Origin of the sequence: Cupriavidus sp. UBA2010 (assembly GCF_002335265.1) — a bacterium.
Classification (GTDB): domain Bacteria; phylum Pseudomonadota; class Gammaproteobacteria; order Burkholderiales; family Burkholderiaceae; genus Cupriavidus; species Cupriavidus metallidurans.
The window spans coordinates 284,033-340,644 of record NZ_DDCI01000023.1 but is presented as its reverse complement, the minus strand read 5'-3'; the positions used below and the strand labels follow the sequence as shown (position 1 = coordinate 340,644).

At 63.5% G+C, this 56,612-nt stretch carries 46 protein-coding genes (1 of these 46 cut by a window edge); 27 read left to right on the top strand and 19 right to left on the bottom strand.

Going from position 1 to position 56,612, the window contains the following annotated elements:
* The first annotated feature begins 850 nt into the window (after window positions 1-850).
* The 3 genes from B2246_RS19190 to B2246_RS19180 are packed head-to-tail and all read left to right on the top strand — an operon-like array spanning window position 851 to window position 6,683.
* Window positions 851-2,014: an efflux RND transporter periplasmic adaptor subunit gene (locus B2246_RS19190; RefSeq protein ID WP_008644670.1), complete on the top strand. Its 1,164-nt coding sequence runs from the start codon at window positions 851-853 to the stop codon at window positions 2,012-2,014.
* Window positions 2,015-2,040: 26 nt separating this feature from the next.
* Window positions 2,041-5,187, top strand: coding sequence for an efflux RND transporter permease subunit (locus B2246_RS19185; RefSeq protein ID WP_186425726.1), 3,147 nt, complete (start codon window positions 2,041-2,043; stop codon window positions 5,185-5,187).
* Window positions 5,184-6,683 carry an AdeC/AdeK/OprM family multidrug efflux complex outer membrane factor gene (locus B2246_RS19180; RefSeq protein ID WP_008644666.1) on the top strand — a complete coding sequence of 500 codons (1,500 nt, stop codon included), beginning with the start codon at window positions 5,184-5,186 and terminating at the stop codon, window positions 6,681-6,683. The genes B2246_RS19185 and B2246_RS19180 overlap by 4 nt, the downstream gene beginning before the upstream one ends.
* A gap of 93 nt (window positions 6,684-6,776) precedes the next feature.
* Here the strand turns inward: B2246_RS19180 and rocF are convergent, their stop codons facing one another.
* The 3 genes from rocF to B2246_RS19165 form a co-directional block, all read right to left on the bottom strand.
* Window positions 6,777-7,685 carry an arginase gene (gene rocF / locus B2246_RS19175; protein WP_008644663.1) on the bottom strand — a complete coding sequence of 303 codons (909 nt, stop codon included), beginning with the start codon at window positions 7,683-7,685 and terminating at the stop codon, window positions 6,777-6,779.
* Between the two features lie 97 nt (window positions 7,686-7,782).
* Window positions 7,783-8,772, bottom strand: a complete 990-nt coding sequence (locus B2246_RS19170; protein ID WP_035883102.1) for a Bug family tripartite tricarboxylate transporter substrate binding protein — start codon at window positions 8,770-8,772, stop codon at window positions 7,783-7,785.
* An 81-nt stretch (window positions 8,773-8,853) separates the two neighbouring features.
* Window positions 8,854-9,843 (bottom strand): tripartite tricarboxylate transporter substrate binding protein, encoded by a 990-nt coding sequence (locus tag B2246_RS19165; protein ID WP_040010978.1) that lies wholly within the window; start codon window positions 9,841-9,843, stop codon window positions 8,854-8,856.
* Window positions 9,844-9,970: 127 nt separating this feature from the next.
* Here B2246_RS19165 and B2246_RS19160 point away from each other — a divergent pair, with 127 nt between their 5' ends.
* The 4 genes from B2246_RS19160 (at window position 9,971) to B2246_RS19145 (ending at window position 14,331) form a co-directional block, all read left to right on the top strand.
* The gene (locus B2246_RS19160; protein ID WP_011518445.1) at window positions 9,971-10,642 is read left to right on the top strand and encodes a response regulator; all 672 of its coding nucleotides are present in this window, start codon (window positions 9,971-9,973) and stop codon (window positions 10,640-10,642) included.
* Window positions 10,635-12,062 (top strand): sensor histidine kinase, encoded by a 1,428-nt coding sequence (locus tag B2246_RS19155; RefSeq protein WP_008644659.1) that lies wholly within the window; start codon window positions 10,635-10,637, stop codon window positions 12,060-12,062. Before B2246_RS19160 ends, B2246_RS19155 begins: the two co-directional genes overlap by 8 nt.
* A gap of 233 nt (window positions 12,063-12,295) precedes the next feature.
* On the top strand, window positions 12,296-13,822 hold the full coding sequence (locus B2246_RS19150; RefSeq protein ID WP_008644658.1) for an MFS transporter: 1,527 nt from the start codon (window positions 12,296-12,298) through the stop codon (window positions 13,820-13,822).
* A 47-nt stretch (window positions 13,823-13,869) separates the two neighbouring features.
* Window positions 13,870-14,331 (top strand): MarR family winged helix-turn-helix transcriptional regulator, encoded by a 462-nt coding sequence (locus tag B2246_RS19145; RefSeq protein ID WP_008644657.1) that lies wholly within the window; start codon window positions 13,870-13,872, stop codon window positions 14,329-14,331.
* A gap of 25 nt (window positions 14,332-14,356) precedes the next feature.
* Here B2246_RS19145 and B2246_RS19140 read toward each other — a convergent pair whose 3' ends face one another.
* The 3 genes from B2246_RS19140 to B2246_RS19130 all read right to left on the bottom strand — a co-directional run bounded on the left by B2246_RS19140 (window position 14,357) and on the right by B2246_RS19130 (window position 17,708).
* Complete coding sequence (locus B2246_RS19140; protein ID WP_035883109.1) at window positions 14,357-15,643, bottom strand: cobyrinate a,c-diamide synthase; 1,287 nt, start codon at window positions 15,641-15,643, stop codon at window positions 14,357-14,359.
* Between the two features lie 143 nt (window positions 15,644-15,786).
* Window positions 15,787-16,452, bottom strand: coding sequence for a response regulator (locus B2246_RS19135; protein ID WP_008644653.1), 666 nt, complete (start codon window positions 16,450-16,452; stop codon window positions 15,787-15,789).
* Window positions 16,453-16,754: 302 nt separating this feature from the next.
* Window positions 16,755-17,708 (bottom strand): LysR family transcriptional regulator, encoded by a 954-nt coding sequence (locus tag B2246_RS19130; RefSeq protein ID WP_008644649.1) that lies wholly within the window; start codon window positions 17,706-17,708, stop codon window positions 16,755-16,757.
* A gap of 865 nt (window positions 17,709-18,573) precedes the next feature.
* Between B2246_RS19130 and B2246_RS19125 the strand changes: the two genes are divergently transcribed.
* The 4 genes from B2246_RS19125 to B2246_RS19110 all read left to right on the top strand — a co-directional run bounded on the left by B2246_RS19125 (window position 18,574) and on the right by B2246_RS19110 (window position 21,632).
* On the top strand, window positions 18,574-18,867 hold the full coding sequence (locus B2246_RS19125; RefSeq protein ID WP_008644647.1) for an IS3 family transposase: 294 nt from the start codon (window positions 18,574-18,576) through the stop codon (window positions 18,865-18,867).
* A gap of 119 nt (window positions 18,868-18,986) precedes the next feature.
* A complete protein-coding gene (locus B2246_RS19120) occupies window positions 18,987-19,304 on the top strand; it encodes a hypothetical protein (RefSeq protein WP_051705408.1) in 318 nt (105 codons plus the stop codon).
* A gap of 91 nt (window positions 19,305-19,395) precedes the next feature.
* Window positions 19,396-20,784: a DUF3300 domain-containing protein gene (locus tag B2246_RS19115; RefSeq protein ID WP_008644642.1), complete on the top strand. Its 1,389-nt coding sequence runs from the start codon at window positions 19,396-19,398 to the stop codon at window positions 20,782-20,784.
* Window positions 20,785-20,786: 2 nt separating this feature from the next.
* On the top strand, window positions 20,787-21,632 hold the full coding sequence (locus tag B2246_RS19110) for a DUF2950 family protein (RefSeq protein WP_008644641.1): 846 nt from the start codon (window positions 20,787-20,789) through the stop codon (window positions 21,630-21,632).
* Between the two features lie 30 nt (window positions 21,633-21,662).
* On the opposite strand, the gene B2246_RS19105 is transcribed toward B2246_RS19110, so the two are convergent.
* Window positions 21,663-22,319: a Crp/Fnr family transcriptional regulator gene (locus B2246_RS19105; RefSeq protein ID WP_152414958.1), complete on the bottom strand. Its 657-nt coding sequence runs from the start codon at window positions 22,317-22,319 to the stop codon at window positions 21,663-21,665.
* A gap of 370 nt (window positions 22,320-22,689) precedes the next feature.
* On the opposite strand from B2246_RS19105, the gene B2246_RS19100 reads away from it, so the two are divergent.
* On the top strand, window positions 22,690-23,763 hold the full coding sequence (locus B2246_RS19100; protein ID WP_035883119.1) for an alpha/beta hydrolase family esterase: 1,074 nt from the start codon (window positions 22,690-22,692) through the stop codon (window positions 23,761-23,763).
* Window positions 23,764-23,878: 115 nt separating this feature from the next.
* On the opposite strand, the gene B2246_RS19095 is transcribed toward B2246_RS19100, so the two are convergent.
* Window positions 23,879-25,189 carry an MFS transporter gene (locus B2246_RS19095; protein WP_286882600.1) on the bottom strand — a complete coding sequence of 437 codons (1,311 nt, stop codon included), beginning with the start codon at window positions 25,187-25,189 and terminating at the stop codon, window positions 23,879-23,881.
* 281 nt (window positions 25,190-25,470) lie between these two features.
* Between B2246_RS19095 and B2246_RS19090 the strand changes: the two genes are divergently transcribed.
* Window positions 25,471-29,496 carry a DUF748 domain-containing protein gene (locus B2246_RS19090; protein WP_286962648.1) on the top strand — a complete coding sequence of 1,342 codons (4,026 nt, stop codon included), beginning with the start codon at window positions 25,471-25,473 and terminating at the stop codon, window positions 29,494-29,496.
* Window positions 29,497-29,606: 110 nt separating this feature from the next.
* Window positions 29,607-29,792 carry a rubredoxin gene (locus B2246_RS19085; RefSeq protein WP_008644636.1) on the top strand — a complete coding sequence of 62 codons (186 nt, stop codon included), beginning with the start codon at window positions 29,607-29,609 and terminating at the stop codon, window positions 29,790-29,792.
* 7 nt (window positions 29,793-29,799) lie between these two features.
* On the opposite strand, the gene B2246_RS19080 is transcribed toward B2246_RS19085, so the two are convergent.
* Both B2246_RS19080 and B2246_RS19075 read right to left on the bottom strand, forming a co-directional pair.
* Window positions 29,800-29,967: a hypothetical protein gene (locus tag B2246_RS19080; protein ID WP_155714372.1), complete on the bottom strand. Its 168-nt coding sequence runs from the start codon at window positions 29,965-29,967 to the stop codon at window positions 29,800-29,802.
* A gap of 85 nt (window positions 29,968-30,052) precedes the next feature.
* Window positions 30,053-30,241, bottom strand: a complete 189-nt coding sequence (locus B2246_RS19075) for a hypothetical protein (protein WP_008644630.1) — start codon at window positions 30,239-30,241, stop codon at window positions 30,053-30,055.
* 276 nt (window positions 30,242-30,517) lie between these two features.
* On the opposite strand from B2246_RS19075, the gene B2246_RS19070 reads away from it, so the two are divergent.
* The 7 genes from B2246_RS19070 (at window position 30,518) to B2246_RS19040 (ending at window position 37,278) form a co-directional block, all read left to right on the top strand.
* Window positions 30,518-31,021 (top strand): membrane protein, encoded by a 504-nt coding sequence (locus B2246_RS19070; RefSeq protein ID WP_035883124.1) that lies wholly within the window; start codon window positions 30,518-30,520, stop codon window positions 31,019-31,021.
* Window positions 31,022-31,296: 275 nt separating this feature from the next.
* On the top strand, window positions 31,297-32,472 hold the full coding sequence (locus B2246_RS19065) for a cytochrome c oxidase subunit II (protein ID WP_008644626.1): 1,176 nt from the start codon (window positions 31,297-31,299) through the stop codon (window positions 32,470-32,472).
* A gap of 36 nt (window positions 32,473-32,508) precedes the next feature.
* On the top strand, window positions 32,509-34,266 hold the full coding sequence (gene ctaD, locus B2246_RS19060; RefSeq protein WP_008644623.1) for a cytochrome c oxidase subunit I: 1,758 nt from the start codon (window positions 32,509-32,511) through the stop codon (window positions 34,264-34,266).
* On the top strand, window positions 34,263-34,931 hold the full coding sequence (locus tag B2246_RS19055; RefSeq protein WP_035883129.1) for a cytochrome c oxidase subunit 3: 669 nt from the start codon (window positions 34,263-34,265) through the stop codon (window positions 34,929-34,931). The genes ctaD and B2246_RS19055 overlap by 4 nt, the downstream gene beginning before the upstream one ends.
* Window positions 34,932-34,943: 12 nt before the next feature.
* A complete protein-coding gene (locus tag B2246_RS19050; protein ID WP_008644619.1) occupies window positions 34,944-35,648 on the top strand; it encodes a heme-copper oxidase subunit III family protein in 705 nt (234 codons plus the stop codon).
* 8 nt (window positions 35,649-35,656) lie between these two features.
* Window positions 35,657-36,019 (top strand): cytochrome C oxidase subunit IV family protein, encoded by a 363-nt coding sequence (locus B2246_RS19045; RefSeq protein ID WP_008644617.1) that lies wholly within the window; start codon window positions 35,657-35,659, stop codon window positions 36,017-36,019.
* Window positions 36,020-36,078: 59 nt separating this feature from the next.
* Window positions 36,079-37,278, top strand: coding sequence for a DUF2252 domain-containing protein (locus tag B2246_RS19040; RefSeq protein ID WP_286882598.1), 1,200 nt, complete (start codon window positions 36,079-36,081; stop codon window positions 37,276-37,278).
* Between the two features lie 81 nt (window positions 37,279-37,359).
* Here the strand turns inward: B2246_RS19040 and B2246_RS19035 are convergent, their stop codons facing one another.
* Window positions 37,360-38,787 (bottom strand): NAD-dependent succinate-semialdehyde dehydrogenase, encoded by a 1,428-nt coding sequence (locus B2246_RS19035; protein ID WP_008644613.1) that lies wholly within the window; start codon window positions 38,785-38,787, stop codon window positions 37,360-37,362.
* 233 nt (window positions 38,788-39,020) lie between these two features.
* Here B2246_RS19035 and B2246_RS19030 point away from each other — a divergent pair, with 233 nt between their 5' ends.
* The 4 genes from B2246_RS19030 to B2246_RS19015 all read left to right on the top strand — a co-directional run bounded on the left by B2246_RS19030 (window position 39,021) and on the right by B2246_RS19015 (window position 43,373).
* The gene (locus tag B2246_RS19030; RefSeq protein WP_286882597.1) at window positions 39,021-40,511 is read left to right on the top strand and encodes an MATE family efflux transporter; all 1,491 of its coding nucleotides are present in this window, start codon (window positions 39,021-39,023) and stop codon (window positions 40,509-40,511) included.
* Between the two features lie 413 nt (window positions 40,512-40,924).
* Window positions 40,925-41,386 (top strand): tripartite tricarboxylate transporter TctB family protein, encoded by a 462-nt coding sequence (locus B2246_RS19025; RefSeq protein WP_008644611.1) that lies wholly within the window; start codon window positions 40,925-40,927, stop codon window positions 41,384-41,386.
* Window positions 41,387-41,399: 13 nt separating this feature from the next.
* Window positions 41,400-42,902: a tripartite tricarboxylate transporter permease gene (locus tag B2246_RS19020; protein WP_011518471.1), complete on the top strand. Its 1,503-nt coding sequence runs from the start codon at window positions 41,400-41,402 to the stop codon at window positions 42,900-42,902.
* A gap of 171 nt (window positions 42,903-43,073) precedes the next feature.
* A complete protein-coding gene (locus B2246_RS19015) occupies window positions 43,074-43,373 on the top strand; it encodes a PadR family transcriptional regulator (RefSeq protein ID WP_008651813.1) in 300 nt (99 codons plus the stop codon).
* Between the two features lie 222 nt (window positions 43,374-43,595).
* Here the strand turns inward: B2246_RS19015 and B2246_RS19010 are convergent, their stop codons facing one another.
* On the bottom strand, window positions 43,596-45,821 hold the full coding sequence (locus tag B2246_RS19010) for a TagA domain-containing protein (RefSeq protein WP_286882596.1): 2,226 nt from the start codon (window positions 45,819-45,821) through the stop codon (window positions 43,596-43,598).
* A 14-nt stretch (window positions 45,822-45,835) separates the two neighbouring features.
* Here B2246_RS19010 and B2246_RS19005 point away from each other — a divergent pair, with 14 nt between their 5' ends.
* Window positions 45,836-46,243: a hypothetical protein gene (locus B2246_RS19005; protein ID WP_286882595.1), complete on the top strand. Its 408-nt coding sequence runs from the start codon at window positions 45,836-45,838 to the stop codon at window positions 46,241-46,243.
* A gap of 329 nt (window positions 46,244-46,572) precedes the next feature.
* Here the strand turns inward: B2246_RS19005 and B2246_RS19000 are convergent, their stop codons facing one another.
* The 7 genes from B2246_RS19000 to B2246_RS18970 are packed head-to-tail and all read right to left on the bottom strand — an operon-like array spanning window position 46,573 to window position 55,113.
* Entirely contained in the window at window positions 46,573-47,580 is a 1,008-nt protein-coding gene (locus B2246_RS19000) for a response regulator (RefSeq protein ID WP_008651811.1), read from the bottom strand.
* 23 nt (window positions 47,581-47,603) lie between these two features.
* The gene (locus B2246_RS18995; protein ID WP_186425720.1) at window positions 47,604-48,620 is read right to left on the bottom strand and encodes a chemotaxis response regulator protein-glutamate methylesterase; all 1,017 of its coding nucleotides are present in this window, start codon (window positions 48,618-48,620) and stop codon (window positions 47,604-47,606) included.
* Window positions 48,617-50,920, bottom strand: coding sequence for a hybrid sensor histidine kinase/response regulator (locus B2246_RS18990; RefSeq protein WP_035883136.1), 2,304 nt, complete (start codon window positions 50,918-50,920; stop codon window positions 48,617-48,619). The genes B2246_RS18995 and B2246_RS18990 overlap by 4 nt, the downstream gene beginning before the upstream one ends.
* Window positions 50,917-51,660 (bottom strand): chemotaxis protein CheW, encoded by a 744-nt coding sequence (locus tag B2246_RS18985; protein ID WP_286882594.1) that lies wholly within the window; start codon window positions 51,658-51,660, stop codon window positions 50,917-50,919. Before B2246_RS18985 ends, B2246_RS18990 begins: the two co-directional genes overlap by 4 nt.
* Window positions 51,653-52,945, bottom strand: a complete 1,293-nt coding sequence (locus tag B2246_RS18980; RefSeq protein ID WP_186425718.1) for a CheR family methyltransferase — start codon at window positions 52,943-52,945, stop codon at window positions 51,653-51,655. Before B2246_RS18980 ends, B2246_RS18985 begins: the two co-directional genes overlap by 8 nt.
* The gene (locus B2246_RS18975) at window positions 52,942-53,415 is read right to left on the bottom strand and encodes a chemotaxis protein CheW (protein ID WP_008648633.1); all 474 of its coding nucleotides are present in this window, start codon (window positions 53,413-53,415) and stop codon (window positions 52,942-52,944) included. Before B2246_RS18975 ends, B2246_RS18980 begins: the two co-directional genes overlap by 4 nt.
* A gap of 27 nt (window positions 53,416-53,442) precedes the next feature.
* On the bottom strand, window positions 53,443-55,113 hold the full coding sequence (locus B2246_RS18970) for a methyl-accepting chemotaxis protein (RefSeq protein ID WP_008648635.1): 1,671 nt from the start codon (window positions 55,111-55,113) through the stop codon (window positions 53,443-53,445).
* Window positions 55,114-55,334: 221 nt separating this feature from the next.
* Here B2246_RS18970 and B2246_RS18965 point away from each other — a divergent pair, with 221 nt between their 5' ends.
* A protein-coding gene (locus tag B2246_RS18965) for a putative bifunctional diguanylate cyclase/phosphodiesterase (protein ID WP_186425745.1) crosses the window boundary here: on the top strand, window positions 55,335-56,612 show its 5' portion. The gene runs 48 nt beyond the window's last position; only the first 1,278 of its 1,326 coding nucleotides appear in the window; the start codon lies at window positions 55,335-55,337; its stop codon lies beyond the right edge, outside the window.

The following is a 56,612-nucleotide window of genomic DNA, read 5'->3' as shown; positions in this document are numbered from 1 at the left end:
TTTTGCTTTTATGCCGCGCGGTTTAACTGCGCGGCGTCGTTGGCGGAAACGTCTGCCAATACAACTCGAAATTCAGCAAAAAGGCCCACGCCATATCGGCGTGGGCCTTTTTATTGCGTATTTCGCAAGAGCCCGTCTCACTGTCCCGCTCGCGCAAAACACCGTCCCGCGAGCGTGTATCTCGGCGGCTGAAAACCCGCGCAAGCCCGCGAAATATCGTCGGAACGCTCCTATTGCGAGTATTTCACCGCATTACAGGTCGATTTCCAGTGACCCTAACCGATCTACAAACTGGTAGGATGACGCGCTATTGGCAGCATGCTTATTGAACTGATTCAAAAGTATGCTGCTCAAATGCTGCATTGCCGCAGCGGTGTGACAAAGGGTTCGGAGGAGGACCTTGTCAGCGCGCAGAGCGTTCTGGGCGACACCCGGCCGGCAAACGTTACTGTCGAAGTCATCGCCAGCAAGCTTTGGTATCCGATATCGGGGCTTGGTCTATTGTTGCGATCGGCGAGACGATGCTCACTCAGATTCGGGCACGAACTCGCGCGAATGACGGTAACACCGATAACAGAAGATTGTGCAAGACAGTCAGAATACGGGGAGCGGGGCGGGCATCTAAGTCACCCTGCCAGCCGGACGCGTGCGCCGCGTCCGGCGTTGTGTATTTCGAGGCCAGCTAACTGGCGAAAGCAGGGGCGAATGGCGATGACGATCCGCTGAACCCGATCACCGACAAGTGCCGATGGCAGGCACGCCAATTGCGTCCGCGCGTAACGCGGTCGCGCCGGTCTGGCCAACCAGGCCCAAAGAAGAACTCATCCGTTTCATCCTCGAGGATATCGCTATGCAAGCAATGCGCGCCCGGCGTGCTTTGATTCCAGGCATTCTGGCTGTTGCCGTAACAGTACTGTCTGCGTGCGGCAAGGACAACAAGCCGCCTGCGGCCCAGACGCCTGAAGTGAAAGTTGTCACGCTGAAGGACGAGAACGTTACGCTCGACAGTTCCTTGCCTGGGCGCACCATGCCCTACCGGATCGCCGAGGTTCGCCCTCAGGTCAATGGCATCCTGCAGAAGCGTCTGTTTGTCGAAGGCAGCGATGTGAAGCAGGGCCAGCAGTTGTACCAGATCGATCCGTCGACCTATGAAGCTACTGCGAAGAGCGCCGAGGCAAATCTCGAATCGGCGCGCCTGCTTGCCGAACGCTACGGCAGGCTGGTCGGAGAGGAAGCCGTCAGCAAGCAGCAATACGCCGAGGCGCAGGCTTCCTACCTGCAAGCCAAAGCCGCTGTGGACCAGGCCCATATCAACCTGCGCTACACCAAGGTCCTTTCGCCGATTTCCGGCCGTATCAGCCGATCGCTTGTCACTGAAGGCGCGCTGGTAACGAACGGCCAGGCTAACGCGCTGGCAACGATTCAGCAGCTCGATCCGATCTATGTGGATGTGACGCAGCCGTCGTCGGCAATCCTCCGCCTGCGTCGCGAACTGGCCAACGGCCAGTTGCAGGGTGCCGGCGCGAACGCGGCCAAGGTTACGCTGCAGCTCGAAGATGGCAGTATCTATTCGGAGCCCGGTCGTCTTGAGTTCTCGGAAGTGGCCGTCGACCAGGGCACGGGTTCCGTGACGCTGCGCGCCGTCTTCCCGAACCCGCGCAATGAACTGCTGCCGGGCATGTTCGTTCATGCGCGTCTGGCGGAAGGCGTCAAGACTGCCGCTATCCTGGCACCGCAGCGCGGCGTCACGCGTGACCTGAAGGGGCAAGCGACTTCGCTGGTGGTGAATGCGAGCAACGAAGTGGAGCAGCGCATTCTCTCGACCGACCGCACGGTTGGCGACAAGTGGCTCGTTACAGCAGGCCTGAAGGCTGGTGATCGCGTGATCGTCGAGGGTCTGCAGTTTGTGCGCCCGGGTGCGAAGGTCAAGGCCACCGAAGCCGATGCGGCCACAGCCGGTGCCGTGGAGGCTTCGGCCGCGAGCGCGGCGTCGGCCCCCGCGGCAAAGTCCTGAACGGGACGGACGCATGAGGATTTGCCATGTCTAATTTCTTTATCGAGCGGCCGATCTTTGCCTGGGTGATTGCGCTGGTCATCATGTTGGCCGGCGTGCTCTCCATCAGGTCGCTGCCGATCAACCAATACCCGGCGATCGCGCCGCCGACCATCGCCATCTCCGTAACCTACCCGGGCGCTTCGGCGCAGACGGTGCAGGATACGGTGGTGCAGGTGATCGAGCAGCAGCTGAATGGCCTGGACCGCCTCCGCTACATCTCGTCGGAATCGAACTCCGACGGCAGCATGACCATCACGGTCACGTTTGAGCAAGGCACCAACCCGGATATCGCGCAGGTGCAGGTGCAGAACAAGCTTGCCCTGGCCACGCCACTGTTGCCGCAGGAAGTGCAGCAGCAGGGGATTCGCGTGACCAAGTCGGTGCGTAACTTCCTGCTGATCGTGGGTCTGATTTCGACCGACCCCAACATGACGCGGGAGGATCTGTCGAACTACATCGTTTCGAACATCCAGGATCCGCTGTCGCGTACCGCAGGGGTGGGCGACTTCCAGGTGTTCGGTTCGCAGTATGCGATGCGGATCTGGCTGGACCCGGCCAGGCTCAACAGCTACCAACTCGCGCCGCTGGATGTGAGCAACGCGATCAAGGCGCAGAACGTCCAGGTGGCCTCGGGTCAGCTTGGTGGCCTGCCGGCGGTTCGCGGGCAGCAGCTCAACGCGACGGTGATCGGCAAGACGCGTCTCCAGACCGCCGAGCAGTTCGGCGACATCCTGCTCAAGGTTAATCCCGACGGCTCGCAGGTGCGTCTGAAGGACGTGGCCGATGTTGCTCTGGGCGGCCAGGACTACACGATCAACGCGCAGTACAACGGCCGCCCGGCATCGGGTATCGCCATTCGTCTGGCATCCGGCGCCAACGCGCTGGAGACGGTCAAGAACATCCACAACACGCTGGCTCAGCTGGAACCGACGTTCCCGCCGGGCATCAAGGTGGTGTTCCCGTACGACACGACGCCGGTGATCTCCGACTCGATCCACGAGGTGATCAAGACGCTGCTCGAGGCAATCGTGCTCGTCTTCCTGGTGATGTATCTGTTCTTGCAGAACTTCCGCGCCACGCTGATCCCGACGATCGCGGTGCCGGTGGTGCTGCTCGGTACGTTCGGCGTGCTGGCCGCGTTTGGCTACTCGATCAACACACTGACGATGTTCGGCATGGTGCTGGCCATCGGTCTGCTGGTGGACGATGCCATCGTGGTGGTCGAGAACGTCGAGCGGGTGATGGCCGAAGAAGGGCTGGGTCCGAAGGAGGCCGCACGAAAATCGATGGGGCAGATCCAGGGCGCACTGGTTGGTATCGCGCTGGTGCTGTCCGCGGTGTTCCTGCCGATGGCGTTCTTCGGCGGCTCGACCGGTGTGATCTATCGCCAGTTCTCGATCACGATCGTTTCCGCGATGGTGTTGTCTGTGCTCGTGGCGCTTATTCTCACGCCGGCGCTGTGCGCGACGATGCTCCAGCCGATCGAGAAGGGCGACCACGGCGAGCACAAGCAGGGCTTCTTCGGCTGGTTCAACCGCAGTTTCATCCGGTCGACGCAAAGCTATGAGCGTGGGGTCTCCGGCATTCTGAAGCGCCGGGCTCCGTTCCTGCTCATCTATCTGGCAATCGTGGTGGTGATGGGTTTCCTGTTCACGCGCATCCCGACCTCGTTCCTGCCGGAAGAAGATCAGGGCGTGCTGTACGCGCAGGTGCAGACGCCGGCCGGCTCGTCGGCCGAGCGCACGCAGGCCGTGCTTGACCAGATGCGCAACTACCTGCTGAATGACGAAGGCAAGATCGTGGAGTCGCTCTTCACCGTGAACGGCTTCAACTTTGCCGGCCGTGGCCAGAGTTCGGGTCTCGCGTTTATTCTGCTGAGGCCGTTCAAGGATCGCGAAGGCGATGCCACGAGCGTGTTCGACCTGACCAAGCGGGCACAGGCCAAGTTCAGCACGTTCCGCGACTCGCTGGCATTTGCCTTCGCGCCGCCGGCGGTGCAGGAACTCGGTAACGCCACGGGCTTCGACTTCTATATGCAGGATCAGGCCGGCTTGGGGCACGAGGCGCTGATGAACGCGCGCAACAAGTTCCTGGCGCTTGCAGCCAAGAGCCCCGCGTTGCAGCGAGTACGTCCGAACGGCCTCAACGACGAGCCGCAGTACGTCCTCGAAATCGACGATGAACGCGCGCGCGCGTTGGGGCTGTCTTTGGCGGACATCAACAGCACGGTGTCGATTGCCTGGGGTTCCAGCTACGTGAACGACTTCATTGACCGGGGCCGCGTCAAGCGCGTGTACCTGCAGGGTCGGCCGAACTCGCGAATGTCGCCAGAGGACCTCAACAAGTGGTTCGTGCGCAACGACAAGGGTGACATGGTGCCGTTCTCGTCGTTTGCCACGGGCAAATGGGGCTTTGGATCGCCGAAGCTGCAGCGCTACAACGGTGTGCCGGCGGTGGAAATCCTCGGTGAGCCGGCAGCAGGCAAGAGCTCGGGTGAAGCCATGGCGGCGGTAGAGGAAATCATGAAGCAAATGCCAGCCGGCATTTCCTATTCATGGACGGGCCTGTCGTACGAGGAACGGTTGTCGGGCTCACAGGCGCCGGCGCTGTACGCGTTGTCGTTGCTGGTGGTGTTCCTCTGTCTGGCGGCGCTGTATGAAAGCTGGTCGATTCCGTTCTCGGTGATGCTGGTGGTACCGCTCGGGGTGATCGGCGCGCTGCTGGCCACACTCGCGCGAGGGCTGTCGAACGACGTGTTCTTCCAGGTGGGGCTGTTGACCACGGTGGGCCTTTCAGCGAAGAACGCGATTCTGATCGTGGAATTCGCCAAGGAACTGCACGATCACGGCAAGGGCCTCGTGGAGGCGGCGGTGGAGGCGTGCCGAATGCGTTTGCGCCCCATCATCATGACCTCGATGGCGTTCATGCTGGGCGTGTTCCCGCTGGCGGTGTCGCAAGGCGCCGGCGCGGGTAGCCAGCACGCCATCGGTACCGGCGTGATTGGCGGCATGATCACCGCCACGGTGCTTGCCATCTTCTGGGTGCCGCTGTTCTTTGTCGTGGTCAGCGCGATCAAGGAGCGGCGCCGCAAGTCCGATTCGTCCTCCCTCGAGAAGGGAGCCCAAGCATGAGAAAGACGCTACTTTGCCTGGCCGCCGTGGCGGCGCTGAGCGGCTGCAGCCTGATTCCCAACTACGAGCGGCCCGCCGCCCCGGTGGATGCGACGTTCCCGCAGGGTGAGGCTTATCCGAAGACGGCTGCGGTCGATGCGTCGGTGACGGCCGTCGATCTTGGCTGGCGGGACTACTTCACCGATCCGCGCTTGCGCGAGCTGATCCAGGTCTCGCTCGACAACAACCGCGATCTGCGTGTGGCCGTGTTGAACGTGGAAGCCTATCGCGCGCAGTACCGTATCCAGCGTGCCGACCTGTTTCCGCAGGTCGACGCCGCGGCGCAGGGCACGCGGCAGCGCGTGCCGGCGGATCTGTCGACCACCGGTCAACGTGTGATCAGCAGCCAGTACGGCGTGTCTCTTGGAACCACGGCTTGGGAACTCGACCTGTTTGGCCGGTTGCGCAGCCTTAGCGAAGCCGCGTTCGAGCAGTATCTCGCGGGTGATGAGGCGCGCCGAAGCACGCAGATCGCACTGGTGGCCAGCGTTGCCAATGCCTACCTGACGCTGCGCGCGGACGAGGAGCAACTCAAGGTCACGCGGGACACGCTGACTACGTACGAACGAACGTACAACCTTACGCGCCGCCGCTTCGAGGAAGGCATCGCTTCGCGGCTGGAGCTGCGCCAGTCGGAAACGCAGGTTGAAACCGCGCGGGCTTCGCTGGCGGCATACACGCGTGCGCTGGCGCAGGACACCAATGCGCTGACGCTGTTGCTGGGTTCGGGCATGCCGGCGGATCTGCCGCAAGGGTTGGGGCTGGAAGAGAAGCTCGTGGCCGAGGTGCCGGTGGGACTGCCGTCCGATCTGTTGCAGAATCGTCCGGACATCCTTTCGGCCGAGCATCGGCTCAAGGCGGCCAACGCGGACATCGGCGCGGCGCGTGCGGCGTTTTTCCCGCGCATCACGCTGACGGCGTCGACCGGCACGGCCAGCAGGCAGTTGTCGGACCTGTTCGCGGCCGGTCAGGGCACGTGGCTGTTCTCGCCGCAGATCGTGCTGCCGATCTTTACGGCAGGCAGCCTGAAGGCAAGCCTCGACTACGCAAAGATCCAGAAGGACATCAACGTCGCGACATACGAGCGGACGATCCAGGGCGCCTTCCGCGAGGTGGCCGATGGACTGGCCGCACGCGGCACGTTCTCGGATCAGGTTCAGGCGCAGGTGCGGCTCGTCCGGGCAAGCCAGGACTACTTCACGCTGGCTGAACATCGGTACAGTACTGGCGTGGATAGCTACCTGACATTACTCGATGCGCAGCGTCAGCTTTATAACGCGCAACAGACGCTGATCACCGATCGTCTCAACCAGCTCACCAGCGAGGTGAACCTGTACAAGGCACTTGGCGGTGGCTGGACCGATGTCACGCACAAGCCGGAGAATGGCGCGCCTGCTGATGGGGCCGGAAGTTCGACGACCGGCAGCACGGGCGGCGGCGCACGGTCGGCTTCGTAGGCCGTAGTCGACCGGTGCACCGGCATCGAAAGGAGGCAGTCTCTGACTGCCTCCTTTTTTATTGCCTGCCGCGAGCCAGCGGGGCTCGCGCCATCAACGCAGCAGCGTCGATTTCCCGAACAGGCTCTCCAGCAATTCGACGACCAGCTCGGCGGTCTGGTTGTGGACGTCGCGCGCGGGGTTCAGTTCGACCACATCGATGGAGCCCAGGGCGCCGGTGTCCTCGATCATTTCCAGTGCGAGATGCGCTTCGCGATAGGTAGGGCCGCCGCGAACCGCCGTGCCAACGCCCGGCGCAATCTGGCTGTCGAGGAAATCCACGTCGAAGCTGACATGCAGATGGGTATCGGCATCGATGCCCGCCAACGCCTGCTCCATCGTGGCCCTCATGCCGTTCTCGTCGATGTAACGCATGTCGTAGACGGTCAGGCCCAGCTCACGCAGCCGCTTCTTTTCCTCGGCATCGACACTGCGGATGCCGATCTGTCGAATGTTCTGGGGTGAGGTGGCGGGCGTCACGCCGCCTAGCGACACAAGCGGGGCGGGACCATCCCCGCACAGGCACGCCACCGGCATGCCATGGGTGTTCCCGGTCGGGCTGGTGATGCCGGTGTTGGCATCGGCGTGCGCGTCGAGCCAGAGCACCAGGAGCTTCTTTCCCTGCTCGCGGCAATAGCGAGCCGCGGCATTGACCGAGCCAATCGCCAGGCAGTGGTCGCCACCCATCAGCAGCGGCAACTGGCCCGCGGCCAAGGCCTGGTAGGTGGCGTCCATGACCAGACGGTTCCAGGCGACAACCTCCGGCAGGTGCCGAACGCCGTCCGTGGGTGGCAGGTTCGGGTTGCCGGGGCCCACAAGGTTGCCCAGATCGGTGACATCGAGGCCGTTGCGCACCAGGGCGCCCGCGATGTCCGCCACGCGCAAGGCTTCGGGGCCCATCGAGGCGCCACGGATGCTGGCGCCCACGTCGGTCGGCGCGCCAATCAGGGTGACAGGCTTCATGGGGTCTCCAGGTTCAGTGGGGACGATAGATGCCTGCCATCATGGCACGAACGGGTGTCGAACGTGAGCGGGATGTTGGCGAGATGTTGGCGAGGTTTCAGTCCGGCTTGATCGACGCCCGGGCGATGATCGGTTTCCAGCGCTTCTGCTCCTGGGCGATGAAGCCGGCGAACTCGGCGGGCGTATCGCCGACGAGGATTGCCGCATCGGCGGCCATGCGGCTTGACGCCGCCGGGCTGCGCACGCTCTTCGCGCTGGCCGCGGCGAGCTTGTCGACGGCGGCCTTCGACATCGACGACGGCGCGAGGATGCCATACCACTGGGTCATCTCGAATCCCGGGTAGCCCTGCTCGGCGACGGTCGGCACATCCGGCAATTGCGGAATGCGCTGCGCGGAGCCTGTGGCGATGCAACGCAGCTTGCCGGACTTGATGAAGGGCAGGATCGCCGGCGCGCCGACGGCCGCCGCCTCCAGCCGGCCGGACAGCAGGTCCGTGATCTGCGGGCCGCTGCCACGGTACGGCACGTGCAGCACGAAGATGCCGGCCGCTTCCTTCAGGTACTCGAATGCGAGGTGGCCGGCACTGCCGTTGCCGGCAGAGCCGTAGTTGAGCTTGCCGGGCTTGCTCTTTGCCAGCGCCACGAACTCCTTGAGGTTCTTCGCGGGCACATCCGGATGTACTACGTACAGGCTCGGCACCTTGGCCAGCAGCGACACTGGCGTGAAGTCCTTGTTCACGTCGTACGGCAGCTTCGGAAAGATGAAGGGGTTCACCGCCAGCGTACCGATATGACCGAGGATGATGGTGTGCTGATCGTCCGCACGGGCCACTTCGCCCATCGCCACGTTGCCCGCGCCACCCGGTTTGTTTTCGACGAAGACCGACACGCCCAGTTGCGAGGTCAGTTCGGCGGCTACGGAGCGCGCGATGATCTCGGAACTGCCGCCGGGCGCGAACGGCACGACGAAGCGGATCGTTTTTGACGGCCACGTCTGCGCGCGCGACAGGCTCGGGAGCATTGCGGCGGCAGCCAGCGCACCCGTGGCGCCAAGGGCCCGTCGACGCGAGGAATCAAACTGGGACATATCGTTTCTCTCGGGGTTTTATCGTTCTATGGAAGGCCAGGACGGCCAGGGACAGTCCGCCGGAGGCTCCGGCAGGCCTGCTTACTTGATGAGGTCGAACTCGCGCGCGAGCCGCCTGTATTCGCGAACCTTGTTCTGGACGTAGGTGTCCAGCTCCGGCCCGGCCATCGGGGTGGGCACGATGCCGTGCGTTTCCAGTGCCTGCACGTATGCACGGGTGCCGGCCGCCCGCTGCAGCGCGTTGCCCCAGCGGCGCCGGTCCTGCTCGGCGACCTTCGGTCCCATGTAGAAGCCGCGCACGATGGGCCATTGCACGTCGAGTCCCTGTTCCTTCGCGGTGGGAATCGACGCGAAGCGGCCGGGCAGGCGTTGATCGGCCAGCACGGCCAGCACGCGAATCTTGTGCGCCTCGATCAGGTCGACGGCCTCGCCGATATCGCCGGGAACGGCCTGCACATGTCCCGTCATCAGCGCGGTCATCGCCTCGCCGCCGCCTTCGAACGCCACATAGCGCATGGCGTTACGGTCCAGCCCTGCTTGCCGGGCAAGCAGGGTTGCCTTCATCCAGTCCTGGCTGCCCGCGGAGCCGCCGATGCCGAACAGCACTTTGCGCGGGTCGGCCTTCATTGCGGTCACAAGGTCCTTCAGGGTCAGGTACGGCGAACGGGCGTCGACGGCGATCATGCCGTGGTCGACGCCAATCGCGACCAGCCACTTGACGTTGTCGGGCCCATACTTGCTGAACCTGCCGCTGGCCAGGTTCAGCAACGCGCCGCTCGAGAATGCCACGATAGTGTTGGCATCATCGGGAGTCTGCTCCACCACGGCGTCGAACATGACCGCGCCGATCCCGCCGGGCCGATAGTCGATCTGCAAGCGTGCGGGTAGTGCCCTGGCCTCGTCCAGCCCAAGCTTCGCGATCCTGCACGTCAGGTCGTAGCCGCCGCCTGGCCTGGCCGGCGCGATGCACCGCGGTTGCGGCGTTTCCGCCTGCGCTGCGTGGGCGGTCTGCACGCCGCCTATCAGCAACAGGGCGAACAGGCATAGCGTTCGCACTGGACTGTCTCCCATTTTTTGAATTAGCCATCCCCGCAGTCCGCGCGGATGGCTATCATTTCTGTCTTGCCATGCTAAGTCGGTCGGCTGTCGCCAAGCTGTCGAACGCCTGCCAGATTGCTTAACGTAAACCCTGCCAAAAGTGCGCCTGCTACTCGTTGAAGATCACCCGGATCTGGCTGCGCTGGTCATCAAGTCCCTCGGGGACAGCGGCTTCGTCATTGACCACGCCGTGGACGGCGAGGCCGCGCTGCTGATGATCGCCACCGCTTCGTACGATCTGATCCTTCTGGACCTCTCGCTCGGGAAGGTCGACGGGCTGGACGTTCTGCGCTCGATCCGGACCCAGGGTGTCACGACGCCCGTGCTGATCCTGACGGCTCGCAGCGAGATCGCCGATCGCATCCTGGGCCTCGACCTCGGGGCCGACGACTATATCGCCAAGCCCTTCGACCTGGGTGAACTCGAAGCACGCATCAAGGCGCAGCTTCGCCGCCGCCAGGGTGGCCAGCCGGTGACTACCTACGGCGGCCTGTCTTTCGATTCGGTGGAGAGATCGTTCTACTGCGAGGGCACGGCGTTGACGCTGAGCCGGCGCGAACTGGCGGTGCTGGAAGCGCTGTTCCTGAGGGCCGGCCGCGTCGCCACGCGGGACGTGTTGTTCCAGTGCGTGTTCTCGATCGACGACGAGGTCAATCCCGAAACCATCGAACTGTATGTGTCGCGGGTCAGGAAGAAGCTGAAGCCGAGCGGTCTGGTCATCACCGCCGTGCGAGGCGTCGGCTATCTGCTGGAACAGCGTCAGGATGGCTAGGCAGCTCTCGGCGACGAGCTTGCGCCGGACCCTGCTCTGGCGCCTGGCGCTGGCGTTGCTGACCGTCGGCATCGTCTCGGCTTTTGCCTCGTATCGCACCGCGCTGAAGGAAGCCAATCAGGCGCACGACCGAACGCTGCTGGCCTCCACGCGCTCGATTGCCGAGCGTATCCACGTAACTAACGGCCGGGTGACCGTCAACGTCCCCTATGGCGCGCTCGATACGTTCCAGATCGATGCGCGCGGGCGGATTTTCTATCGCGTGCTGGATCCGGCGGGCCATTTCGTCTCCGGCGAGAAGGACTTCCCGGCAATGCCAGCCAATGTGCCGCGCAGCGAGGACTATCCGGCGCTGGTCCATTTCTATGACGATGCCTATGGCGGGACGCCCTTGCGCGTGGCGGCGCTGTGGCAGCCGGTGACCGAAGGCGGGCAGCGGGGCGTTGCGCTGGTGCAGGTGGGGGAAACGCTGGAGATGCGGGATGACATGGCCAGACGGTTGCTGTTCACCATGCTCTGGCAACAGGCGGCGATGATCGGTGTCTCGATGACGTTGCTGGCATTGACGGTGGCGGCCACGCTGCGGCCGCTGAAGCGTTTGCAGGATCGCATTCAGGCCCGCCGGGCATCGGACCTCGCGCCGGTCGAGGGCGATGACCTGCCCAGGGAAATTCAGCCGCTGCTGCAAACGCTGAATCAGTACCTCGAACGTCTGCGGGTCATCGTCGAAAACCAGAAGCGCTTTCTCGACGATGCCGCGCATCAGCTTCGGACATCGCTGACGCTGGTCAGGGGCCATGTGGACCAGCGCATACGCGCTTCGGATCACGGCGGCGATCTCGCCGAGGTCAAGGCCGCCATCGACCGGACAGTGCGGTTGACCAACCAGTTGCTGACGTTGGCGCGTACCGGGGATGGCGATGTCCTTGCGCCGGACGGTGACGCGATGCAGCGCATCGAACTGGGCAACCTCTGCCGTGACATCTGCGCGGAGTGGTATCTCCATGCGCGGGAGCGGAGGCAGGATCTCAGTCTGGGCGAATGTCCGGCTGCTGCATGGGTCGTTGGCAACGAGGCCATGCTGCGTGAAATGCTGGCCAACCTCCTGCACAATGCCGTGAGCTACACGCCGGCTGGCGGGAGCATCTCCGTGACGGTGGAACGGTCCGACAGCACGCTCTGCATCCTGGTGGACGATAGCGGGCCCGGCATCCCTTCGGCGGAGCGCGAACGCGTGTTCGAACGCTTCGTTCGCATCGCCGGCACGCCCGGGGCCGGGAGCGGACTTGGTCTGTCGATCGTTCGGCAAATCTGCGAAGCGCATCAGGGCAGCGTGCGACTGGAGTCCGGCGAGAAGGGCGGGCTACGCGTCAGGGTGACGTTGCCGACTGCCCCCGCCGCACCGCCCGCTGTGGTCTGACAGGCGCTGCAATCCAATCCGATTGGCCATTTGTAACTCCCCCCTGCAAGTCATCAGACGACGGCCTATAATCCCTGATTCATTGATGCAACAACGATTGATCGGGCAACAGAATGACTTCGGAATTTCGCCCTGAGCAGGATGTATCACCTGGCAGGGCAGTAGCAGGATCACCGGCCAACCAGCCGGTGAGGAAAGGGCAGGTCCTGCCCTTTCGCGAGTCTTTGCTTGCGATGACCGGCATCGCATTTGTCGTAATGCTGGTTGCACTTGACCAGACCGTGGTCAGTACCGCGCTACCAACCGTGGTGGCGGAGTTGCAGGGCTTCGAGTATTACGCATGGGTGGCTACGGCCTACCTGCTGACGTCGGTCATTACCGTGCCCATTTTCGGGCGACTTGGCGACTATTACGGGCGCAAGCCGTTCGTGCTGGCCTCGATCGTCGTGTTTGTGGCGGCATCGGCGCTTTGCGGCATGGCCACGAACATGCCGTTCCTGGTAGCGGCCCGCGCATTGCAGGGGATCGGTGGCGGCATGTTGGTCGGCACGGCGTTCGCCTGCGTTCCCGATCTGTTCCCTGACCCGCATGTGCGCCTGCGTTGGCAGGTCATGATGAGCACGGCGTTCGGTCTGGCCAATGCGATCGGCCCGTCGTTGGGCGGTGTGCTGACCGAGTGGTTCGGATGGCGAGCGGTGTTCTACATCAACCTGCCGGTTGGCCTGCTGGGTTTGCTGATTGCCTGGCGATTCCTGCCGCATCTGCGTCATCAGTCGCATACCGAGCCGATCCGTATCGACTGGGCTGGCGCCGCACTGATCGCGGCAGGACTGGGTAGTTTGCAACTATCGGTGGAGTGGTTGCCTGAGCGGGGGCTTGGCGTTGTGACGATCGGCCTGATGGTCCTCTCCATCGCCGCGTTCGTCTCGCTGTGGCATTGGTCGCGTAAATCAGCGAATCCGATTCTGCCGTTCGACATGTTCCGCAATCCGAGCCTTGCGTCGCTGTTCGTGCTTTCCGTGCTGGCGGGCTTCACGATGTTCGGCTTGCTGCTGTACGCACCGCTGCTGTTCCAGGGTGGGTTTGGCTATTCGCCGAAGGAGGCCGGGCTGTTGGTGACGCCGCTAGTCGTATGCATCACGATCGGATCTATTGTGAACGGCCGCATCATCACCCGGATCCCGCGCCCCAATGCCATGCTTTACGCGGGATTCACGATGCTGGCGCTGGCACTGCTGGGTCTCTCGCAGGCGACGCGCGGTATGCATCACAATCTGCTGCTTTCGATCATGTTGCTGGCGGGGCTCGGACTGGGCTTTATCCTGCCCAACCTGACGGTATTCGCGCAGCAGACCGCCGGTCGTGCCAATCTCGGCATCGCCACGGCGATGCTTCAGTCGCTGCGGATGGTCGGCGGGATGGTCGGGACGGCACTGGTTGGCACGCTGGTCACGCGCAGCTACACGTCTGGCGTGACGTCGGCGCTGGCTGCCGCCAATGCGACGGATTGGACTGCCAGGATGACCGACCCGCAGATCCTGATCGACAAGGCCGCGCAGGCAGAATTGCTGACCAATTTGCAGCAGGCAGGGCACAATGGAGCCCTGCTGCTGGAACAGGCGCGGGTGTCCCTCGTCGGCGCCATCCATCTTGGCCTGTTGCTGGCGGCAATCGCTGCATTGTTCGGTGTCTGGCGCGCGCGCCGGGTTCCGCCGATCAAATTGATGCGGGTAAATGAACCCGTGATGGCTGCGGACTGATGACAGCCGTGCGGATGTGAAGCACATTCGCCTACAGGAGGAGTGGAGTGGAACTGGAGCGACAAAGCCTGGCTGTCCTGCAGCAATTTGGCCGGACCTACCGGGCTTATGCTGCGGCATTTGAACAGCGAATCGGACACCCGTTGCCGCGTTGGCGCATTCTGTTCGCGTTGTATGGACACGAAGGCCCGATCGCTCAGAAGCCGCTGGCCGATCGCGTCGGCATGGACCCGGGCGCGCTGACACGCCAGCTCAAGACGTTGCAGGAACTGGGCTGGGTCGACCGCATGACCAGCGAGCGCGACAACCGCATGACCAACGTCACGCTGAGCGCGCTTGGCCGCGAGATCGTCGACCAGGCAATGCCGCGCCGCTCGGCATTCCTGCAGGACGTGCTGGCCAACGTCACGGAAACGACGATGCACAACCTCTCGAAGGGGCTGGTTCAGCTCGAGGCGGGCATCGCCGACGCAGTCGCGCGCACGCAGGCGGAACGCGACGCCGCCTGATCAGGCAGCGTCGCCTGGCTCCCCTCTATCCGCCAAACAACGCCGCAATGGCCGTTGGGTTAGAAGGGAAGTACAAGTGCACGTAGGACGCGGTAAGCGTCCCGGACCGATAGACAGCTTCCCCGCTTCCATCATCGCGCGGTGACCGCGCGTGCAGGAGCGGAGCCAGCGGAGTGTTGGTGGTCGAGTAGTGGAACGTGTGTCCGCGTACCGTCTGGCCAGCCATGCCTTCCCTCGTAGGTAGCTCGACGGCCTGATGGCCGATTGCCGCCAGTCGTTTCTGCATCGTCACCGTGCCGGGCAGCAGCCCGGCCATGCGATGGGTTTGCCCTTCCTTGTCCACCAGGTTGTCGAACAGCGCCATCATTCCGCCGCACTCCGCCAGCATTGGCAGGCCGCGTGCGTGCGCCGCGCGGATCGCGTTGTGCATCGGCACATTCGCGGCAAGCGCGGCGGCGTGCAGTTCGGGATAGCCACCAGGCAGCCATAGCGCGTCACAGTGCGGCAAAGCCGCGTCACGCAAGGGCGAGAACCATGTGATATGCGCCCCGAGCGCGTTCAACGTTTCCACATTGGCCGGATAAATGAACCGGAAGGCATCGTCGCGCGCGATGGCGATGCGCCGGCCCTCCAGCAGGCGCGGCAATTGCTGCGCGGGGGTGTCCGGAAACACGATCGGCCTTGGCAGGTGCGATATCGGCAGTTCGGCCAAGGCATCCGCCATGCGATCCAGTCGCGCGGTAAGGTCGGGAAGCTCGTCGGCGCTGAACAGGCCAAGATGCCGCTCCGGCAACGCCGCCGCATCATCGCGGGCCAACGCGCCGGCCCAGTGGATGCCATGCGGCAGGCTGTCTCGCAACATGTCGGCATGGCGTGCGCTGCCGACGCCATTCGCCAGCACGTGCATCGCGTGAAATGGCTCGCCGTAGGTCGCCAGGCCGTGAGTCACGGCACCGAACGTTTGCGCCATCGCGCCTGCCTGAATGACGGCGAGGACCGGCAGTCCAAAGAGTCGCGCTACATCCGCACTGCTCGGCGTGCCATCGTGCAGGCCCATGACACCTTCGACAAGAATCAGATCGGCGGTCTGCGCGGCCAGGGCAAGACGTTGGCGAGCATCGGCTTCCCCTGTCATCCAGAGATCGATCGATTGCACCGGAGCACCGCTGGCGGCGGCAAGCAGCGTCGGGTCGAGGAAATCAGGTCCGATCTTGAATACGCGCACGGTACGGCCCTGTCGCGCATGAAGGCGGGCCAAGGCGGCGGTGACCGTGGTCTTGCCCTGCCCCGATGCGGGGGCGGTAACGAGCAACGCGGGGACCGGGCGCGTGCCTGTCCGTGTTGTCGCGTCCAACGGAGAGGATTGAATGGAAAGCGGGGGCATGTCGGAATTGGCAATGCACGGCGGCAGCGCTATGCGATGCGATGGATTATATCGGGCAGACATCATGGCCTTTAGCTCCGTGGCAGGACCATGCCCTGGAGTGCCACACACTCGAACAGCTCGCGGTCATTGGTGACGCCGAGCTTCTGCATGGCGCAGTTCTTTTGCCGGCTGATGGTCTTGACGCTGCGGCACAGCGTGGTCGCGATCTCGGTTACGGTGCGGCCGGTCAGGTATAGCCGCAGTACCTCCATCTCGCGCGCGGACGGCCGCTGCTCGCCGTCGCGCCCGCAAGGCAGCATCGTCCGGAGTTCGGTGGGTGCCAGAGCGCGTAGCGCGGACTTGCCGATGTAGGTAAAGCCGCGCTGGGCTCGCCCGATTGCGGTCATGATTTCCGCCAGCGGACTGTCCTTGATCAACAGCCCATGCACGCGGACATCCAGTATCGTGCGTAGCACGAGCGGATTCGTGATCATGGTGAGCACCACCACGGATATCGACGGGTGTCGTCGCCGCAGCGACGTGATCAGGCGCACGCCATCGAGCTCGGTGGGGCCCGGCATGTGGTAGTCGGTCACGACCACATCCGGCTGGAGCAGATCGACCTGTTGCTGCAACTCCGTGGCACTGGCAGCTTCGCCGCAGACTTCCCAGCCAGTCTGCGACGACTGTACCCTAGCCCGGATTGCCGCCGTAATGACGGGGTGGTCGTCGGCCAGCAAAATCCTCAACGTCATCCAATGACTCCTGAACATATGGGTCAGATACGGCTTCACGCTGGCGTCAAAAAAGCGCCGCACGCGGAACTGGCGTACGGCGCGAACACGCAGCAACTGCGCGCACGCGGAACCGCGAATCAAACGGGAGACGACTCGGAGAGCACCGCGATGCACGGCGAGATTAATGCCCGGCTCGCGGGAAGGGAGTAAGAGGATTCGCAAAAAACGTATTGCATTGCCTTGCGTCGGTGACATTGAACGCAAACGACCCCGTGGCGCGATGCGCCACGGGGTCGTCGATTGGCATCAATACGTGTGGGTCAGGCTACTGCCAGAGGCCTGGCGGGTTGTCGCGCCTGACGGCGTCCGTCGATGGCCTTGAGAGGGTCTCGCAGTACCGAGGCGCCGACGTCCATGATGTCGCGGAGCGTGTTGCGGTCATCAGACTCCTGGGGCATCCAGAAATGAAGCGCTGCCCAGGCCGGGAAACTGCTGGGTGGCGCCAGCAGGCGTGCCTTGCGATCGCGCGTGACGAGCGGCACGTTGAAGTCGAGCACCGGGCAGATGCCACCTGCCGCATGTAACAGCGTGATCTGGGTATGCCACGACGGCACCACGGTTTCGCGATGGCCGGGAGCAAGGGCCTGGCGCTCCAGGAATCCACGTAGCGGACTTGCGGCGTCGCAGTCTTCCTGCAGCAGGATCCAGTCGCTTTCCACGTCTTCCATCGACCCCGTGCGCGTGACGCTGATCAGGCGTCGCGGCGTGGCCATGATGCTATGCGGGATGACCGAGTCGGGCACGTTGGCGCCATCGACGACAAAGGCGCAGTCGAGATCGCCGCTATCCAGGCTATCCGCTAGCGCCGCATCGGCAATGACCGGCCGCGTGATGAAGCTGTCCTGTGGGAAGCGTTCGCCCAAGGCGGTCAGGATTTCGGTAATGACCGGATCGCCAATCGACGAAGAAAACCCGATCGAAATGCGTCGGCCTCGGGCTGCCTGAGCGGCATGTTCCCCGCTTGGCTGCACGAGCTGGTTCCATTTGGCCAGAATCTGACGCGCGGTCTGCTCGAGCCGCAACGCATGTGGCGTGGGCTCCAACGCGCCATTTCGTTTCACGAACAAGGCATCGCCTGTGATTTCGCGCAATCGCGCCAGGCTATATGCCACTGTGGGTACGCGCCCCTGAGTGCAAGCTGCAACCGCATTGAGGTCGCGATACTCCATAAGCAGAACGAAAACATGCAATAGCTTCGTGCTGACGTGCCGCATACTGACTTCTCCCGATCCGAGTTCTGCTTTGTTATTTGTTCTGGTGATGCAACATCATTGCTGCTTCTGACTGCCGGCCGGTTCTCCTTGCGGAAATTCGGCGAGGGCGATGGCAGTTACTGCTGGCACTACCAAAAATGTGCAGGGGCGACGGCGAGGCGCCCTGGCAGCCGAAGACGCCGCGCGCGGACGATGAATGTCCGCATCGCGTCTTGCAGCCACCACTTCCTCCAGACCGCACGGGTTTGTGTATCCGGTGCGTGCTACGGCAATGGCTCCTATTCGTCAGACCAGGAAATATGCAGCGGCTTGTGGCGGCGTCATCTGCCGACGCCGTACCGCTTTGACGCCTGTCCTCATGCGCCGGGCGGCGCCATTGCAGGCGTTTCGAAATTTAGTTGATGCGTAGAAATCTTAATACAACATTCTGGAAACTACTAGTAATGCTCAACTTCCAGACGGTTGTGCCATACCAACAAAGACACTATGTACGAACAACGATACAACCCTGAAACCCGCCTCAAATGGGGGTTTCCGTCAATGGGAGTGCGTTAGTCGACGCCAAATCCCGGCGTGAATTCAGCATCCTGGACTGTCAGTTGATAATGACAGAGGTAGGAATTTTTCCAAATTGGAATAACAAAATTTGAATTGCAAATGTGAGTGTGCGAATTGTGCCGAATTGTTGCGGGCGTATCGCGACAATCCTGTAGAGGCCGTGTTCAATTTGCTTAACTCGTGCCGCGAAGACACTGAATTGCCTTTTGCGCGGGCGGTGGGCTACCTTACGGGCAGGGTAGGCGGGAGGGCCGTGCGCGCGATGGCATGGACGCCTGACTGGAGGCCGGCGAGCGGAGACATTTGCGTGAACAGACGCTATTCGGAAGAACAGATCCGCATGTATCTAGAAGAGGCCGCCAAAGGGGTGCCGGTGCGGGAGCTCTGCGCGCGTTATGGCTTCAGCGATGCCTCGTTCTACGGTTGGCGGGCCAAGTATGGCAGCAAGGTACGGCAACACGACCCGTCCGACAGCCGCAGATTGCGCCAGTTGGAAGAGGAGAATGCGCGACTCAAGAGTATGCTTGCGGATGCACTGCTCAAACTTGAGTTGCTGCGCAATCGTACCGGCCGGCACGGCGACGGCAAGAGCCATGGATAGGTTGGTCGCCGCATCGAGCCGGGCCCTCTTGCCACTGCAATGTCTCGCATGACATTGGTTTCTGGAGTTTTTTCGTGAAGAAGGTTTTTGCTGCCGCAGGCGCAATGGTGTGGCTCGGGATGTCCGCCGCTCAGGTTCATGCGGCGCCTCCGCAGGATCCGGGTACTCCAATGGTCGCGCCGCTGCCGCCGCGCATGCTCGATCCCGCGACGTCCACCGTCGAGGATACGGGGGGCACGCTCAGTGCCTCTCAGGTCGAGCGATGCCGCCAGTTACTCGACCAGATCAATGCCTTGCCGTCGGGGCCGCAGTGGGGGCCGGGCAAGTCGTCAGTGACGACGGCGGATGGCCGGACCTATTCCACGCTCGAGCGCGCGCCGGATCGCAAGCGCCTCGAGGAGGCGTACCGGCAGGAGTGCGCCCAGTCACGCAAGTAAGTTCTGATCCGCCGTTGCCAGGATGATGCCGGGTGTGACCAGGCGATTGTCGAAAGGGATGGTGGTTACATCCGTCATTGCAGGAGCAAACATGTTCCACTTGCGACGTTTCCTTGCCTGGTCGTTCGGGCTGATGTTGCTGGCCGGCGCAAGCAGCGCGCTGGCGCAGGCCAAACTGGACAAGCCGCAGCTTGACCAGTTGCTTGCACCAGTTGCGCTGTATCCCGATGCACTGCTGTCGCAGGTGCTCATGGCATCGACCTATCCGGCGGACGTGGCTTCCGCCGCGGAATGGTCGAAATCGAATCAGAGTCTTTCGGGCGATGCGGCCACCAAGGCCGTCGAAGGCGAGCCGTGGGACCCGAGCGTCAAGTCGCTCGCGGCTTTTCCCTCCGTCATGGACATGATGGGACGCCAGCCGCAGTGGGTCGAGAGCGTGGGCGATGCTTTCCTGGCGCAGCCCGATGACGTGATGGACTCGGTCCAACGTCTGCGCGTACAGGCGCAAAAGGCCGGCACTCTCAAGTCCAACGAGCAGCAAAAGGTGGTCACGCAGCAGAGCGGCGGCACCACCATCGTCCAGATCGAGCCCGCCAGTCCGCAGGTGGTGTACGTGCCGTCGTACAACCCGACCGTGGTCTACGGCGCATGGCCCTATCCCGCCTATCCACCGGTCTACTACCCGCCGCCACCCGGATCGGTGTTCGCCACCTCGCTGGTGGCCGGCATTGGCTTCGGGCTTGGCGTGGCGGCTGTGAATTCGATGTGGGGCGGGTTCAACTGGGGTAGCCATGACGTCAACATCAACGTCAATCGATACAACAATATCAACGTGAATCAGCGGCTCGACGTCAATCGGTCCAACGTGAACTGGCAGCACAATCCCGCGAACCGTGGCAACGTGCCGTACCGGAATCAGAACGTTGCGAACCGCTACGACGCGCAGCGTCAGCAGGGGCTGGCCAATCGCCCGCAGGGTGGTCAGCAGCGCCTGGGCCAGGCGGGTGGTGGCGTGCAGAACCAGCAGCGCCTGGGTCAGGGCGGAGGCGGTGTGCAGAACCAGCGCGACGCCGAGCGTCAGCGTGCGGCCCAGTCGTTCCAGGGGCGTACCGGCCAGTCGATTCCCGGGCATTCAGCGCCGAACGTGAATCGCCAGGCTGGCGGGCAGAATCCGCGGCCGGCAGGCGCGGATCGTCAACGTGCTGATCAGGCCGATGCGCGCAACCGCGCGCGTGACAGCAACCGCAATAACGCGTTCAGCGACGCCGGCAACGGTGACCGGATGCGTCAGCAGGCAAACCGGGGCGATCGCAGTGGCGTCCAACACAACGCGGGCCAGATGCAGCAGCATTCCGCGCCGGCGAGATCTGGCGGAGGCATCCACGGCGGTGGTGGTGGTGGTGGTGGTGGCTTCCAGGGCGGGGGCCATGCGGGCGGAGCAGGTGCGGGTGGCGGTCACCTTGGTCACGGCCGGAGGTAGCGATGAAGCGTAAATCGAGGTTCGAATCCATGTTGCGTGCCGGCGCATTAGCGATGCTGCTGAGCATGTCCGTCCCCGTTCTGGCTCAGCATGTCTATCCGACGCCGGATGCCGCAGCCGATGCGCTCGGCGATGCCGTGGCACGCAGTGACCCCGATGCGCTGAAGCAGGTGCTCGGCGCGAACTACGAGAAGCTGGTGCCGCCGGGGCTCAGCCAGAACGACGTCTACGATTTCCTTGCCGCCTGGGCCAGCCATCATGCCGTCCAGCCCGATGGCGACAAGGCCGCACGTATCGAGGTGGGCGGTAGCGGCTGGACGTTCCCGGTGCCGCTGGCCAAGCGTAAAACCGGTTGGCAGTTCGATCTGGCTGCCGGCGAGCAGGAGATCCGGCGCCGCCGGATCGGGCGCAACGAACTCGTGGCGATGGATACGTTGCTGCAGCTCGCTGATGCCCAGCAGCGTTATGCGGAGCAGATTGGCAATGGCAAGTACGCCCATCAGCTCGTGAGCACGCCCGGCAAGACCAACGGGTTGTACTGGCCATCGGCATCGGCCGAGAATGATAGCCCGCTTGGACCGGACGCCTTGGCAATGGGCCCCGAGGTGCCGCCGGAGGAAGCGTTCTACGGCTATCGCTATCGGATCATCGCACCGCCGGAGGGCAGCGACGCCAAGTTCGCGTTCATCGCCTGGCCCGCGCGTTACGGTGCCAGCGGCATCCACTCCTTCATGGTCGATAGCGAGCGCCGTTTCTACGAGCGAGACCTGGGCAAGAGTACCGGCACGCGCGCGGGTGCCATGCGAGCTTTTTCGCCCGAGGGTTGGGAGCGGGCGGCAGATCGCTGATTCCGGATCCGAAGTCTCCGGCAATGGCGTCTAAGCCGGATCCGGACCGCGCAGCGTGATGCGGTCCGCTTCGGCGTGGACGTCTGACAGCCCTTTCTCGTCGACGATACGAAGCTGACGGTGCCGCACCGTGATCAGCCCGACGGACGCAAAGCGGGACAGAAGCCGCGAGACCGTCTCCAGCGTCAGGCCCAGGTAGCTGGCGATATCGTTGCGAGTCATCGCCAGCATGACTTCTCCCCCGTCGGTGCCGCGGCGGCGGTGTTCCGCAGCCTGATCCAGCAACAGCATGGCCAGCCGCTGCGCGGCCTTCATCGAGCCGATGGTCACCAGCAACTCGCGCTGCCGCAAGGCGTCGCGGTGAAGTAGCGCGAGCAAGGCGGCGTGAACCGCCGGATCTTCCTCGCAGCGCTTCGCTGTCTCCAGTGGCACCACACAGCATTCGGATGCCTGCAGGGCAATCGCGCTCGTGCCGAACTGCGGCGCGTCGTTCGGCTCGAGGCCGGCTACGTCGCCGGGGAGCATGAAGCCGGTCAATTGCCGCCATCCAAGTGCAGATTCGTACATCCGCTTGATGCCGCCGTGGCGCAATGGGTAGACGGCGCGTACCGGTTGGTCCTGCCTGAATAGCGTCTCACCGGCTTGCAGATGCTTGCGCTCGGGGCTCAATGCTGGTCTGTCGGGCAACGAGGTGCCGCCGTGTGCACTTGCGCAAACGGATTGGAACGGGCACAGGGTGCAGCATGAGACGCTGGGGGCTTGGTGGTCCAGTGGTATTGCCTCCTGGCAGGCATGGTGGACATTTTTTCCCGACAGTATAAGTGCCCACGAACATCGCTGATCGTGAGTCGATCTGCATTCTTTTAAACAGGCGTAGTAAGTTTTTTTGCGGCCTCCTTGGAGGAGAGGTCAGCATGTGCCCGGAAAGTAGAGAATTCTTTCAAAAATTCATGTTGTGTCTTCAAGACAATGTCGGAAAGGCGCCTCGTCGATTGTGTTATGCTGCATCGCACAATAAAGGAGGAGACCCGTTCTCAAGACGAACAGGAGTCTTCATATGGCCAAAAGCCTCTCTCCGGACTGGGATGCGCAGCTGCGACAAATTCGTCGCGCGCAGTTTCAGCCCGCGAAACAAATTCGTACATGGCTGGAGCGTCTGGAACTGGCGCCTCCAGCCACTCATCGCCAGCGCCACACCGCGCCAAGCGAGGCCGGGCCGACTGAACTGCCAGGCAACTGGCAGTCGCTGAATCTGGGCCTGACGCCGCTACCGGGCGAACTGGTCCCGCAACTCTCGTACCGGCTCTATATTCCGTCCGGCGCCAAGGGCGCATTGCCCGTCGTGGTGATGCTGCACGGATGTCAGCAAACGCCTGAAGCCCTGGCGGCTGGCACGCGCATGAACGCGCTGGCCGAGCGTGAAGGATTCATGGTGGCTTATCCGCAGCAGCCACTGCGGCGCTCCGTGCATCGGTGCTGGCAGTGGTTCGACCTCGCGGCCGGACAGGGCGGGCGCGAAGCACAGGCGCTGGCACTGCTGATCGACGAACTGGCAACCCGGCCCGACGTACGGATCGGTGAGATCTACCTTGCCGGGTTGTCGGCGGGTGCCGCGATGGCGGCTCTGGTGGCGTTGCGCTACCCGGACAAGGTCGCTGCCGTGGGACTGCACTCCGGTGTAGTGATCGGTGCGGCCGATTCGCCCCGGGCGGGCCTGAGGGCGATGCACGAGGGCTCGGCGATCGAGCCCGCGCTATTGCTCGATGCTGCTGGCGTGACGCCCGGCGGCCCGGCCATGCCGGCCATCGTGTTGCACGGCATGGCGGACGAAGCGGTGCATCCGATCAACGGGCGTTTGCTGACGCAGCAGTTCCTGGCCTACAACGGCCTGGGTGGCAGCCTTGGCGGACAGATCGAAAGCGCAAACGATGCGCCGCTCGGCAAGGATGGCGAAGTTCGCGAAGCGCGCTTTGGCCGCTGGAATCGCGATCTGGTCCGACTGGTGGAAGTGGGGGGCCTGGGTCATGCGTGGAGCGGCGGCGATGCCACGGTACCGTACCACAGCAGCATCGGCCCGGATGCGAGCTGGCTGATCTGGCAGTTTCTCCGTCAGCACAAGCGGGCTGCGTGACAACGCAGGACGGGGCCCAGGACAGAGCCCGAAGCGCGCCCAAATGAAAAAGGGGGAAGGCTGACAGCCTTCCCCCTTTTTCATTGTGCCAGCGCGGCAAGCGTGGCGGGCGCGATCAGGCGTGCCGCTTGCGTACGAACAGCGCCGTCACGATACCCATGATGCAGACGCCGACCACATAGTGGGCCGGGGCCAGCGAATCATTCTTGAGCATCAGCGAGACGATCACCGGCGTCAGTCCGCCGAAGATCGCGTACGAGACGTTGTACGAGAAGGACAGCCCGGAGAACCGCACTTGCGCTGGGAACGCGTGCACCAGCACGTAAGGTACGGCGCCAATCGTGCCGACGAAGAAGCCGGCCAGGGCGTACAGCGGGAGCAGCAGGTCGGGACGGGTGCCGATCGTCGTGTACAGCACGTAGGCCGTGGCAGCCAGCAGTGCGCCACCGATCGAAAGCGTCAGGCGCGCGCCGATGCGGTCAGCCAGGATGCCGGCCACCACGCAGCCGATCGACAGGCACAGCGTTGCGGCGCTGTTGGCCACCAGCGCGGTGCGGGCGTCGAAGCCGTACAGCGTCTGCAGGTAGGTCGGCGTCAGCAGGATCACCACCACGATGCCAGCGGACAGCATCCACGTGAGCAGCATCGAGATGACAACGGCGCCGCGGTGGTTGCGCACGACCGTCTTGAGCGGCAGTTCGGCGGCCAGCGCCTTGCGTTGCTGCAGTTCCGCGAAGACCGGGGTTTCATGGAGCCAGCGGCGCAGGTACATCGAGCCGACACCGAACACGCCGCCCAGCACGAACGGCACGCGCCAGCCATGGTCGACGAGTTCCTGCGGATCGAATACGGCGTTGATGCCAGTGGCTACCAGCGAGCCGAGCAGGATGCCGGCCGTCAGACCGGCGGTCAGCGTGCCGCAGGCATATCCGACGTGACGCTGGGGCACGTGTTCGGACACGAACACCCATGCGCCGGGGACTTCTCCGCCCACGGCGGCACCCTGCAGGATGCGCAGCACCAGCAGCGCCATCGGCGCCAGCAGGCCCACCGAAGCATAGGTCGGCAGCAGGCCCATCAGCAGCGTCGGTACCGACATCAGCAGAATCGACAACGTAAACATTTTCTTGCGGCCCAGCAGGTCACCGAAGTGCGCCATGATGATGCCGCCCAGCGGGCGTGCCAGGTAGCCGGCCGCGAAGATGCCGAAGGTCTGCAGCATGCGCAGCCAGTCCGGCACGGATGCCGGGAAGAATAACTGGCCAATGACCTTGGCAAAGAAAACAAAAATAATGAAATCGTAGAACTCGAGCGCGCCGCCAAGTGCGGCAAGCGCGAGCGTCTTGTAATCCTGACCGGTCAGCGGGCGAGCGGCATGGCCGCCTTGCGCGCCCGAAGCCCCGGCAGTACTGCTGGAGGTGGACATGAAAAGACTCGCATGGATACATTCACATGCGAAGCGCGCAACACGGATGACGTGGAGGGGGACGGCCGAAGGGATAACAGCACGAACTGAGCGAACCGGAGGCCGGCGGGGTAAGCAGGCTGGCAGGCAACGGACGCTTCGCAAAGGCGTAACGATACCAGATCGGTCTGTCGCATCCCTGATTTTGTATAAATCGGATTACTAAATCGTCCTTTGCACTGCCATAATCCGTCTCCATAATGAAAAACAAGTGAAATCCGGGGCACAAAGCGCAGGCCGGCATGGGGCTGAGCCTGCGTGGGGTCGAACTACTCTGGGGTGACATGGCTTTCAAGGATTCCATCCAGGCCGCGACAGGGGCGGCCATGGCCACGCCTCGCAGGCGCGTGGCCGTACGCGTCGCGGGTGGCGTGGTGGCCGCGCTGGCCGTATTCGGGCTGGCCGGCTATTTCGGTGGGCCACCGCTGATCAAGTATCTGGTGGAGAAAAACGCCACCGAGGCGCTGGGGCGCAAGGTGACACTGGGCGAGGCGCATGTGCGGCCGTTCAGTCTGTCCGCCACAATCAACAACCTGACCATTTACGAGCCCGACGGCAAGACGCCGATGGTGACGCTGGGCGAGGCCGAGGCCAAGACCTCGGCCGCATCGGTCTGGCACCTCGCGCCGGTCATTGATTCCCTTCATGTGGATGCGCTGTCCGTGCATGTCTTGCGCGATGCGAATGGCCGCATGAACTTTGCCGATGTGCAGGAACGCTTTGCCGCGCTGCCGCCGAAGCCGGCCGACGCAAAGCCCGCGCGGTTCTCGGTCAGCAATATCGCGGTGACGAATACCAGCTTCCTCTATGAGGACAAGCTGCTCAATACCGTCCAGCGCGTGGAGAACTTCACGCTGACCCTGCCGTTCCTGTCAAACCTGCCCCACGACGTCACGCTGAACACGGCGCCGAGCCTGTTTGCGAAGATCAATGGGTCGCCGCTGGCGCTGGCTGGCACGATGCAGCCTTTCGCGGACAGCCGTGAAGCAAACCTCAACATCAACCTGGATGGGCTCGAGGTAGCGAAGTACATGGCGTTCGCGCCAAAGCTGAAGGATGCTGAAGTCAAGAGCGGGCTCGTGGATACCCGGCTCAACGTGGGCTTCCGTCAGGAAAAGGACAAGCAGGACCTGTACGTGTCCGGAACCATCGCCCTGCGCGACGCCGACGTGGTGACGCATGCGGGCGCGCCGCTGGTCAAGGCGGGACGGCTGGCGGTCGACCTCGATCGTGTGGAGCCACTGGCCCACAAGGCGCACGTGAAGAGCATCGAACTGGACGGCTTCGGCTTGCTGGCAACCCGCGGTGCCGACGGCACGCTCGATCTGGCGACGGCCTTCCTGCCGGAAGGTATGAAGACGGCGCCGGCCAAGGCTCCCGCAGCCGCACCGGCATCCGCCACGCCGGCCCCGGCCTCGGCGGTTGCCGCTTCGGGCGTGCAGGCGCCGCCCAAGGCCGAAGAGGTGCCATGGTCCTACGCCGTCGACCGCATCGCGATCAAGGACGCGAAACTGGGGTTTGTCGATGCGATTGCGCCCTCGGGGCCGGGCAAGCTGGACATCGGGCCCGTGAATGTCGATATCGCCAATCTGGCCAGCACCGGGGACAAGCCTGCCAAACTCGATGCCACGGTCACGATCGCTGATGGCCAGACCATCAAGCAGTCCGGGGAACTCGACCTCAAGAAGGGCACACTGAACGGCACGCTGGAAACTGCCGGCGTGCGCCCGCAAGGCTTCGCGGCGTGGTGGCCGCACGAGCTGCGCAGCCAGTTTGGTGATACCGGCATCAACGCCGAGCTGAACTACAAGATGGCGTGGTCGCAGCCGGTGTTCCAGTTCACGCTCGAGAAATCCCGGGTTGAGCTGTCACCGCTCTACGTGGCCACGCGCGAGCCTGTCAATCTGCCCGCTTCGGCTGGCAGCGATGATCGCGCGACGAAGGCCGCGAGCCCGGCGCCGAAAGGCCGCGCGGGCCGCGCGCAACGCGGCAACCGCGCTAGCCAGCGCGCGGCGGACACCGAGGGCGCCAATCTGCCGCTGCTCAAGGCTGACAAGCTCGTGCTGGACGACATCCAGCTCGACCTGGCCAAGCAGACGTTCGAAGCGGGGCAGGTATCGCTGGCCAAACCGCAGATCGCGGCAACGCGTGACCATAGCGGCCAACTACTGGAGATGGCGCGGATCTGGGCCGTCGAATCAGCCGAGTCCGCTGGCAAGCGTGCGCGTGCGCCGGCTGCGGCGACGGCCGCGACAAATGGCGGCGGCGCGGGAGCGCCGGGCTGGAAGGTGCGCATTGGCAAGGTGGCGGTGGATGGCGGCTCCGCTCGCCTGGCGGACTATGAGCCGGCCGAGGCCAATCGCGGTCGCCCGGTCATTCACCAGTTCCGCAACATCGGATTCACCAGCGGCACTGTGACCTGGCCGCTCTCGCCGGGGGCGGTGCCGATGAAGCTGCACGCCGAAAGCGGGCGCAAGGGTGTGATGAACATCGACGGACAGGTCACGCCGACCGGTCCGGCCGCGCAATTGCAGCTCGATCTGCGCGAACTCGACATCGCGCCGTTGCAGCCCTACATGGCTGACCGTTTCAACGCTGCGTTGCGCAGCGGGGCGCTGACGCTCAAGGGCAAGGTTGCCTACGAGGCGCCGGCCGGCAAGCCGATAGCGGTGCGATTCAATGGCAACGTGATGGCCGGAAATGTGCGTACGGTGGACCGTGTCACCGGCGACGACTTTCTGCGCTGGCGCTCGCTGGCCGTGAGCGGCATCGACTTCAACATGAACGATGCCAAGGGGCCGCTCCAACTCGGGGTCAACAACGTGGCGTTGTCCGATTTCTACGCCCGGGTGATCCTGAACGCCAATGGCCGGCTGAACCTGCAGGACGTGATGGCGGGTGGCGCGGCAAAGGGCCAGCCAGCGCCGTCGACCAGCCTGACCCAGGCGAATCCGGCTTCGGCACCCGAAGCCAAACCTGAAGCCAAGCCCGAGGCCAAGCCGGAGACGGCGGCGGCCCCCGCGCAGGCAGCGGGGCCCAAGCCGGTTATCCGTCTGGGCGGTGTTTCCATCGACAAGGGGAACATCAACTTCTCGGACTTCTTCATCAAGCCGAATTACTCTGCCAACCTGACTGGCATGAAGGGGTCGATCTCCAAGGTTTCCACGGGGGATCCTACGCCGGCAGATCTGGTGCTGGATGGCCGGCTCGACGATGATGCTCCCGTCAATATCAGCGGCAAGATCAATCCGCTGGGCGAACAGCTCTTCCTCGATATCGCCGCAAAGGCGGACGGCGTAGAACTGACGCGTCTGACGCCTTACGCGGCCAAGTACGCGGGCTACCCGATCACCAAGGGCAAGCTGAACGTCGACGTGGCGTACAAGATCGAGAATGGCAAGCTCGATGCGAAGAACCACCTCTACCTGGACCAGCTCACCTTCGGCGACAAGGTGGACAGCCCCGACGCGGTCAAGGTGCCTGTGCTGCTGGCGGTATCGCTGCTCAAGGACCGCAATGGCGTGATCGACATCAACCTGCCGGTCTCGGGCTCCTTGTCCGATCCGGAGTTCAGCATCGGTGGTGTCATCCTGCGCGTGATCGTCAACCTGCTGGCCAAGGCGATCACCTCGCCGTTCGCGCTGATTGCCCATGCATTTGGCGGCAACGCGGAAGAGCTGGGTTATATCGAGTTCGCGCCGGGTTCTTCCACGTTGACCGACGACGCGCACAAGAAGATCGAGACCATCGGCAAAGCGCTCGCCGACCGTCCTTCGCTCAATCTGGAAATCAGCGGCCGGATCGACCCCGACACCGATGCCGATGGCGCGCGCCGCGTCTGGCTGAACCAGCGTGTCGCCGAAGCCAAGCAGCGCGATCTGCGCCGTTCGGCACAGGCAGGCGCGCAGGCGGAAGAGGGCGAGGGCGGCGAGCAGGGCGCCACGGTCACCGTATCGCCTCAGGAATATCCGAAGTACCTGGAAGCGGTGTACAAGCGCGAGTCGTTCAAGAAGCCCCGCAACTTCATTGGCCTGACCAAGTCGCTGCCGCCGGCCGAGATGGAGAAGCTGCTGCTCGAACATGCGCCAGTGACCGATACGGAACTGCGCGCGTTGGCGGAGCAGCGGGCGTTGACGGTCAAGCAGGCGCTCGAGCGTGATGGCAAGGTGCCCAACGCCCGGCTGTTCCTGACCGCGCCGAAGCTCAACGCGGAAGGGATCAAGGACAAGGGCAAGCCCAACCGTGTCGATTTCTCGATCCGTCAGTGATGGGACGCGTGCCGGCGTTTGAATGAAATGCTCGAACGCCGGCATGGAGACCGTCATCGAAAACCGCGTATCATGCGCCCCGAAACTTGAATAGATATCGGGAGCGAGATGTGCAGCAGGAAGCAGTAGCCTACAAGACTTGGGTTTGCCTGATTTGCGGCTGGGTGTACGACGAGGAACTGGGCTTGCCCGAAGAAGGCATTGCCGCAGGCACACGCTGGGAAGACATCCCGGACGACTGGCGCTGCCCGGAATGCGATGTCGGCAAGGGTGATTTCTCGATGATCGAGATCTGACGTCAGGTCACGGCGCTTCGCGCTGGGTCGCCGATCGACAGATGCCCGCGCGCCGTCGCTTTTGCGCGCAGCGTGTATAGCGCATCCGGTACGGGTGGCTGCAGCGCCACAATGCCGTGCCCACGGTCACGACCAGCAGCGCCACCATCACGGTGGCGAGCATAAGAAGAGACATCGCGCCTCCTTCTCGCCTGCAGCCGCTCGGCCCGTTCTGCCTAGCGGCGTTCTCTCTAACTGGTGTCCTGTTTGATCGCCGATCGCTAGATCAGCAGCGGCAGGGCTTCCAGCACCAATACCCCAAGCAGGACTCCCAGGATCGCGCCGGCGCAACGGCAACTGATACGCAACGCCTTGGCCGCAACTGGAATTGCGCCCATCGCCAACAGGCCGACGAGTGCCATGGGGATCAGAAATACAAGATCGTGCGCCTGTAACTGAAGATGCAGCATGGCGGTCTCCTATCTTGTTTCTTTGTTCTTCCAGTATAGGCAGTGTGTGGCGAATACAAGGCTGTAGTGCTTGGGGTTGTCCCGTACTGTTTGCGTCATGTCATGCTCTGCCAGGTATCTCGCACGAGACTTGGCGCGAAGCCGTTTGTACCGTTGACAGCGCACCCGGACGGTTTCCCACACGGTTTTCCTGTCGTGTCAGCCGTATTGATGACGAGTGTCCTATGCTGGACGCACGGGGTCACCAAAGCAGACTGAAGCAGACTGGAGGGCGCTATGGAACTACATATGCATTCGCACCACTACATGCGTCGCCTGCCGGACTGGACGGCGGCTGCCGTGTCCGGGCTCGCGGCCGGTGCGCTGCTGATCGTGGTGGAGATGTTCTGGTCGACGATGGTGGCCGGCGTTCACCCATGGGGCACCACGCGCATGGTTGCCGCAATCGTGCTCGGGCGCGATGTTCTGGAGAACTCGTTCTTCAGCGTCAGCACGGTCGCCGCAGCGTTGATCATTCACTTCGTGCTCGGCGCGATACTCGGCTGCGTGCTGTGCGCGATCATCGCGCCGTTCCAGCTCGATTCGAGCGTCGGCATGTCGCTACTGGTCGGGGCGGTATTCGGCCTGGTGGTGTACTTGTTCAACTTCTACGTGATGACAAGCGCCTTCCCGTGGTTTGTCGACCAGCGTGGCTGGCATACGCTGGTGGGGCACCTCATCTTCGGGATGGCCATCGCCATCTGCTATTGGAAGCTGGAGTCGCGCGGCGTATCTCGTTAGATACTTGCCGTGGAATCCTGTACCGAATACATCATGTGCTGATGGTCTGATTGCGTCGCGCACTTTGCCACTACACGGGGCCGCGCGTGGCCACGATGGCGGATCGGGAAGTAAGCTTCCCCTCCGCCATTTTTTATCGTGGCCCATGCGCGTCCCGGCGCACCGATCCCGGCACGATGTCGCCTTGCCGTGACCTGAAACGATGCACTAGTCTTAATCCACCTGCGCAGACTGCGCATTCCTCGTGGCTTTTCGTCCGCGCGGAGGAGGGGGTCATGGCGATCGCCATCGCACTCGTCATCATTGTCGTTGCCTCGGTGCTCTTTCATTTCCTGAGCCCCTGGTGGGCGACACCGCTGGCGTCCAACTGGAAACAGATGGACGACACGCTGACCATTACCCTCGTCATCACCGGCCTGTTCTTCGTCGTCATCAACCTGCTAGTCGGATACATCGTCTGGCGTTACCGCCATCGCGCGGGGCATCGCGCTGCCTATGCGCCGGAGAACCCGAAACTGGAGCGTTGGCTGATCGGGCTGACCGCCGTGTGCATCATCGCGTTGCTGGCGCCGGGCCTGATCGTCTACGCGGAGTACGTGCGGCCACCACGCGATGCGATGGTCATGGAGGTGGTGGGGCAGCAGTGGCAATGGGCGTTCCGCTTCCCCGGCAAAAGTGGCCAGCTCGGTACCACGGACCCCCGATTCGTCAGCGGCACAAATCCACTCGGCCTGAATCCCGATGATCCGAACGGACAGGACAACATACTCGTCATGGGGCCGGAGGTACACCTGCCACTGAACCGGCCCATCAAGGTGCTCCTGCGCTCGAAGGACGTCCTGCACGATTTCTATGTGCCACCGTTCCGCGCGCGCATGAACATGGTGCCCGGCATGGTGACGTCGTTCTGGTTCACGCCCACCAAGACCGGCCGCTTCGACATTCTTTGCGCGCAACTCTGCGGTCTGGGCCACTACAACATGCGCGGTCACGTCGTGGTCGAAGACCAGGCCGCCTTCGACGCGTGGCTTGCGAAGCAGCAGACGTTCGCGATGACGCTGGCGAAGGTCGCCGTGCCCACCGCTGTGCCAGTCGAAGGAACCGCTGTGGCGGGCGCGCCGGCTGGCGCCGCCGATCTCGTGGCGCAGGGCCGCGCGCTGGCGCAAAGCAAAGGATGCGTGGGATGCCATAGCGTCGATGGCAGCGTGGGTGTCGGCCCAAGCTGGAAGGGCCTGTACGGCAGCACGCAGACCTTCAGCAACGGCAGCAGCGCGACCGTGGACGATGCGTTCCTGAAGACGGAGATCGAGGACCCGCAGGCCCGCATCGTCAAGGGCTTCGGGCCGGTGATGCCCAAGTTGCCTGTTACCGATGCCGATGTGGTGGCGCTGTCGGCGTATATCCGTTCGCTGGGTGCTGGCGCAACGGGGGCCCCGCAGGCTGGCAAATAGCGGCCCGACGCACAGTCAGAAATCGGAGAGCAAAAGATGGCCTATGCCGATGATGCCGCCCACCACGGCCCACAGAGTTTCTGGACGCGCTACATCTGGAGCCAGGATCACAAGGTGATCGCCGTGCAGTACACGCTGGTCGCCATCGTGGTCGGGCTGATCGGCGTGACGCTGTCGAACCTGATGCGGATGCAACTGGGCTTTCCGGGACGGTTTGATTTCATCGACGCCAATCGCTACTACCAGTTCGTGACGATGCACGGGATGATCATGGTGATCTACCTGCTGACGGCGCTGTTTCTTGGCGGTTTCGGCAATTACCTGATCCCGCTGATGGTCGGCGCGCGCGACATGGTATTCCCATTCCTGAACATGCTCAGCTTCTGGGTCTACTTCCTGTCGGTGCTCGTGCTGCTCGCCAGCTTCTTCGTGCCGGGCGGACCCACCGGCGCGGGCTGGACGCTCTATCCACCGCAGGCGATCCTGCCCGGCACGCCAGGGCATGACTGGGGCATCATCCTGATGCTGGTGTCGCTGCTGATCTTCATCGTGGCGGCTACCATGGGTGGCCTGAATTACGTGACCACGGTGCTGCAGGCGCGTACCGAGGGCATGACGATGCTGCGGATGCCGCTGGCCGTGTGGGGCATCTTCATGGCGACGATTCTCGCACTGCTGGCGTTCCCGGCGCTGTTTGTCTCCGGTGTGATGATGCTGCTCGACAAGACGCTCAGTACCAGCTTCTTCATGCCCGCAGTCGTCTCGATGGGGCAGCAGCTCAACTACAAGGGCGGCAGCCCCCTGCTGTTCCAGCACCTGTTCTGGTTCTTCGGTCATCCCGAGGTTTATATCGTCGCGCTGCCCGCCTTTGGGATCGTCTCCGATCTGATCAGCGTGCATTCGCGCAAGAGCATCTTCGGCTATCGCACGATGGTGTGGGCGATCCTGGCCATCGGTGTGCTGTCGGTGGTGGTGTGGGCGCACCACATGTTCGTGAGTGGCATGAATCCGTACTTCGGCTTCTTCTTCGCCACCACGACGCTGATCATCGCGGTACCCACTGCCATCAAGGTCTACAACTGGGTGATCACGTTGTGGCAGGGCGACATCCATTTCTCGGTGCCGATGCTGTTCGCCATCGCCTTCATCAGCACGTTCGTGATCGGCGGTCTGACGGGCCTGTTCCTCGGTAATGTCAGCGTGGACATCCCGTTGTCGAACACCTACTTCGTCGTGGCGCACTTTCATATGGTGATGGGTGTCTCGCCGATCCTGGTCGTCTTCGGCGGGATCTACCACTGGTATCCGAAGGTCACCGGACGCCTGCTCAACGACACGCTTGGCCGCATTCATTTCTGGATCACGTTCGTCGGCACCTACGCCATCTTCTTTCCGATGCACTACCTCGGTATTCTGGGGATGCCGCGGCGCTATTACGCGTGGCAGGGCTATGACTTCATACCCGAGTCCGCGCACACGCTGAACATGTACATCTCGATCGCAGCGTTCATCGTCGCGGCGGCGCAGTTGCTTTTCATCTTCAACCTCGCGTGGAGCGTGCGGCGTGGGCAGCCGGCAGGCGCCAACCCGTGGCGTGCCGCCTCGCTGGAGTGGCAGACGCCGCAGACGCCGCCGGCGCACGGCAACTGGGGCGCGCATCTTCCAGTGGTCTATCGGTGGGCCTACGCCTACAGCGTGCCGGGCGCGAAGGAGGACTTCATTGCGCAGAATGCGCCGCCAGACGCAGGTGGGAGCGAACCCGAGCCACACGCGAGAAGGGGGGCCGTGGCATGAAAGCCGAATCGTTCGCGGTGGATACGGGTGGCGGCGTCTTCCGGGCTTCACGTGAAGCACCCGGAGGCGGCCCCGCCGGTGGTGACGCCTTGCATGGACATGGGGCACGCACCCCCGGCAGCATAGGGTTGTGGATATTCATGGGCGTGGTCACGGCGCTATTCACCTTGTTTCTGGCCGCCTACGTCATGCGTATGGACAGCCCGGACTGGCAGCGAATTGCACTGCCGTGGCAGGTGTGGTTGTCCACGGTCGTGCTCGCCGCCGCTTGTGTGTCGATGGAGATTGCCAGGCGGGCGGCGCACTCGGGCCGCATGGTGAGAGCACGTCAGGCGTTTCGTCTTGGGGGGATGGGCGCCGTAGGGTTCGTTGGCGTGCAGTTGTGGGCGTGGCAGGCGCTGTACGCGCTTCACGTTGTTCCCGCGAACAATCCAGCGGGCAGCTTCTTCTACCTGCTCACGGCCATGCACGGTCTGCACATGCTTGGCGGGCTGGTGGCCTTCGCGTTTGTGGCGGTGGATCGCGGCAGTGGCACGCGCACGGTGATGCGCATCGGGCTGTGCGCGCGCTATTGGCACTTCCTGCTGGCGGTATGGGTCGTGTTGCTCGGCGCGCTGGGCTGGCTCACGCCGGAGCTCGTCGCGTACATCTGTGGCAGGTCCTGACGGAGAGCGCCCATGCATTCGCAAGTTCCTTCCTCGGCCGGATCGCATCCGGAAGCCTGGAATCCGCCGGGCGGCTTCAGGGGCCTCGTCGCTGATTGGTCATCCGACCAGCGCGCATTCAAGGTGTCCTGGGGCAAGGCGATGATGTGGATTTTCCTGCTGTCCGACACCTTCATCTTCAGTTGCTTCCTGATCGGCTACATGACCGTGCGCATCTCCACCACGGCGCCATGGCCGGACACCAGCAAGGCTTTCGCCGAGAACATCGGCGGTCATACGCTACCGCTGATCCTGATCGCAATCATGACCTTCGTACTGATCACCAGCAGTGGCACGATGGCGATGGCCGTGAACTTCGCCTACCGTCGCGAGCGACGCCCCTGCGGTCTGCTGATGCTGGCGACCGCCGCGCTCGGGGCGACGTTCGTCGGTCTGCAGGCGTTCGAATGGACCACGCTGATCGTGCACGAGGGCGTGCGTCCCTGGGGCAATCCAATGGGCGCTGCGCAGTTCGGCTCCACGTTCTTCATGATCACCGGCTTCCACGGCTTTCACGTGACCTGTGGCGTGATCTACCTGCTGACGATCGCCAGCAAGGTCGTGCGCGGGCACTACGAACCAAGCGGTAACTACCAGGTCGTGGAGATCGCCGGTCTCTACTGGCACTTCGTCGATCTGGTCTGGGTCTTCATCTTCGCGCTGTTCTATCTCTGGTGAGGGCGACCATGGCATCGACACCCATCACTCCGGCCCCCGAAGCGTCCGAGGCGGCCCACGGTGGCCACGGCAAACAGGAACATCCTATCGGCCTGTATCTGAAGGTCTGGGGGCTGCTGTTCGTGCTCTCCACGATGTCCTATCTGGTGGACTACTTCGGGTTCACGGGATACCTGCGCTGGTTCCTGATTCTGCTGCTGATGATCCTGAAGGCCGGCCTGATCGTCAGCGTATTCATGCACATGGCCTGGGAGCGCATGGCGTTGATCTGCGCGATCCTGATCCCGCCGCTGTGCCTGCTCGTGCTGGTATTTCTCATGGCGGCCGAAGCGGATTACACTTTCCTGACTCGCGGCGTGTTTTTTCACTGAAGTCGCATGATGAAATGCGATGAGGGCGCTGCGCAACCCCATCGAGGACTCCGCCGCCCATGCACGCTGCTACCGAAAGCATCCTGATCTACAACCACGGCCGCGATCCCGAGCGGCTGACGATGAAGCTGGCGGCGATCGCAGCCGACCCGTTCGCTTTCTTCCGAGGCACCAACCACCTGTACGCGGCGTCGCTCGAGCGCGAGGCTGGTCTGCTCGATGCGCCTAGCACCTATGTGTGTGGCGATCTCCATGTGGAGAACTTCGGCACGTTCAAGGGCGACAACGGACTCGTGTACTTCGACCTGAACGATTTCGACGATGCCATGTTGGCGCCGCTGACGGTCGATGTCATCCGTATGTTGTCGAGCGTGCTGGTGGCCGGGGAGAGCATTGGCCTGTCGGAAGCCGATGCCCGTACGGCCTGCGCACAGATGCTGTCGGTCTACACGGCGATGTTGCGCGCGGGCAAGCCGCGCTGGCTGGAACGCGCCACCGCGAGCGGTCTGGTGGCGACGCTGCTGCGGCAGGTCAAACGCCGCAAACGCGGCGCGCTGCTGAACGCGCGCACGGAGATGCGTGGCGGGCGGCGGCGTCTGAAGTTCGACGGCCATGCGCTGCGCGCGGACAAGATGCAGCGTGAACGCGCTTCCGAGATTCTGGGGATCTACTCGAAGCAGGAACATCATGGTCATCGCTTCGTGGCAGAAGACTCGGCGCGACGCGTGGCCGGTGTGGGCAGCCTGGGGCTCGAACGCTACGTCGTGCTGGCGCATGAGCGTGACATGTCGGCAAGTCAGCGGCTTATCGATATCAAACGCGCGGCACCGAGCGCCTGGATCGGAATGCGCACACGCGGCCAACCGCGCTGGGGCAGCGATGCGCAACGCGTGGCGACCATCCAGCAGATCATGCAGGCCGCATCGCCCGCACTGTTCTCATACGTGCCGCTGGGCAAGGCCTCGTACCTGGTCAAGAGCTTGCAACCGAGCACCGACCGAGTGAATCTGGAGCACTGCCGCGACAAGACTGTGTTGCAAGACGTGTTCGCCACGATGGCGCGTGCCGCGGCCTCGGCCCATCTGCGTGGCTGTGGCCATCAGGCGGCGGATCGTGTCGAGCAGTTACAGGATTTCGCCGCAGGCGGGCGCTGGCAATCCACCGTGCTGCGGCTGGCAAAGCACGGGCGCGATGTTTCGCTCGCGCAGTGGAAGCAGTTCCGGGAGGACTATGCGAAGGCGCGGGGGAAGAGCGCCTGATCAGGTGACCAGCTGATCGGCTGTTCGGTTGTTCCCCTCTCACATTGCATGTGAGAGGGGAGAACCCAGCGAACTACGCCATCAAACCTGGGTAATAAACTTGGTCACCAGGTAACCGTCGAAGGTTTCCTGGCCACCTTCGCTGCCGATACCCGAATCCTTGATGCCGCCAAACGGGGTCTCGGCCAGCGCCATGCCGAAGTGGTTGATGTTGACCATGCCGGCTTCAAGTCCGTTCGATACCAGGTTGGCCGTCTTCAGAGAGTTGGTGAAGACATACGAGGCCAGGCCGAACGGCAGGCTGTTGGCGCGGCGCAGCACTTCCTCCGCATCCTTGAAGCGCGTGACCGGGGCTACCGGGCCGAACGGTTCATCGACCATCAGCTTGGCATCGTCGGGCAGGTCCGTGACGACGGTTGGCGCGAAGAAGAAGCCCTTGTCGCCGATGCGCGAGCCGCCGGCGACGATCTTGCCGCCGCGATGGCTGGCATCGTCCAGAAACTGCTCCATCGATGCGATGCGGCGCTCATGTGCGAGCGGGCCCATCTGGGTGCCGTCGTCCAGCCCATTGCCGACCTTGATCGAGCCGATGACCTCGGTGAAGCGCGCCAGGAATTTGTCGTAGGCCTTTTCCTGAACATAGAAGCGCGTGGGCGATACGCAAACCTGGCCGGCGTTGCGCAGCTTGAAGCGGGCCAGCATTTCGGCGGCCGGTTCGATGTCTGCGTCGTCAAACACCAGCACGGGCGAGTGACCGCCCAACTCCATCGTCACGCGCTTCATGTGCGCACCGGCCATCGCGGCAAGCTGTTTGCCCACCGGTACCGAGCCGGTGAAGGAGATCTTGCGCACGATCGGCGATTCGATCAGGTAGGTCGAAACTTCGCTCGGCACGCCCCATACGATATTCAGCACGCCCGGGGGCAGGCCTGCATCGTGGAACAGGCGGGCCAGCGCCACCACGGCGCTCGGGGAGTCTTCCGGACCTTTCAGGATCAGCGTGCAGCCGGCGCCCAGCGCAGCCACGATCTTGCGAATGGCCTGGTTGAACGGGAAGTTCCACGGCGTGAACGCGGCGCAGACGCCGATCGGCTCGCGCACCACGATCTGGCGCACCGCCGGATTGCGCGGCGGAATCACGCGGCCGTAGATGCGGCGGCATTCCTCGGCGTGCCATTCGGCATGTTCGGCGCAGATCATCACCTCGCCCACGGCTTCGGCTAGCGGCTTGCCCTGGTCCAGCGTGATGTCGCGGCCGATTTCCTTGGCGCGGGTACGGGTCAGTTCTGCCACGCGGCGCAGGATCTGCGAGCGTTCCAGCGGCGATGTTTTCTTCCAGGTTTCGAAGGCGCGCTGCGCGGCGGCCAGCGCGCGATCCAGGTCGGCAGTAGTAGCGTGCGGCAGCTTGCCGAGCAGTTCCTGCGTCGCCGGATTGATGACGTCCTGCTCGCGGCGGTCGCCTCCCTTGATGAATTCTCCATCGATGTAGAGGGCGAGATCCTGGTACATGCCTGTCTCCTGAAGGAAATGGACGGCGCAGCGAAAGGGGGCGCGCCGCGGGTGGTCGAAGAATGAAAGCGCAAGCTTAACGCTTTGGACGGAAGTCCGCACTGGCAGACTTGCGGGCGATTATCGCCCCGCCACAACTGTCATGTGTCCGGTGGCTGGCATGGTGCCCGGCCAGGGACTAGACTGACAGGTTCGCAACCCTCGCACTGCTGCGGTGCGGAAAAACTGCCCCAATGAAGCCTGACGCCAGACTGACCACCGGCCCGATCGGCCGCACGCTGCTGATGTTCTCGCTGCCGGTGCTTGGCAGCAACATCCTGCAGTCGCTCAACGCCTCGATCAATTCGGTCTGGGTCGGCCGATACCTTGGCGAGGCGGCGCTCACGGCCACGTCGAACGCCAACATCATTCTGTTTTTCCTGCTCGGCGTGGTGTTCGGGATCAGCATGGCCAATACGATCATGATCGGCCAGGCAGTCGGCGGGCGCGACATCGACGAGGCGCGACGCGTGGTGGGCACCAGCACCACGTTCTTCGTCGGCCTGTCGGTGCTGGCCGCCGTGCTGGGCTATGTCTTCACGCCGCACATCCTGGCCGCGATGCATACGCCGGACGATGCCACGCCGCTGGCCATCATCTATCTGCGCATCATTTTCATCGCGCTGCCGTTCATGTATTTCTACAACTTCGTGATGATGACGCTGCGCGGCGCGGGTGACTCGCGCACGCCGTTCTACTTCATGTTGCTGTCGGTGGTGCTGGACGTTGTGCTGAATCCCGTACTGATCTTCGGGGTGGGCCCGATTCCTCCGCTTGGCATCGCGGGCTCGGCGCTGGCCACACTGATCGCGCAACTGACCAGCCTGGCGGCGATGATCGGGTTGCTGTACCGGCGCCGGCACTTCCTGCTGCTGCACCGGGAGCAACTTGCGCTGCTCCGGCCAGACATGGCTATCCTGCGCGCGCTGGTGATGAAGGGGTTGCCGATGGGATTGCAGATGGTGGTGATCTCGTCGTCGGCCATCGTGATGATGTCGCTGGTCAATACGTACGGCTCGCGGACGACCGCGGCCTACGGTGTGGCATCGCAGCTCTGGACCTATGTGCAGATGCCGGCCCTGGCGGTTGGCGCCAGTGTGTCATCGATGGTCGCGCAGAACGTGGGAGCGGGATTGTGGGTGCGCGTGGCGCGTGTCACGCAGGTTGGCATGCTCTTCAACGTGTTGATGACCGGCGCGCTGGTGGCGCTGGTCTATGCGTTCAATCGCCACTCGCTTGGCCTGTTCCTGGGGGATGACAGCGTCGCGATTGAGATCGCGCAGCACATCAACAACGTGGTGCTGTGGTCGTTCATCCTGTTCGGCTTCACCATTGTCGTGTTCGGCGCCGTGCGTGCCACGGGCGCCGTCATGGCGCCGCTGGTCATTCTGTTCGTGTCGATGTGGCTGATCCGCCTGCCGTTCGCGTGGCTGCTCGGGCCGCACATCGGCGCCGAATCGATCTGGTGGAGTTTCCCGCTCGGCTCGGTGGTATCGGTGCTGCTTGCGCTCGGCTATTACCGCTACGGTAACTGGCGCCGCAGTCATATCCTGCCGGTCGCGCCACATCCGGAAGCGGTGGGGAATGCACCCGACACCAGCATGGGCGTGCCATGCGAGGATGCCGATGCGGGCGCGGAAGCCGACGCAGAGGCCAACGCGGAAGTCGCGCGACAACCTTCCTAATGCATCCAGACAGGTTTCTGAATGTATGGATGAGAGACATTTGATCGTGTCACTCACGCACCGCCCCGCGGTGTAAGCAAGTCGAAAGCTGCGCGGCACCCTCTGCCGCGCAGTGCCGCGCCAATCCACACTATTCCCTTTCAAACACCTTTCCACCACGTCTTTCATTTAACTTTCAGTTGTGGTTTTGGTTTCCAACTTAATACGTCACAACGTGATGGAAACGAAAAAACGACGCGTGCGCTGAAGATTGGGGGATACCCTAAACCCCAGACAAATGAAAGGAGCCTGAAAGTTCCCGACTCTACTGTTCGCTGCGATGAACGTGTCGAAGTTGATACGTTCGCCGTGGAGATGCCCCAGAGCCGGTGTGTCGCACGGTGCCGCAATTCACAACCTTGAGGAGAATCGTTTTGCGCATACGCAGCCAAAAGGACTTTGCCTCCGGCCTGATGTTTATTCTGGTCGGTCTTGGCTTTTCCTTCGTCGCGCGCGGCTACAGCATGGGGACGGCCGCCAAGATGGGCCCCGGATACTTTCCGTTCCTGCTTGGCCTGGTACTGGCCATCCTGGGCGCGCTGGTGTTGATGGGGTCGTTGTCGTCGAAGGGTGAGGAAGATCAACTTGCCCGCTGGGATCTGAAGACGCTTCTGTGGATTCTGGGTTCCGTCGTGCTGTTCGGCCTGTTGCTCAAGCCGCTCGGCATGGTGCTGTCGGTGTTCGTGCTGGTGATGGTGTCGTCGATGGCCAGCCATGAGTTCAGCTGGAAGGGTGCCCTGCTTAACAGCGTGGTGCTCGTGCTGATCGCCCTGGGCGCCTTCGTGTACGGCATCAACCTGCAGATGCCGGTCTGGCCTGCCTTCATTACCGGCTAAGGAGTCGCCCGAAATGGAATTGTTTGACCATCTTGCCCTGGGCTTCTCCACGGCATTGTCGCTGCAAAACCTCGCGTACGCGTTCCTGGGCTGCGTGCTCGGGACGCTGATCGGCGTGCTTCCGGGCCTTGGGCCTCTGGCAACCATCGCCATGCTGCTGCCGGTGACGTACTCGCTGCCGCCGGTGGCAGCGCTGATCATGCTGGCCGGTATCTACTACGGCGCGCAGTATGGCGGTTCGACCACCGCTATTCTGGTGAACCTGCCGGGCGAATCGTCGTCGGTGGTGACCACGATCGACGGCTATCAGATGGCACGTCGTGGCCGCGCTGGTGTGGCGCTGGCTACTGCAGGCCTTGGTTCGTTCTTCGCTGGCTGCGTGGCCACGCTGATCCTGGCTGCGTTCGCTACGCCGCTGTCGGAACTGGCGTTCAAGTTCGGTCCCGCCGAGTACTTCTCGCTGATGGTGCTGGGCCTGATCGGCGCCGTGGTGCTGGCTTCGGGCTCGCTGCCGAAGGCCGTGGCGATGATCGTGCTGGGTCTGCTGATGGGCCTGATCGGTACCGACGTGAACTCGGGCGCCGCGCGCTTCTCGTTCGACGTACCTGAACTGACCGACGGCATCGACTTCGTGGCACTGGCCATGGGTATGTTCGGCTTCGCGGAAATCATCGCGAACCTGGAGCAGAAGGAAGCCCGTGAGACGTTCACGAACAAGGTCACGAACCTGTGGCCGACCAAGGAGGACTTCAGGCGCATGATTCCGGCAGTGCTGCGTGGCACGGCGCTGGGTTCAGCACTGGGTATCCTGCCGGGTGGCGGTGCTGCGCTGGCTTCGTTTGCGGCCTACTCGCTGGAAAAGAAGACGTCGAAGTACGCTCACGAGTTCGGCAAGGGTGCGATCGAAGGCGTGGCAGGTCCGGAATCGGCCAACAACGCCGCTGCCCAGACCTCGTTCATCCCGCTGCTGACGCTGGGCATTCCGCCCAACGCCGTGATGGCGCTGATGGTCGGTGCGATGACGATCCACAACATCCAGCCTGGTCCGCAGGTGATGAGCAGCAACCCCGCGCTGTTCTGGGGCCTGATCGCTTCGATGTGGATCGGCAACCTGATGCTGATCATCCTGAACCTGCCGATGATCGGCGTGTGGGTGAAGCTGCTGACCGTGCCGTATCGCTTCCTCTACCCGGCGATTCTGGTCTTCTGCTGCATCGGCGTGTACTCGGTGAACAACCAGACGTTCGACGTGTTCATGGCTGCTGCCTTCGGCGTGATCGGTTATCTGTTCCTGAAGCTGAAGTGCGAACCCGCACCGCTGCTGCTGGGCTTCGTGCTCGGACCGATGATGGAAGAGAACTTCCGCCGCTCGCTGCTGCTGTCGCGTGGTGACTTCACCGTGTTCGTGACGCGTCCGCTGTCGATGGGCCTGCTGATTGCTGCTGCCGCACTGGTGGCCGTGGTGGCACTGCCGTCGATCAAGGCGAAGCGCGAAGAAGCGTTCCAGGAAGAGTAATTCTGACGACAAGCGCCGGCGCCATGCCGGCGCGAGCCGAGTAAGCTTGCGGGGGTGCCAAAAGCGCCCCCGTTTCTTTGAAGCACTGATAGGACTGCCCGACTGCGCTGCAGTCATGGGCTGCGCACGATGATTCGATTCTCCGCACCGCTAGTTGCGTTGCCTGCGCCCATGAAAACGCCATCGCTCGATCGTATCGTTTCCAGGCTTTATATCCTCCGGCTTGTCCAGGCCAGTCCATCCACGGTATTCAACCTGATGGAGCGGCTGCGCGAGCGAGGCATCGACAAGAATATCCGCGCGCTGCGCCCAATCCTGCGTAGCCTGTTGATGGCGCGATCCATTACCGCCGAACTTGTCGAGGGAAACGGCCGCGTCTACAGCATCACGGATGCGGGACGGGCCGAACTGGACGCCTACCTCGCACATCTCAACGTCCTTCAGGACGACATGAGCGAGACAGCCGAATAAACCAATGCAAATGCCGGTACGCCGCCTGGAATGAGGCGTGGTACCGGCATCGTCATGTCTGCATTGTCGTTATCGGGGTTCCACGAACGAAGCACTCAACAAGGCCGCTGGCTTTGTTCGCGAGAGATGAGATGCGTGTCGGCGCGCAGCATGAAAATGCGCCGGTGCAGCGTCTCGATGGAAACGCTGCACCGGCGCCGGGGTGGCAACTATGCTAGTGCGTCAGAGCTTTTCAAATGTGGCGTTCAGCTTGACCCTGTCGACGATTCTGTCGCCGGCACCGCTGACGGCATGCACGTCGAGCAGCTTTACGGCGTCTGTCATCGTGTAGCGGCCGGCCGGCAACGCGGTGTTGTCGTTGGCATGAACCCAGATATAGAGGTGCTGTAGTCTGTCCTTGAGCAATTCCGGCTCGGTCCAATAGTTTGCCGGGCTCAGGCGATAGCCATCGGCGGTCGTATTGACGGCGCGCGAAGCCCGGAATACCACGACGCGTTGATTGCCGTCCGGTCCCTTCATCATTACTTCAAGCCGCATTGGCGCGTCCTTGGGGTTCCCAACGGGAGTCGTCAGACCGAGCGAGGGCCGCCCGGCGACGAAATACAGTTGCGACTCGTCATCCGGATGCCAGGCGATATCGATACTCTCTGTCTCGCATGTCTGAGTCGTGCATAGCTTGCTTACCATTGCCGTACGCGCTTCTTGCCGGGAATCACCGCCCCGAGTCACGACCGCAGGCATTGAGGTGGGTACCGTGATGGCCTGGGTAGACAGCAGTGTGTCAGAGGGGGACAGTCCGCGGGGACCGTTTTCCACGTACGGGTGCTGCAAGCGGTACAAGGATACTTCGACAGGCTTGTCGGCAATCGGAAGGTTGAACGAGAAATAGTATGCGCGGTCCTTGCTAGGCAGTTCTTTTGGGATGATGAAGATCCGGTGGCTGCCATCCGCGTAGCGGACCCGTGCCGCGTACCTTGCCCCTCTGTAGCTGATGGAAGTCGTGCCGATTTCCTCCAGGGCAAAGGTGTTCCCGCTGGCCGCGAACAACGGCGGGAAGAGCATGCTGGCGCCCGGACTCTCGCTGGATGTCAGCGAGCCGATCACGGTAGCCACCGGAATGCCCATACGATCCGGTTTCAACTGCAACGCCGCACCTTTCCAGTTTGGCGCGACGGGAGCGTAAGTTCGTGTCGTGTCATCCCAAAGATAGTAACCAGGGTTTCCGGCCACGGTCCGCAGCGTTGGTGTTGACTCCAGCAGCTGCTGGATCGCGCGCGTGTTGCTGTTTGTATAAGGAGAGAAGCAGCTCTGACTGTCGGCAGGCTCTTTATAGTCGTTGATTTCCTTGTGGTAGAACTGAGGATCAATCCGGCCGCGCAGTGGCTTGTCTGACGACCGAATGGTAAAGCCATCGGTGGCCGCATACCACGTTCTGAATACGCCTCGCGCGGTATCGAATGGCTGCGGGTGCGAGGCTGCCCATATGAGACCATCGGGATACTCGCCTCCGAACTCCAAGGGTTGCCCTTCAACGAATGGGGTCAAGCCTACGACTCTGCCTAGTGCATGGTTCATCTCACCGCCACATTCCCTGTTCCATCGGATCTGAGCCCAGCCAGGACGGGCGATATCAACGCTGAAGGCGCTCTGGAGATTTCCGTCGCGGTCCTTATAGCGTCCTTGAGAAAGGGTGGCTCCATAAGCAAGCGGCGACGACTGATTGAGCATGTCGTAGGGGTCGGCGGCCTGCAAACCGCGTCCGGTGTTTGCCTTGTCCACCATGATGTTCGCGGCCCACGCTGTGTGGTGGGTTGGACGGACCCCAGAGATCGGTATCTGCCTCAGTGAATCAAACCTCCTTGGGGGATTTGGGGAGTCCATCATAATGACGCTGTTCCAGCGTGCAGGCAGGTAGTCCACGATGGATATCCTGCTTACCGGCATGCGGGCGTGGATTTCGTCAGCGAGCTTGTCCGAATCGAGGGTATCGGCATTGGAATCAGGATCCTCCCAGAACAGCACCTTGGTTCGTGTGTATGTGAGTTCCGATGGAGCCGCCAGCGGGGGAAGGCTATTCGTGACGCGGTATGCGTAGATCTGTTTTACCTCGTGGCGCAGCTCGTCATAGCCAACGGTTAGTTGGACACCGGACTTCATCCACCCAGTGGGCATCTGCGTGCTCCACGCCTGTGTGCTGTAGCGTGGCAAGGTGTCCTGGGTAATCCTGTCTTCCGCATAGCCATTCAGGTCGGCGGGCTTCTTCAGGAAGAGACGTCCCATCGATACGCCGTTCAGCATTGCTTCGACAAATACTTCTTGGTCATTGCTGATGGGCTTGGTTGGCGTAAACAGCAGGAGCGTGCTGCGGCCTTCGACCAGGTGTGGTGCGATACGCGTTTCGTTCTGCCTCACGACACTGGTTTGCCCGTATTCGAGCGCGCCGGCCAAGTCGAAAGTCGTGCGTGGGTATCCAGGTGTTGGTGTTGGTGTTGGCGTTGGTGTTGGCGTTGGCGTTGGCGTTGGTGTTGGCGTCGGGGTTGGCGCAGGTTGCGTGCTGCCCGATGACGGGCCGCTGTCTCCACCGCCGCCACATCCGGCCAGCGCCGCAAGGGCCAAAGCCGATGCGGCTGCAATGCGAAGGAGTTCCGTGCGCGGCCGGCGAAGCGTTGAGGCCCTGGAAACGGGTGATGCTGAAGCGAAGTTTCGTGAAAGATGGTTGTATGTCATTTCATTGCTCGCGTGTATTGGGTGTAAATAATTTTGTTTTTGTCATTTATTATTTACGGTTGAGTTTAATGATTAACTTCACCAATAATTTTAGCTGGGCAGTGATAATGTTATGGTGCTCTTTTTTGCTTTGGAGCAAGTGAGTCTATTATTATGATTTTTGGCGCAAATACTATTTACACGATGCGTTGATATTGATAATTAGCGCGCGAGGAAAAATATCGATTTGAGCGGGATAGGTCGCCTTGGCATTCAAAGGCGGCGCACAATGCGGGGGAAAGGAGGGGGCCAAGAAATATCCGGTGCGGCATCGTGTCGGGCCATCCGCCGGGGAAACGGGGCGATGGCTCGCGGACGCATCGGCATTGCGATGCGTGTCAAGGCGTTGACTTGTTGTGTCCCAGGCGAGGATTTACCTTGGCTTCGGCGATGGAAGCCAAGAACTGGAAACCCGGGAGCAGAAGATTCTGAACTACGCCATCACTACCTGGTTTCGTCCATTACGCTTGGCCTGATAGAGGCCCGCATCGGCAGCCTCGATCAGCCGGCTGAAATCGGCATCGCTTCCCGGTACGATCACCGCGCCGCCGATACTGACCGTGACAAATCCGCCGGTTGGGGAGCAGGCATGCGGAATGCGCAGCGTCTCGATCGCGCGCCTGACCTTCTCGGCCAGCAGTCGCGCGCCGCCGGGCGACGTGGCCGGCAGGATCATCGAGAATTCCTCGCCGCCGAAGCGCGCGGGCAGGTCCGCCGGCCGCGCGCAGTTCTCGCGAATCACGGTGGCCACGCGGCGCAGTACCTCGTCGCCGGCCACGTGGCCGTAGGTATCGTTGTAGCCCTTGAATGCGTCGACATCGATCATCAGTAGCGCAAGCTGAGTCTGTTCGCGCTGGGCGCGTTTCCATTCCGCGCCCAGGTACTCGTCGAAGTAGCGCCGGTTCGACAGGGACGTCAGTCCGTCGGAATTGGTTAGCCGCTGCAGTTCCAGGTTGGTCTCGAGCAATTGCTGCTGGCTTTGGCGCAGCGCCCGATATGCCTCGTCACGCTGCAGCAGGTTCAGATAGGAGCGAGAGTGGTAGCGGATACGCGCGATCAGCTCGATCGAATCCGGCAGCTTGACCAGATAGTCGTTGGCGCCGGCCGCGAAAGCCGCGCTCTTCATGGTGGGCTCTTCCTTCGTCGACAGCACGATGATCGGAATATCACGCGTGGTGGCGTTTTCGCGGTAGCGGCGCACCAGCGTCAGCCCGTCGGTGCCGGGCATGACCAGATCCTGCAGGATCACGGTGGGCTTGGTACGCTCGGCCACCGCCACGGCCTCCTCGGGCTGCGAGCAATAGTGGAAGTCGATATCGGATTCGCTGGCCAGCGCGCGCCGGATAGCCTCGCCGATGATGGCCTGATCGTCGACCAGCAGCACCATCGCCGGGTATTCATGGGTGGCCGCCGCATCGGCCGATTTGATTTGTCTGGGCATTATTCGCCTCCTGTTCTTTTCTCTTACCGCCGACCGCCGCCACACGTCATGACTAGTCGCGGCGCGATCTTCTGCAGTGGCAGAATCTCGCTCGCCGCGCCCAGTGTGGCCGCCGCCTTGGGCATCCCGTAGACGGCGCTCGTGGCCTGATCCTGCGCGATGGTCTGGAAGCCGCGTTCACGCATGGCCTTCAGGCCTTGCGCCCCATCGCGTCCCATGCCGGTCAGCAATACTCCGATTGCTTCACCGCGCCAGTGTTCCACCACGCTTTCAAAAAACACATCGATCGAAGGGCGATACAGGTAGTCGCAAGGTTCGGGGGTATAGATGAGGCGTCCCGAGCTGGTCAGGCGCAAGTGATCGTTCGTGCCGGCCAGCACCACCGCACCGGCCTCCGGTACCTCTCCAGCCCGGGCAAGGCGTACCGGCAGCTGGCACTGCGCGTCGAGCCACTCGGCCATGCCCTGGGCGAACGCTTCGTCGACATGTTGCACGGCGACGACCGCCGCGCCAAAGTCAGCTGGCAACGCGCCGAGCAGCGTGGCCAGCGCAGCCGGGCCGCCGGCCGATGCGCCAATCGCGACCAGCCGGGGCGCGGTGGGCGTCTTGGTGGCCGCCGCGAGCGGATGGGGCGCCTGCGCGCGTCCGCCAAGCAGGCGTGCGATGTTCCGGATCTTCCGCAATAGCGGGCCGGCCGCGAGCTTGGTGTCGGAGTCGGTGAGCGTCGGGGTGTCTACGGCATCGATCGCACCGTGCCCCATGGCATCGAACACCTGGTTCGCGTTACGGCCGAGGTCCATGGTCACCACGACGATCGCACACGGCGATTCGGCCATGATGCGCCGTGTGGCTTCCACGCCGTCCATGACCGGCATCAGCAGGTCCATCAGGATCAGGTCAGGAGTCTGGGTCGCCGCCATCCGCACGGCTTCCTCGCCGTCGCCGGCGATCCAGGCGATCTCGAGTGTGGCGTCCAGCGCAAGCGCGCGCCGCAATGCGGTAACAGCCAGCGCGGAATCATTGACGATGCCGATTCTCATGAGCGTGCCTCGCCGATCAGGTCACGTACCGCGTCGAGCAGCGCGGTATCGTGGAAGCTGCCTTTGGCCAGATAGTAATCCGCGCCAGCCTGCAGGCCGCGCTCGCGATCCTGCTCGCGGTCCTTGTACGAGACGATCATTACCGGCAGATGCGTCAGGCGGGCATCGCTCCGTATCCGGCTGACGAGTTCAATGCCATCCATGCGCGGCATGTCGACGTCGGTGATCACCAGATCGAACGATTCCGCGCGCAGCACGTTCCATCCGTCCATGCCGTCCACCGCGACGGCCACGTCGTAGCCGCGTCCGCTCAGCAGCTTGCGCTCCAGTTCGCGCACGGTCAGCGAGTCATCCACCACCAGCACGCGCTTGCGTCGTGTCTGGGTCGTTTCCTCGCCGCCATGGCGCACCCGTTCGATGCGGCCATCGGAGACGAGTTTTTCCACCGACCGCAGCATGTCCTCGACGTCGAAGATCAGGACCGGCGTGCCATCGTCGGTCAGGCTGCCCGCCGCGATGTCCTTGATCTTTCCAAGGGCCTGCGCGAGTGGCTGCACCACCAGCAATCGCTCGCCGATCAGGCGATCCACTGCAAGGCCATACACGCGATCCTGCTCGCCGATGACAACCACGGGGACGGTATCTCCATCCTGGCCACGCTCGGGACGCTGGAGCACCTGCGCGGCGCTGATCAGTCCCACCGGCTTGCCGTCGTGGCGGAAGTGCTGGTGCTGCTCGGTCTGTTCGATGTCTTCGCGGCGCACGGCCACGGCACGCAGCACGTGGCCCAGCGGGAATGCATAGGCTTCGCCCGAGATTTCCACGAGCAGCGCCCGCACGATCGACAGTGTCAGCGGCAACTCGAGATGGAAGTGGAGGCCGCTGCCAGGCTGCTGGGAAAGCCTCAGGCTGCCCCGCACGGCACGCACCATGTCCTGCACGGCGTCGAGCCCGACGCCGCGGCCGGAGACCTCGGAAACCGTCTCGCGCATGCTGAATCCTGGCAGTAGCAGGAACTCGAGCAACTCGGCTTGCGATAGCCGCGCGACGGTGTCCGCCTGGGCGAGGCCTCGCCGCACGATGGCGGCGCGCAACGCTTCCAGATCGACGCCTGCGCCGTCATCGAAGATCTCGATCACAAGCCGGCCGGCGTTGTGCCACGCATGGAGTGATACCCGGCCTTCTTCCGGCTTGTCGGCGACGCGGCGCGTCTCCGGCGCTTCGATGCCATGATCGACCGCATTGCGCAGCAGGTGAGCCAGCGGTGCGTCGAGATGTTCCAGAATGTCCCGGTCGACCTGGGTTTGCTCGCCGGACAACTCCAGTCGGACACGCTTGCCGAGCGAGCGGCCCAGGTCGCGCACCATGCGCGAGTAACCGGTGATGCCATCGGCCAGCGGGCGCATCCGGCACGACAGCGCTGTGTCGTACAGGCGGCGCGACAGTCCGCTCTGGCGGTGATCGTACTGGTCGAATTCTTCCACGCGCTGGGTGAGCTGGCCGTGGCTGTCCTCGAGCAGTTGGCGAGTCTCCATCAGTGCCGCCCGCAAGCGTGGCACGGTGCTATCGGGGCTGTCGAGCAGCGCCTGAACGCCATCGAGCGCCTGCATCACGCGCATCTGTTGACGCCTGGCTTGCTGGATCGCGACGCCGAACGGCCGTAGCCAATGCGTCTCCACCATCGACTCGCCGGCCATCGCCAACAGCCGGTCCAGCCGTTCGGCATTGACGCGCAGGATGCGTTCCTGGTTGCCGGAGTACTCCTGTGGCTGCGCCGGCGCGACGGTGCTCGCTGACGGGCGATCGACCGTGGATAACGGGGGCTCCGGCGGCGAGGGCTCGGCGGCCGACGGCAACACTGTCGGTGCTGCCAGTGCCGCCACATCCGCGCCACCATCGAGCAGCGCCTCGAGACGGGCGACGAAAGCGTCGATCTCCGCCTTGCCGCCAAGCTCCGGCCAGTTGGCGTTGCCATCGGGCGGATGGCCGATTCGCTGCAGCAGGTCAGTGCCTTGCAGCAGCGCATCGATATGGGCGGCGCTCAGCAGAAGGCCGCCACGTTGCGCGGCGACGAGGCAATCCTCCATCACATGCGCAACGCGCACGCCACCGTCGAGCCCGACGATGCGCGCGGCCCCTTTTAGCGAATGCGCGGCGCGCATGCAAGCCTCGAGCTGGACGGCTGCCGTGGGATCGCGTTCCAGGGCCAGCAGGCCGGCATTGAGCACATCGGCCTGCGCGTCGGCTTCGAGCGCGAACAGGTCCAGCAACGAGGCATCACGGAGTTGTTCCGGATTCATGACAGGCTCCGGGTCAACGCCTGCCGCAGCAGGTCGGCATCAAGCAGACCGACGCTGTGGCCGTTGAAATCGAACAGCGCGCGTGAATAGCGGGCGGAGGCGCGCGCGAGCGTCGCCGGCAAGGGCAGCAAGACATCCTGCGTGACGCGCTCGACGCCGGCTACCTCGGCAACGGGCAGCGCGATCGCATTGCGTCCCTGGCCAAGAATCAGGAAGCGCGCCGCGCGCTGGGCATCCTGGCCGCCACGCCCGTTGGATTCAGCGGATTCAGCGGATTCAGCGGATTCAGCGGATTCAGCGGATTCGCCAAACAGCAGCGCCAGCGAGATGCACGTCAGCAACGCGCCGCGCACGGCCGCTACCCCGATCAGCGCGGCATGGCGCCGATGTGGCAGCGAGTGGACCAGCGCAGGCGCAGTGACTTCGCCCAGCGCGGCCGTCGGCAAGGCCAGCCATTCGTCGCCGACGCGAAACACCATGTACGACTCTCCGGCCAGCCGGTCGGCTGACGATGGGTCGATGGGCGTATCGCTATCGCTGGCAGGCTGGACGATCGGGTCGATGGCCAGTGTGTCGAGCAACACCAAGGCGGCCTGGGCGTAGACCGGGCAATTCCTGCAGGTGATGTGCGTGGCGAGTAGCGGGCAGGTGCGATCGCCGGTCACGCCGATGCGGCGCCAGCAGTCGTCGATGGCGCTTGCCGGGGCGGCATGGGGCAACAGTGAATTTGGTTCAGTCATGGCTCATTCGGGCATGACGTTGGGCGCGTTCGCGCAAGCGGTGCGCGCCGGCGGTATCGCCTCCGCTGTCGAGCAGGGCGGCCAGATGATAGAGCGCTTCTTCATGGCCAGGGTCGAGATACACCGCCTTGCGGTAGGCCGCGTGCGCCTCGGTGGCGCGGCCCGAGGCATCGTGCAGCACGCCCAGCAGACACCAGCCGTCGGCCGATGTCCCGTGCTCAGCCAGGAATTGCTGGCACGCCGCCAGGGCGCGATCGAGTTCGCCGCGATCGGCCATGGCTGCCATGGCAGCCAGCGCGGCTTCGAGGCTGGGCGCGGGTGTTGGCTGCGCTGACGGGCTGCTCGTCGCCACATCCGACACGGGCGCCGCGTGCCTTGCCGGGGTGGTGGCGGCCGATCGGGCCCTCGTGATCACGGGCTGTGGCGGCAGCACCATTTGCGCTGCTGGCGCGTGGCTCGATGGGCTGGCGGCTGGCTGAGCATGGAAGGCGAAGGCCAGCGGGACCCCTGCGCCGGCCAGCCCCTCGCGCGTCAGCAGGCTTGCTTCCGCGGGACCAACGAAGATCATGCCGTCTGGCCGGGTCAGGCGGCGCAGGGTCCGGATCGCTTCGCACTGCGTGGCCGGATCGAGATAGATCATCAGGTTGCGGCAAAACGCAAAGTGGTACGGCGCTTCGTGCCTCAGCAAGTCGGGGTCTATCAGGTTGCCGTATAGCAGCCGTACCTGATTGTGGACCTTTGGCAGCAGTTGATAGGTCGCCGGTGTGCCGGTGACCGGCATGAAGTAGCGATCACGGAAGTCCAGCGGCTGGCCGCGAAACGCGTTGTCGCCATAGACAGCGGCGCGCGCGCGTTCCAGGGCGCGTGCGCTGATATCGATGGCATCGACGCGGAAGCGATTGCCCGGAATCCCGGCGTCGAGCAGCGCCATCGCGATCGAATAGGGCTCTTCACCGGTCGAGCAGGGCAGGCTGAGGATGCGTAGCATCGGCTCCCCGGCCCCGAACACCCGTTGCGCGGCGAATCGGGCCAGCGCGAGCAGTGCCTCGCGGTGCCGGAAGAACCAGGTTTCCGGGACGACGACGGACTCGATCAGCGCCTGCAGCTCGTCCGGCACCGCATGAAGCAGGTTCCAGTAGGCCGCGGGGTCATCGGCGCCCAGGGCCTGGCGCCGTTCTTCCACCGCGCGCGCGATCGTGCCTCGGCCGACCGATGCGGCATCAAGCCCGATGCGTTCCTTCAGCAGCGCCTCGATCAAGGTGGGCGGATGGGGGGCGTCGGTCATGCCGGGGACGTTGCGGAAAACAGCATGGCGTGGACGGCGTCGGGCAGCAGCGCACCGACATGTACCCATTGGATCAGGCCACGCGGATCGTGGCGCACCGGTCCAAGATAGCGGGCGTGTGTCGGGTCGATGCCGCCATCGATGAACGATGCGGGATCGCAGCGCAGCGTTTCGTTGGCGTGCTCGAGCCGCAGGCCAAGCACGCGAGGCTGGGTGCCGGCGTCGCGCGCGCGCCGATAATGCACCAGCGCGGTGCGGGTGCTGGCGCGCGCGGTGGCGGGTGTGCCGGTGGCCAGCGCGGTGATGTCGATGACAGGCACGGGCTGTCCGTGCCGGGTCATCAGTCCGCAGACCCACTCCGGCGCGCCGGGTATCTGTTTGACGGGGCCGAGCGGCAGGACCTCGGCCACCTCGGCGCTATCGAGCGCGTAGCGATCGGCGCCGATGCGGAAGAGCAGGAAAAGGGCCATGGCGATGGCGGCTCCGGGGTCGCCTGCTCAGACTTTGAAGCGCGAGACGCCGCTGCGCAGTTCGTTGGAAACCAGCGTCAGTTCGTCGATGGCCTGGCTGGACTGACGCAGTGACTCCACCGTCTGCTGCGCGGCTTCGGACAGCTGGATCAGCGCCTGATTGATCTGCTCGGCGCCGCCTGCCTGCGCCTGCATCCCTTCGTTGACCATCTGCACGCGCGGCGCCAGGGACTGAACCTGCCCGATGATCTGCGAAAGCTGGTCGCCCACCTGGGTGACCTCGGACATGCCGCGGCGGACTTCCTCCGAGAACTTGTCCATGCCCATCACCCCGGCGGCCACGGCCGACTGGATCTCGCGCACGATCTGTTCGATGTCGTAGGTGGCCACGGCGGTCTGGTCCGCCAGGCGACGAATCTCGGTGGCCACCACGGAGAATCCGCGGCCGTACTCGCCGGCCTTTTCGGCCTCGATCGCGGCGTTCAGCGACAGCAGGTTGGTCTGGTCCGCCACGCGCGCGATGGTGGTCACCACCTGGTTGATATTGCCGGCCTTCTCGTTGAGCGTGGCCAGACGGGAGTTAACCGAGCCGGCGGCTTCCATCACGTGGTTCATCGTCGCTTCCATGCGCGACAGACCCACCTGACCGGTGCCAGCCAGTCCGGCTGTCTGGTCGGCGGCGTGGGAAACCTCGCTCATGGTGCGGACCAGGTCGCGCGCGGTAGCCGAGATTTCGCGCGAAGTCGCGCCAATCTGCGTGGTCGTGGCGGCCGTTTCGGTGGCGGTGGCCTGCTGCTGGCGCGCCGTGGCGGCGATCTCGTTGACCGAGGTAGTGACTTGAATTGCCGAGCGTTGCGCTTGTCCGACCAGCGACGTCAGCTCGTCGGCCATCTGGTTGAAACCTTCCTCCACGGCCTGGAACTCGTCTTGCCGATGCAGCACCATCCGCTGGCGCAGGTCGCCGCCGCGCATGGTCTTCAGCAGCGAGACGATCTTGCCCATCGGCACCGTAATGGCGCGTAGCAATTGATAGCCGGCGATCAGGGCGGCGAGCACGGCGATGCCGAATGCCACTTCGATACTGACCTTGGCCGTTACCACCGAGTCAACGATGCCAGTGGAGGCCCGCTCATTGACCTTGCCGTTGTCGTCGACGATGTCCTGCAGCAACTTCCGGCCATCAGACCAGAGGTCGTGCGCGCTGCCGCGCAGGGCGGCCTGGGCTGTGGCGGCATCCTTCCACTGAGCAGGGTCAAGGTACGGCTGGGCGGCCTGCTGGTACCGGGCGCGGACGGCCTGGTAGTTGTGGAAGCGGGCCCGGTCGTCGTCACGGACGATGGTGGCGTCGTACTGCTGCTCCAAACGGTCCAGACGCTGCATGGCGTCCTGCGTCTGCGTCAGCAGGCGGGCGCGCTGCGGAGCATCGGCCGCGGTTACCGTCTGCCAGGCCAGCACGTAGATTTCGCCCCAGACCCCGCGCATTCCGGCGCTGTAGTTCAGGCCCGGCAGCGCATCGGTGCGCATCACGGTGGTTTCGTGCTCGATGGCGGACAGCCGTCGGTAGGCGACGCCGCTCATCAGTGCCATGACCAGCAGGATGATGGTGAAGCTCGCCAGAATGCGGGTGCGGATGGTCCAGTGGGTCACGATCAGGATCGTCTCCGGTGAGGCCGCCGGGCTCGGGGCGGGCTGGGTCATGCGTTGGGGCGGGCGCCGTCACCCAGTTGGGGGTATCCCTCGTTTGGGTGGTAGCCTTTTGCGGCGTAGGGTACTGTAACGCCCAAGCCATTTCAACGCGGTGCCCGGGGCGTTGCGCCGTTGCGCCGGAAATTGGAAGCGCTTGCATTTTCCAAGGTTTTCGTCACACTTGCCAAATAGCTTGAGCAGGGAACATGTTCATCACAACAGATAGGGCAGGGATGGTGGCCAAGTCGGAGGCGCAGGCGACTGGTGCCTTGCCGCCGGCGGATGTCGATCCGCTGACCGGCGTGGTCGCTCGCCAGGCATTCTTGAATCGGCTGGAAACGCGCCTGCATAGCGAGGCGACGCCCCGCTTTTCCCTGTTGCTGGTTGGCATCGACGATTTCCGCGCGTTCAACGACATGCATGGCCATATGGAGGGCGATGCCATCCTCCAGCAAGTTGCCCGCCGGCTGCGCGATGCCGCGCCGCGCGACGCCGTGGTTGGCCGCGTGGGCGGCGACGAGTTCGCCGTGCTGCTGACCTCCATCTCGGACCCGACGCTGGTGCGGCACGTGAGCGCCGCCATCCTGTCGATGCTGTCTGCCCCCCACGAACTTAACGGCCGCCGCCACCATGTGCTGGCCAGCTTGGGCGCGTGCGTGATGCCGACCGGCGGGGATACCACTTCCGATGTGCTGGCAGCCGCCAGCCTGGCACTGGCCCGGGCCAAGCACGATGGCGGGCGCACGATCCGCTTCTTCAAGCCGCAGATGCGCACGGATGTGATGACGCGACTGTCGCTCGTCCAGGCCTTGCGGGAAGCCTACGCCCAGCGGCAGTTCGAACTGTTGTACCAGCCGCAGGTGGACCTGCGGGATGGCCGCGTGCTGGGCGCGGAGGCACTGATGCGCTGGCGGCATCCGACGCTGGGCCTGCTGGCCCCGGCCGCGTTTATCGACGCCCTGGCCGCGAGCAGCGTGGCGGCGGACGTCGGCATGTGGCTGCTGCACACGGCTTGCGCGCAGGCGCGGGCGTGGTCGCTGACGTTTCCCGACGCCCCCCGGGTGGCGATCAACCTGTTTGCCGCCCAGCTGTCCGAAAGCCGCTTGCTGACCGAGGTCCGCCATGTGCTGCGGGCGCTCGAGCTGCCGCCCGACCGGCTGGAGATCGAGATCACCGAGACCATCGCACTGCAGCAGGGCGACGAGGTGTCGGGCCAGCTCCAGGCGCTGCGCCGCGATGGCGTGACGCTGACTTGCGACGATTTTGGCACCGGCTATGCATCTCTGAGCTTCCTGAAATCCTTCCCGGTGGACCGGCTCAAGATCGATCAGTCGTTTATTCGCAACGTCACGCAAGACAGTGTCGATGCGGCGATCGTGCGTTCGGTCATCAACGTCGGGCAGAGCCTGCGCATCGGCGTGGTCGCCGAAGGGGTGGAAAACAACGCCCAGCGGGAATTCCTGCTGGCCAACGGATGCATCGAGGCGCAGGGCTATCTCTATGGGCGCCCG

Bases quoted from the DNA above. Each gene is read 5' to 3' on its own strand.
- B2246_RS19110 (WP_008644641.1), top strand. From the start codon at position 20,787: ATGAAGCGTAAATCGAGGTTCGAATCCATGTTGCGTGCCGGCGCATTA.
- B2246_RS19115 (WP_008644642.1), top strand. From the start codon at position 19,396: ATGTTCCACTTGCGACGTTTCCTTGCCTGGTCGTTCGGGCTGATGTTG.
- B2246_RS19030 (WP_286882597.1), top strand. From the start codon at position 39,021: ATGAAGCCTGACGCCAGACTGACCACCGGCCCGATCGGCCGCACGCTG.
- B2246_RS19065 (WP_008644626.1), top strand. From the start codon at position 31,297: ATGGCGATCGCCATCGCACTCGTCATCATTGTCGTTGCCTCGGTGCTC.
- B2246_RS19135 (WP_008644653.1), bottom strand. From the start codon at position 16,452: ATGACGTTGAGGATTTTGCTGGCCGACGACCACCCCGTCATTACGGCG.
- B2246_RS19090 (WP_286962648.1), top strand. From the start codon at position 25,471: ATGGGGCTGAGCCTGCGTGGGGTCGAACTACTCTGGGGTGACATGGCT.
- B2246_RS19130 (WP_008644649.1), bottom strand. From the start codon at position 17,708: ATGCGGCACGTCAGCACGAAGCTATTGCATGTTTTCGTTCTGCTTATG.
- B2246_RS19100 (WP_035883119.1), top strand. From the start codon at position 22,690: ATGGCCAAAAGCCTCTCTCCGGACTGGGATGCGCAGCTGCGACAAATT.
- B2246_RS19020 (WP_011518471.1), top strand. From the start codon at position 41,400: ATGGAATTGTTTGACCATCTTGCCCTGGGCTTCTCCACGGCATTGTCG.
- B2246_RS19070 (WP_035883124.1), top strand. From the start codon at position 30,518: ATGGAACTACATATGCATTCGCACCACTACATGCGTCGCCTGCCGGAC.
- rocF (WP_008644663.1), bottom strand. From the start codon at position 7,685: ATGAAGCCTGTCACCCTGATTGGCGCGCCGACCGACGTGGGCGCCAGC.
- B2246_RS19000 (WP_008651811.1), bottom strand. From the start codon at position 47,580: ATGCCCAGACAAATCAAATCGGCCGATGCGGCGGCCACCCATGAATAC.
- B2246_RS19040 (WP_286882598.1), top strand. From the start codon at position 36,079: ATGCACGCTGCTACCGAAAGCATCCTGATCTACAACCACGGCCGCGAT.
- B2246_RS18975 (WP_008648633.1), bottom strand. From the start codon at position 53,415: ATGGCCCTTTTCCTGCTCTTCCGCATCGGCGCCGATCGCTACGCGCTC.
- B2246_RS19155 (WP_008644659.1), top strand. From the start codon at position 10,635: ATGGCTAGGCAGCTCTCGGCGACGAGCTTGCGCCGGACCCTGCTCTGG.
- ctaD (WP_008644623.1), top strand. From the start codon at position 32,509: ATGGCCTATGCCGATGATGCCGCCCACCACGGCCCACAGAGTTTCTGG.
- B2246_RS19015 (WP_008651813.1), top strand. From the start codon at position 43,074: ATGAAAACGCCATCGCTCGATCGTATCGTTTCCAGGCTTTATATCCTC.
- B2246_RS18995 (WP_186425720.1), bottom strand. From the start codon at position 48,620: ATGAGAATCGGCATCGTCAATGATTCCGCGCTGGCTGTTACCGCATTG.
- B2246_RS19150 (WP_008644658.1), top strand. From the start codon at position 12,296: ATGACCGGCATCGCATTTGTCGTAATGCTGGTTGCACTTGACCAGACC.
- B2246_RS19080 (WP_155714372.1), bottom strand. From the start codon at position 29,967: ATGTCTCTTCTTATGCTCGCCACCGTGATGGTGGCGCTGCTGGTCGTG.
- B2246_RS19165 (WP_040010978.1), bottom strand. From the start codon at position 9,843: ATGGGAGACAGTCCAGTGCGAACGCTATGCCTGTTCGCCCTGTTGCTG.
- B2246_RS19185 (WP_186425726.1), top strand. From the start codon at position 2,041: ATGTCTAATTTCTTTATCGAGCGGCCGATCTTTGCCTGGGTGATTGCG.
- B2246_RS19050 (WP_008644619.1), top strand. From the start codon at position 34,944: ATGCATTCGCAAGTTCCTTCCTCGGCCGGATCGCATCCGGAAGCCTGG.
- B2246_RS18985 (WP_286882594.1), bottom strand. From the start codon at position 51,660: ATGACTGAACCAAATTCACTGTTGCCCCATGCCGCCCCGGCAAGCGCC.
- B2246_RS18970 (WP_008648635.1), bottom strand. From the start codon at position 55,113: ATGACCCAGCCCGCCCCGAGCCCGGCGGCCTCACCGGAGACGATCCTG.
- B2246_RS19170 (WP_035883102.1), bottom strand. From the start codon at position 8,772: ATGTCCCAGTTTGATTCCTCGCGTCGACGGGCCCTTGGCGCCACGGGT.
- B2246_RS18980 (WP_186425718.1), bottom strand. From the start codon at position 52,945: ATGACCGACGCCCCCCATCCGCCCACCTTGATCGAGGCGCTGCTGAAG.
- B2246_RS19055 (WP_035883129.1), top strand. From the start codon at position 34,263: ATGAAAGCCGAATCGTTCGCGGTGGATACGGGTGGCGGCGTCTTCCGG.
- B2246_RS19035 (WP_008644613.1), bottom strand. From the start codon at position 38,787: ATGTACCAGGATCTCGCCCTCTACATCGATGGAGAATTCATCAAGGGA.
- B2246_RS19120 (WP_051705408.1), top strand. From the start codon at position 18,987: ATGTCCGCCGCTCAGGTTCATGCGGCGCCTCCGCAGGATCCGGGTACT.
- B2246_RS18990 (WP_035883136.1), bottom strand. From the start codon at position 50,920: ATGAATCCGGAACAACTCCGTGATGCCTCGTTGCTGGACCTGTTCGCG.
- B2246_RS19045 (WP_008644617.1), top strand. From the start codon at position 35,657: ATGGCATCGACACCCATCACTCCGGCCCCCGAAGCGTCCGAGGCGGCC.
- B2246_RS19095 (WP_286882600.1), bottom strand. From the start codon at position 25,189: ATGTCCACCTCCAGCAGTACTGCCGGGGCTTCGGGCGCGCAAGGCGGC.
- B2246_RS19190 (WP_008644670.1), top strand. From the start codon at position 851: ATGCAAGCAATGCGCGCCCGGCGTGCTTTGATTCCAGGCATTCTGGCT.
- B2246_RS19075 (WP_008644630.1), bottom strand. From the start codon at position 30,241: ATGCTGCATCTTCAGTTACAGGCGCACGATCTTGTATTTCTGATCCCC.
- B2246_RS19180 (WP_008644666.1), top strand. From the start codon at position 5,184: ATGAGAAAGACGCTACTTTGCCTGGCCGCCGTGGCGGCGCTGAGCGGC.